Below are 57671 nucleotides of genomic sequence, written 5' to 3'. Positions count from 1 at the left end.
GTTATATAAAGGCCTGTTCTATGGGCATCACTTTTAACCCCGATGACCTTAAGTATGTGGGAGGTCAGCTCATACTTGAAAAATGTGAGCTGTATGAAGTTTCCATAGTTGCAGTACCAAGTAATGCAAATTCAATTCGCTTGTATTCTGCTGAAACTGGTGAGCTTATTCAGGAAGAAGAAGTTCAAAAATTATGCTTAGCAGCAATCACCGGTACCGAAGAGGTTCCGCCAATTCCAAAAACTCAAAAATCAGATATGAAAGTTACGTTAACCTCTGCCGCCGCCCTTGCTTTGGGGTTATCGGCAACCCAAACAGAAATAGAGTCTGAGGAACTCAGCGCAAAGATCACTAAGCTGGAAGCTGACAAGAAAGCTGCAGAGCTTCAATTGTCTGCTAAGCTTCAGGCCGAGGAAACCCAAAAATTGACCGGTATTACCGAAAAGGTAAAGCTTGCAATCAAAAGCGGTCTTTTTACAGCCGATAAAGAGCAGGACTTGATCAATCTAGGTATTGCTAATGAATCTCTTCTTGATTCTACCATTGCGGCGGTACCTGCTAAAGCAAGCCTATCTACTCAGGTAAAGAATACGGTTCCTGATGAAGTCAAAACTGTGGAAGACTTCCAAAAATTAGACCTCAATGCACAGCTTGCATTTAAAGCGGCTAAGCCTGAGGAGTATCACAAATTATTCACTCAAAACTAAGATAAAATGCCAGCAAATTTCCCAGAAGTATGGTTGAGCCGGGTTATTAGAAACCTTACAAATGCTAATGTAGCCCCTTGGCTTGATGGCATTCCTGAACTTGATGTAGACATTATGGAACTCGGTGCCGGATCGGCTTCAGAAAAGAACATAATTCACATTCCGCGTTCTATGTTCAAGCCTGAGGTTTTGATCAATAACACAACTTATCCTATTGCGCTTCAAGCTTACACGGATGACGATGTTACTGTGGCTCTTGACAAGTATCAAACGAAAGTAACTACGCTTTCAGATGATCAAATCGTAGGAGCTTCTTATGATAAGATCGACGTGGTTACAAAAGGTCATACCGAGCAAATGACCGCTTCAAAATTCAAGAAGGCAATTCACGCGATTGCTCCGGCAGGTGACAGTGCTACTACTCCTGTAATTGTAGCTACCGGTGAACCTTTAACCGAGGGTGGACGTCCAACGCTTTTATATGATGATTTAGTTACAGCTAAAGCTAAATGGGAAGCATCTGTAGGCGAAACACCTATTACAGACTTGCGTCTTGTGCTTTGCAACGATCACTGGAATGATCTTTTAAGAGATCGTAAAAACTTTGGTGATCAACTGGTAAACTATAAGACAGGTGAAGTTGCTCCACAAATTGCAGGTTTCAGAATATTCCAGTATGTAGCAAACCCACTGTATACAGCTGCGGGTGCTAAGCGTCCTTTTGGTTCTATTGCAGACCCAACTGATGTTAGAGCCTCTGTGTTCTTTGATGCCGGGAATATTGCAAAGAAGACCGGTTTAACAAAACAGTACTTTGCTAAGGCTGCTGATGATCCAGAAAATCAAACAAACAAGTTGAACTACCGTCATTACTTTATCGCGGTTCCCGCCGAGGCTAAGTATATCGGAGCTATCCTATAACCCTTTCCAAAGATGCCTAAAGCCCCGAAAGGGGCTGTGGCTTTATGCTTATGATACTAATCGCACTACAGTTAGAAAATGCCAGTACCCGTCTTATGGATTATGGGATCATAGGTATTGCGCTAGTGGGAATTACATACGCTTTTTGGTACCTGTTCAAAAAACAGGAGAAATATAGCGATGGTTGGAAGGAACAAAGCGAAAAGATGAGTACAAATTTCATCACGCTTGTTACTGAACAAAATAAAACGAATCAAAGGCTGATAGACATTCGGGAAAAGGATGTACAGCAACATAAGGAGTTTTACGAGTCGATTAAAAAGGACATTCAGGAGATACCTTCAAAAACAGTGAAGGAGATTAATTACAACAGCTTACAAAACCTAAAGCATAATACCCCAGCCGGATGATAGGTACAACAGATTGTATACACAAGTATGGCGAGCCAACACCGGCGATGGAGCGAAAGTTCTTAACCCTTTGGGATGTGCCAGACTGGATCAATAGAGAAATACCGGTGATTCCGAATAAAATCTATTGTAATAAGGATTTGATAGAGCCTTTGCAAAAGGCATTTGAAAACATCATTGAGCGCTGTCTTCAGGATGAAGTAAAGACTTGGGATGGTTGCTTCAATATACGCCTTATACGAGGTGGTAAAACGTGGTCTTTACACTCTTGGGCTGTAGCAATTGATATTAACGCGGCTTGGAACCAGTTAGGCAAAGAACCACAAATGAGTAAAGAACTGGTGAAATGTTTCACCGATGCCGGTTTCACTTGGGGTGGAACTTGGAGCCGCAAGGATGGCATGCACTTTCAACTAGCAAAAATTTAGATATGCGATTTATAACCTTATTACTGGTTTTGTTTCTTATAGGCTGCAAGTCTCAGAAACCCTTTACTCAAACTACCGAAATTGTAGATAGTACAACTACGGTGACAACCATAACACCTCGGGACACACTTATTAAAGTTGCAGGTGATCAAGTGAGCATAAATGTAAGTCTTGCTGAATTACTTCTGTCTCCAGTTAGTAAGAAGTCTAAATCGGGTCGCAGTGAGGCAAATGTAGCCTTGGAGAACGATACTATTTATGTGGATTGCCAAATTGAAGAACTCGAGATGACCATAGCCCTTCAGGAAAAGACCATCAATACTTTAAAGAAGCAGCTTGAAAAATCATCAAAAGAAATACCGGTGCCCTTCGTACCGCTCTTAACTAAAATATTCGCTTGGATAGGCAAACTTGTTGTTCTGGCAGTTGTGGTTCTACTGGGCATTAAATTATTAAAACCAAAACTATTATGAATAATACATTCAAAAGACACCCACAGTTAAAGGAATATTTTGAAACCACTGATGGTTCAAAGTTTTTCATTGAATCTGACGCTAAGAACCACGGTAAAACCTTGAAGGATTCAGCGGTAAAAACCGTAAAGCGAGTTGATGAGATCATTAAAGCAGTAAAGGAGAAAGCTGAGGCAAATAAAGCTACAGCGGACTCAAGTAATAAAGAATCAGATCCTAAAATTACGCCAATGCAGGCCGCTAAGAATAGAGCTGAAGAGATCACCAAGCTCGAGACTGTTGAGGCGGTTAAAGAAGCTTTGAAGGATGAAACTGCAAAGTCAGTAATCAAAGCTGGAGAGGAGCGAATTGCAGAACTCGAAGCTGATAAAAAAGACGATAACCAAGAAAAACAATAAGGTATGTTACCGGGATTAAGTATAAAATTTGACAATGGCAATATAGGTACCACGGTATCTACTGCCGACGGTGTTTTTGGTTTGTTGGCCTCGGCAGTTGCTGTTGTTGATAAATTTGAACTTAACAAACCATACACAGTTAAAGGGATGGCTGATGTAGCCGCCTTGGGTATTTTACCAGATTTAAACAATTACGCGCTTCACAAATGGTTGAGTGAGTTTTATGCTGAAGCTGGTGAAGGTGCAGAACTTTGGTTAATGGGCTTTGCTCAAGACACTAAAGTTAGTGATTGGTTTACGCCAGATGCTCAAACAGGCAAAGCTCCTGTACAGGATTTGATGGATGCTTCTAATGGGCGTATTAGCGCATTGTTCACTTGCTTTTCACCTGATGGTGATTACGTAGTTGTTGACAATGATGGCTTAGATGCTGATGTTGCAGCTTCAATTATCAAGGCTCAGACCTTTGCTGAAAGCTACACGGCTAATCGTTTTACACCCATATTTGTGATCTTAGAAGGTTATGCCTTTAGTGGTTCTGCAATTGATTTGCCAGATTTAACTGAGGACAATAAGAACCGGGTTGGTGTGCTTATAGGAAATACAAAAGAGGGTTCTGAGTTACCGGCTACATTAGGAGCTGCAAGTGCTTGTCTTGCGGGCAGACTTGCTGTTATAGCTGTACAGGAAAACCCAGGTATGGTTAAACGTGGTGCTTTAGCTGCTGAAAAGCTATTTATCAATGACGTTCCGGTTGAACTTTTTGATGTTGCTGCTTTACACGATAAAGGTTACATCACTTTTAGAACCCACGAGCGCAAAGCAGGTTATTACTTAACCGATGATCCATTAGCGACCGGTGCCGACGATGACTATCGTAGAATTAACCGCCGTCGTGTGATTGATAAAGCGTATCGTATTGCTCACAGTATTGCGAGCGATGAGATACTTGCAGATTTTGACCTTACCAATGAAGGGAAGATCTCGCCTATTTACGCCAAGGATATTGAAGGCAAAATTGAGAATGCGATTTTCAATCAGATGACCGCCAACGGTGAACTTTCCCGTGATCAATCAAATCCTGATGATCTAGGAGTTGAGGCCGTTTTCAATACTGATCTTAACGTAGCACAAACAAACCGAATTGAGTTAAGCCTTAAAGTACGCCCACGCGGAAGCGCAGACTTCTTTGTGATCAACTTAGGTTATGACGTTTCACTTAACACTAATTAATAATGGCATTTGACAGTAGAGAATATGAGTGGGGAGATTTAACCCTGATATTAGGTGGTATTGATATTACTGAGATACGCGCTGTAAAATACACTGAAAAGGCAGAACGTGAAGCCTTGTACGCTAAAGGACGTTATCCTCATAGTATTCAAACCGGAAACCACATGTATGAAGGTGAAATCACCCTTTTACGCTCTGGATATGATAAACTCGTGAAAGCCGGTAAAGGTTCTATTCTGAACTTGGCCATCGACGGTTTATTTGCTTATGGCAACCCGCTTGATGGTGATGCTATCACAACCGATCGCGCTTCTGGTATTCGTTTTACCGAAGCAGCAAAAGAGTTGAAGCAGGGAGATAAGTTTCAGGAAATCACGCTCCCTTTTATTTGTCTAAGAATTAAAAACCAAGCCTAATGTATAAAGCAACGGACGAGCAAATAAAAGCGTGGAAAGAACAATACGGTACTGTTTTCTATATCACTGCACCCAACGCCAATAAAGCGGCATACCTAAGAAGCCCAAGTAGAAAGACCATGAGTTTTGTAGGTCAGATTAAAGACCCTATGAAATTCAATGAAGCACTACTTAAAAATTGCTGGATTGAAGGCGATCAGGAAATGCAAACCAATGATAGCATTTTTATGGGCTTGAGCGATAAGCTGGCAATGGTTCTAGACTTTGAAGAGACCAAGCTGGAAAAGCTTTAGAGGCTGCTGTAGTTGACCCGCAAGACTGGATACGTGTAACCAATGCCCAACTCACGTATTATATGGGCGTGAATGACCCAGACAGCCTCTCTGATGAAGATTGGGCGCGTAAGGTTAAAGAACTGGAATACATAAGAAAACTGGAAAATCAAACCTAAGGTGGCTTAACAAACCCTACTGATGGATAAAACACTTAACTACATACTTAAATTTCAATCAAACGCCGACAAAGTCTCGGCGTCGGTTGATCGTATAAATAGCAGTGTTGACAAAGTAGGAAATGGCGTAAACAGCCTACGTAATAAGTTCAGTGCAGCAATGGACTCCATAAACAAAAAGCTCAATACCATTCGTATTGATTCAATTGTTAATAATATCAGTCATGTTGCTGATGGTCTTGATGCAATGAATGAACCCGGGCTTAAGTTGGGTAGTTCACTTTCTGATCTTTCTGCAATCACAGATGTTGCCGGTTCCAAGCTTAAAGAGATTGAAGGTTATGCAAGGCAATCAGCAAAAACTTTTGGCGGTAGTGCCGCATCCGGTGTTGAAGCCTATAAGCTTATACTTTCCCAATTAACTCCAGAGATTGCTAAAGCTCCAAAAGCTTTGCAGGCTATGGGTAAAAACGTGTCCATACTTTCTAAAACAATGGGCGGCGATACCACAGCAGCTACAGAGGTTCTTACAACCGCAATGAACCAGTATCAAGTTTCTACTAAAGACCCTTTAAAAGCATCTGAAGAGATGGCTGACATGATGAATATCATGGCGGCAGCTGCTAAAGAAGGTTCCGCGGAATTGCCTGAGCAAAAATCGGCACTTGAGCAAAGTGGTATGGCGGCAAAAGCTGCCAATGTAGCTTTTGCAGAACACGCAGCTGCTATTCAGGTTTTAGATAAGGCCGGTAAAAAAGGTTCTGAAGGTGGTGTAGCATTAAGAAACACTTTGGCCACATTGTCTCAAGGCCGCTTTTTACCTAAAGACGTTCAAAAGGAGCTTCAGGATGCCGGTGTAAATATTGCCGACCTGACTGATAAAAACAAAACCCTTGCAGACCGCTTAAAGCCGTTAAGGAATATTATGAACGATAGCGCGCTGATCACCAAATTATTTGGTAAAGAAAACAGCAACGCTGCTATTGCGCTTATAAGTGGTATTGAAGAACAGGAACGCTTAACTGAGGCTGTACAGGGTACCAATACCGCAATGGAACAGGCTGAGATTGTCATGGAGTCTCAGGCAGAAAAAAACGCCAGACTTAAAGCTCGTGTAGTTGATTTTAAAATTTCACTATTTAACGCGACTGGAGGGCTAATGGGCTATGCTTCTGTTTTGGGTAATGTTTCCCGGGATGTAGGTAATCTTATTCCCTTGTTTTCAGGATTTGGTAAGATGCTATCCTTTGTAACCAATGCAACAAAAATGCAAGCGCTTTGGACTTCAATTGTAAGTGGTGCTACAAAGGTATGGACAGCTGCACAATGGTTATTGAATGCAGCGATGACCGCTAACCCAATAGGAATAGTAATAGCTGCGGTTGCCGCCTTAACTGCCGGTATTGTCTGGTTAGTTTCAAAAACAGAAGGATGGGGTGAAGCGTGGAAACATACAGTGAACGGAGCTAAGCTTCTTTTTACCGCTTATGTCTCTAGCGTGCGTTTTCAGTTCTTAACGGTTGTCAATGGGATAATGATCGGTATCAATAAGATCAAAAAGGGTTGGTATGAATTTAAAACTGCTGTTGGTATTGGTGACGCTTCAGAAAATCAAAAGATGATCAATCAGATCAATGAGAATACTGAAGCTCGCAAGAAGGCTATTCTTGATGCCGGAAAGGAAGTTGCTAAAAATGCACTTGCTGCAAAGGATGAGTTTGGTAAGGCAATAGGCTCAATCAAATGGAAAGTTGATAAAGAAGGTGAAGCTCAAGAAACTAATTCGGGTATAGTTGCTCCAGAAATACCGGGAGTAACCCAAAACGGTGATGCAAACAGTTCCGGTTCTGGTGGAGGCAAAACCAATAAATCAGAAACGAATAGCTCCATCGCTACTGGTGGAACAAAACACAATTACATCACCATCAATCTTAACGACTTGATAGGTGTGCTGAATATAGAAGGTAAGAATTTTAGAGACAGTGCTAAGCAAATGCAAGATCAAACTGCAGATGCATTATTACGCACTTTAGCTCTAGCGACAACGGCAGGTAACTAATGAAATTTAGCAATACAGACATATTATTTGCATCGCTTGTAGGTTCAAAAGTTGCCGAAAGTATTCCGCGATTTGAAGCTGTACAAAATGAATTGATGAAGCACGTGTTGCCTCCTATCAATTTCTTGCCGCTTAATAATAATCGTATCAATGTGCCTGAAGTTCAAAACCCGGGCGAATATGATGTTTTAAAAGCGGATGCCCCAGTTGCAGAAAGTGATCAGTTTTTCCCATTGAGTTTTACAGTTGATGAAGGTAAAACATGGTATTTATTGCCTTATGAACCTATGTTGAATATCAACGGTAAGAATGAAATCATAAGGAGAAATGTAGCAAAGTCAGTTGCTCCAAATGGAGCTACTATTCCTGGGCGAATTAAAGAGCGGTGGAACCGCGATGACTATGAAATAACGATCACCGGGGTTCTTATTGGTTCCTTAATGACTGGAGACGTTAGTGATTGTTACCCAATTGATGACTTTTTGAAGCTTAAGGAGGTGGTCACAGCTCCTAAGAGCTTGAGAGTAAAATGTGCTTTGTTTGAGTTGTTAGGAATCAATCAGATCGTAATTGAGGAGTTCAATTTCCCTTTTACCAAAGGAGAGAATGTACAGGCTTATGAGATCAAAGCATACAGTGATTACGATTATAAACTTTTGCTAGACATAAACGATTAGGATGCTCTTAGACATCGACTGGAATATTGAATTTAATACAAATGGGAAGCGGTACCGCTTAGCCATTTTAGACAGTTGTGAGGTATTCTCTTCAGTTGACAATCTTGCAGACACGGCAACCATTGTGCTGCCTGAGGCAATAATGAATGAGGTGCTCAATTTTGAAAACAAGATAGCTCGAGGTACTTCGGTACTCATCCAGTTTGGGTACAATCAGGAATTGCAAACCGAGTTTACCGGTTTCATTAGAGACATTACGGTAAACGATAGTTCATTGAAAATACTTTGTGAAGACAGCTTGTTTTTGTTCCGTAAATCGGTGCCTAATGCAGAACTAAAGCCGACAACACTAAAATCGATCGCGCAATATATCATTGACAATGTTGACCCAAGTTTTAAACTGGATTGCACGTATGATATCAGTTATGAAAAGTTCACAATCAATCAAGCAAACGGCTACGACGTTCTTAGAAAGTTACAGGAAGAAACAAAGGCGAACATCTACTTTGACAATGAAGCGAAAGTTTTAAACATACATCCACCCTACATAGAAAAGGGAGGTACGGTGTTTTATTCAATGCAAAAGAATATTGAGAATTCAAGCTTAGAATTTAAGAACCGCCTAGATACTAAAGTTGAAATCACTGTTGAAAGTACTGATGTTAAAGGCAACGTAAAGAAAACAACTTCCGGAACAACTGGAGGTGAGCAAATCACTTTAAAAGTGGGTAGCGTCGATGATAAGAGTTTACAGGCAATCGCTGATGCAGAATTATTAAAAAGAAGCGCGCCACGCTATGAAGGCACTTTTGATACGTGGTTGGTGCCTATGGTTAAGCCTACCTATTCAGCACGAATAAAGGATGAAGACTACCCCGATAAGACCGCTTACTACTATGTAGAAACGGTAGTGACCAGCATAAGTTCAACAGGAGGAGTAAGAACCATTACTCCGGGAATAAAACTCAGCTGATGGACTATAAAGAATTGAAGCGCTTAATGCGTGAAGTGGTAGGAGCTGTTACCAATTTACCTATTACCGGTAAGGTAATTAGTATTGAAGGTGATACTTGCACTGTTGAAATATTGAGCGGCTTGCGCCTTAGCGATGTTAAACTGCAAGCTACAAGTAATGGAGCTGCAAACCATACCACCTTAATTCCGATTGTAGGTAGTACGGTTCTGATGCTCTCATTAAGTGGAGATGTGGATAACCTAACGGTTATTAAAGTTGATGAAGTAGAGCAAATGAAATATAGTCAGCAAGGCTTAGAAGTGCTGATTGATAGCAAAGATAAAAAGGTTTCCATCCGTAACGAGGAGGTTTCTTTAGTTGAAATATTAGGAGACCTAAGTGATTTATTAAAAGAATTTAAGGTGTATACACCGGTCGGCCCTTCGGGGGTTCCTCTGCCGGATGTGATTACCAAAATAGAAGGATTTGAAACCAAGTTTAAAACACTTTTAAAATAGGATTAAATGGCATTGCAAACAGCGGCATTAAAGCAAAATATTATCGAGTTACTTGAAGAAATGAGTACACGCGATGAAAACTCTATCGAGGATTTTGCCGAGGCGCTTAGCGGCCATATTGAAGCTTATGTAAAAAGTGCAACGGTTGTATATACAAGTGGCTTAACTGCTCCTAACGGTGCAGTTACCGGAACATTTAATGGAGAATTGAAATAGTGGGAAAAGGTACCGGCATATTGTTAAATGATACGAATGATCAAGGCGAGATCCTTGATCTGAAGATTGAACCTGTTCGTAATGCTTCAGGTAAGATTATTAGTGGTTTAGTAGTAGGTAATTCTTTGGAACAAAACAAAGCACTCTTATTGATTACTCAGCCGGGAGAATTCAAGTTTAGACCTGATTTAGGTGTAGGTATTGAAGACCTTCTACTCAGTAATGATTTTTTAGAGTATCGCCATAAGATTAGACAGGAATTTGAAAAGGATGGTTTGTACGTTAAACGTGTAGACCTCTTTGAAAACAAACCAGTCAAAATTGAAGCTGATTATGAAAGTTAGACAAGGACAAAGCTTTTTAGACTTAGTAGTTCAAGAAACCGGTAGCATCGAGAATGCTTTTGAGATGAGCCTTTTAAATGAGCAAAGTATAACCGATGACTTGACTATTGGGGATGAAATAAAAGTTTCAAAGGTTACCAATAGATTAACAGTTAACCTCTTTGGAGGAAATCATAAACCAGCAACTGGTATTAACAATGAAGAGCTTGAAGAAATAACCCCGTTTGATCCGGGAATAGGCGAAATGATAATTGGGAAAACATTTATAGTACGATAATGGCTAGATCGAAAACCGAAATAAAAGCAGAAATGACAGCCGTGTTTATGGCTAATGAGACCTTGGCAACTTCGTATGGTTTTTCAATAGGTGCCTCGTTTGAAAGCGAATTCTCACTGTTGAGTATTGAAAATATTCTTTTTGAGATCGTTGCTTTTGTTTTTTTCCTACACGAATTGATTTTTGATCAGCATTCTGCTGAAGTTGATCAAAAGTTGTTGAATCAAAAGTCTGGTCGAGCTACTTGGTACCGAACAATGGCTTTGAGGTTTCAATATGGATTTGATCTATTGCCAGACTCTGATCTTTTTGACAATAGTAATGCCACTGATGATCAAGTTGAAGCTTCAAAAATCATAAAATATTCTGCAGTTGAGGAAAGCGATAGCGAAAGCCGCCTTATCCTAAAAATTGCCGGGGAAACAAATAATGAGTTGGCGCCAATTCAGGCTCAACAGCGTGAAGCTTTTGATGCCTACCTAAATGAAATACGATTTGCGGGTGTCAAGATAACTGTGATTAATTATGAGCCTGATCGCTTGTATCTAAGTCTTAGAATATATCGAGATCCTCTAGTACTTGATGATAATGGTCAAAGTATTTTAACTGGTGAGAAACCTGTTGAGATTGCGATAAATGAATTTATGAAAGAACTCCCATTTAATGGAGAATTGATTATTCAAAGCTTAGTAGATAAGCTGCAGCAAGTTCCGGGAGTACGTATTGCGCACGTTTTAAATGTTGAAACCTCTTGGATTGATCCTGCAATAGATGATTATGGTGCGCCAGAACAAGTAGATGTTAAGCGCATAGCTGTTTCAGGGTATTATAAGGTAGTAAACTTTGACAATATTGAATATGTGGCATAGTGTCGATTTTAGAAAACTGGTTATTGAGCTATCGTTGGTTGGGCTGCGTAAATATGGCTTTGTTAGTCTTCTAAATGCCTTGATCACGCCATTAGACAATTTACATTATAAGTGGAAAACGTATCGCTCAGACAACCTCTATAAGCTTGAACACACTGGGCAGGTATGCTATCTAAGAGGCGCGCTGAATGATCGATTTGACCCAAGCGAGCGGAGAATTACAATAGACGGTACTGGTGGCAATAGTGAACCGACGTACATCTATACACCGGGTGAAAATCAAACCAAGTACCTGGGCAAATTGTTTCTCAGAAACTCTTTGGAGTTTGCAGATACAGGAGCGGACTTTACCGTGCGCGTGCCGCGGGAGATTATGAACCAAAGCAGCTATGAGGTGCGCGCCTTAATAGATTTTTACCGCCTTGGCGGAATGCGATATTTAATTATAGAGATATGAACAACATCAATTTTGAGCAGACTGGAGGCTTTCCTTTAGAGACCGACTCGCTGAGCTTCTTACAAGCCACTTTTGGCATTTTTAATGCTTTGGGAGCAATTGCCGGTGACGCGGTTATTGTTTCCGGTTGTGTGGAGAATGGCAGCAATGTGGGCAATGGTACCGTGTACCTCAATGGGGAGCTGTTGGAGTTCCGGGGCGGTTCTAAGACCGCAACCGTGAAGGTTTTTGAAAATATAGAATCTAAGGAATTTGAAAACGGGGAAACTAAGCCGGTATTTACAACCCGCTGGGTGGGCTTTGGTTCCGGTGCCGGTTCTGTTAGCTGGTCAAACTTTACGCGCTTAAATCCGCTTAAGGAAATGCAAAAGGCGTTAGTGCCTGTTGATACGATTGTGATGTATGGCGGGGCCCTTAATGCTATTCCGGCAGGATGGCACTTGTGTAACGGTTCTAACGGCACAAAAGACCTACGAGCCAAATTCGTTGTGGGCTATGATCCTGCAAACGCGGACTATAATGCTGAAGGAAAAACAGGCGGACAAAAGGAGGTCACACTTACCGAAGCTCAAATGCCTTCACACAACCACGACGGCAGCGCTTACATCCCTCCGCACACGCACAGCTTACAAGGTAAAACGGCTATTACTCACGACGGCGAAGGAGGTGACGGAAATAGGCTTAGTACGAAAGACAACATTGGTAACGGTACCGTAACACAAACCAGCTCTGGTGGAGGCGGTAATGTGAATATTTCAACCGCCAATAAAGGTAGTGGACAGGCACACGAGAACCGCCCGCCTTATTATACCGCCGTATTTATTCAGTATAAAGGAAATTAACGATGGCAAAAACAAGTTTAGCAAATATTAAAAACTGGTTTCTCACTGGTCTTAAGCCCACACAAACTCAGTTCTGGAGCGTGTTTGATTCCTTTAGACATAAGGATGAAAAGATTCCGCAAGGCGATGTTGATCAACTTGCCGAAACTTTAGACGCTAAAGCTGAAAAACAAGCCTTTGAAACGCATCTGAACGATGCGCAAGCACACAATAGCCTTTTTAATGCAAAGGTCGATAAGATCGCGGGAAAAGGGCTTAGCACCGAAGACCTGACAAGCGAATTATTAGCGCTTATTCAAAGTGCGCTGCAGCGCGTCGACGTTCAGGATTTGCCCGATTCGCCCGAAACCGAGTTGCCCGCATCTGCTAACCAAGTGCGCCTGCTAAATGTGGCAGTTACCAATATTCTAAACCTATTAAATAGCGACGATGTAACGCTTGACGAATTGCAGGAAGTGGTTGACTTCATTAAGGCGAACCGCGAAGACCTTCAAAACCTCGCCATTCCAAACATTGCTGGGTTGGTAGATGCCTTGGCGGCAAAGGTCGATGTAGTTGCCGGAAAAGCTCTGAGTACAAACGATTTTACAGACGCTTACAAGGCACAGCTAGATAACCCACCGGTGACTTATGAGCGAGTGCAGGATTTTTCAAGTAATGCGACCATCGTGGGGGCTATAGACGGTGTAAATACCATCTATGACAGCTCACAGAATTTTGAGCCGGGTACGATGGAAATTATGCTTAACGGTGTTGACCTGAGCATTGACGATGACTATACCGAAACGGGGCCAAATGAGGTCACATTTGTGGAAGCTCCAGAGACAGGTGACAAAATCATTTTTAGATATCAAAAACTCATTGCATAATGGCAACGACAAAAGTAAGAGCATCACAATTAAGAGGCTTAGCTAGACAGCAAGCGCCAATTTTAAACAACCTTATCCCCGACAGTAATTTACCGGGTACTACTGGCAATTATAGGCTAGTTGGCGAATTCTTTGTTCCTGATATGGATATCGAATTTGATGGAAATCATACAATCAATTATATCACTTTCATTGATAGTAAGAATGTTGATGTGAATATGACCTTAGGCAATGATGAGGGCACTTTTGGTGTGACTCTTAACAATGGTATTGAGGCTTACTTTTCATCTGCCTTACTTGTTGTTTTAGGAAACGTATACTCCCCTGTTATATCGGATTGGTCACAACAAACAGGTCTTATTGATAATAAAGGCGATGAACTAAAGGTGGTTTCCTATGATACATCAGGAAGCTTAAGAGGCTTGGTTATACCGGATAATATAGATTTTAGATTCAGTTTTAGGTATAAAATTTCATCCTTAGCTACAGATGGAAGTAATCCATATCTCACAACTGGAACAGATAAAGTTCACCTATATCGTTTATCCGATGGAGTTAGTAAATATAAATTTCGAATAGGTTATAATCCTGTGGGGGCTATACTAGAAAATGAAGATAACTCGCGACCTGGTTCTAACGTAGCCTTTACGGAAAAATTTCCTAATGAAAATGACAATTTTCCATCAAAGAGCATTGTTTTTGAAAGGTTAAGCGGTAACATCTCGGTCTATTTTCTGTTAGACCCAGAAGCAAAGTATTTCTATTCTAATTTATCGGCGTCTGGAGACATGGGAGTCTATGTAGAGGTGGATCGTTTAGACATTTTTGACATTAAATACATCGAATTAGCAACATAGAACTATGAAACTAACAGCAAAAGGCGGCACGTACGTAAGTCCGCAAATCAATCAGGGCAGCTTTGCAGGTGCCTTTGTAGAAGATATAGCAATCAATCACAGACGGCGTGATCATTATTTAAGCGTAACCTTTGGCTTATGCTATGAGCAGGAAGGCAAAGTACACACGTTGGCAAAGTCTAACCTCATTTTTAAAGGTCTGGAGAATGAAATCGGTATACCCGGTCGCACTTCAAATCAGGCCAGTTGGGTAGATGTTCCAAACCCGGACTACGACCCAAACTTTGTGGGTGATGAAAACACCACACCGGAGGAGTATGAGCAAAAGACGCTAGCGTATTTCCGCAAGAACCTCATTGATTACCTAGCAGCCAATAATGGCCAGCTTGGCCCCAATGATGTGATTGTAGATTATGGCTATCCAACCTATGAGCGCGTGATGGACTTCTTTCAGGGCGGTAACATCGATAACCCGGAGCTAATCGTTAGCAATCCTATTGCTATCGGGTTTCTACTTTCAAAGTTGATCATTAACAGCGAGCCGGTAGGCCAACAATTTCAGCTTGTCGTATGAAAGAAGCACTAGGGCATATTTTGAAGCTTGTAAGTAGCCTTTTACTTATTCTTTTGGCTTTGCTGGGTTTTGCCATCATCACGCTCCCGGCACTCGCTTGGAAGGTGTATGCGGTAGCTACCAATGAGCGGCGCAAAGCCCGCGAAATATTAAGCGGTGCCAAGGTCTATTTTACCGCGATTGCAGCCTCATTTGATCAACTGGGTAACGCAGCCTTTGGCGGATTCTTCAATTGGCTAATGATCGATGCAAGCTTTTACGGGTACCGCTTTGGAGATCAAGACGAGACCGTCTCTGAGGTATTAGGTTGGAATGAGCATCTCAACACATTAAGCGCACACGGGCGGTTTTGGGTTCGCTTACTTGATAAGCTTGAAAAGGATCATTGTAAAATAGCTTTTAACTCGGGCATATTGAAGGCGCGTCAAAAGACTAGGATTTATGAGGAGAGTATATTAACTAACTAATAACAGGGCTATAAAAGCCCTCAACCTTGCAGCCGTATGTTTCTCAGGCAAAACGGCAAACAATTAAGGTGCATACACACCAAGAAGAGGGCAGTATTGCTCTTTCCTGTACGGTGTGTATGCACCTTTTTTAATTTGCCTGAGAGGCACAAAAATAAACATTCATCAATCAATTTACGGCAGTTATGCAAAAATCATTTAAAGCGGCGCCCTTGCCGTTTCAAGGGCAAAAAAGAAACTTTGTTAATGAGTTCAGTAAGGCTCTAGAGCAATTCCCTAAAGATGCCATCTATGTGGATTTATTTGGAGGCTCAGGACTTCTAAGTCGAGTAACTAAAGATGTTCATCCTGAAGCTCGTGTAATCTTTAACGATTATGATAATTTCAGTCAACGGCTTAATTCAATTCCTGAAACCAACCGGTTATTAGCTGAATTACGCAAAATAACAACCGGTGTTAAGCGTCAAAGTAAAATACCTAATGACATAAGGGATATAGTTCTAGACGCTGTAAAAGCCCACGAGAATGAGTTTGGGTACTTGGATTATATTACGCTTTCTTCTTCTTTGTTGTTTTCAGGAAAGTATGCAAAGGATTTTAAAGACTTTAGCAAGCATACGATGTATAATACAGTGAGGAAATCAGCGATCTCGTCGGCTGAAGGTTATTTGACCGGTCTTGAGATTATCAGAAAGGACTACAAGGAGGTTTACGCTGAATTTAAAGGCCAAGAGGTTATTTACTTACTTGATCCGCCCTATCTGAGTACTGACACAGCTTCATACAATAGCGACAAGTACTGGAAGCTTAGAGACTATCTTGATGTATTAGAACTGCTTGAAGGTTCTAAATATTTCTATTTTACGAGCAACAAGTCAAGTATTGTTGAGTTGATGGAGTGGTTTGAAACCACCACCCTTGTAGAGAATCCATTCAAGTGGTCAACCACTACAACGCGCGAGAACTCTGTGAACTATCAACACAAGTATGACGATATAATGATCTACAAAGGAGTTTAAATCCAATTTAAAAGCCCTTTAAATAAACTTTAAAGGGCTTTGTTTTTTAATGAATCAGTGGGCATTTCGTTTGAAATTTGTGTACATTTCGATTTTGCGATTATACATAGTAAGAAGTATCTATTGGGAAAAAAGGTTTTTTAGAATAATACAGTGTTCCAACGCTGCCTTTTCTTCCTATTATAATTCCCTCTTCATCAACCAGAGATTTGCTATGATAGTCAATCAAGCCCGCCGAGCTATATACGGGGTATTCACCAAACTGTCTTTTAGTCTTTGGTAAATTTTTACCATAATTTAAAATACAAACTTCACCAATTCTTTTTTCCTCCCAACTCATATCCCTAATTCAGTAAGATCTGTTTGTATTGTTTCAGCCAGTACAATAGCCTCTTCATTCAAAAGCTTAAGTTCCTGTTTGATCTCTGCCATCCGCTCCTCAAAATCAAAGCCCTCATCTTCTTCAACTGTTGCGACACCTACATAGCGTCCTGCAGTAAGGCTGTAATCGTTAGCTTTAATTTCCTTTCGATTAACCACTTTACATAAGCCTGCTACATCAGCATAATTACCATCTGGAAAACGGCTCTTTAACCATTCGATTTCTTTGTCAAAATATAAATGACGTTCTACCGCTTTCGTAAAAGTAGCCAGCACCTTTTCTAAAAGACCGGTTTTACGTTTCAGTTCACCGCGTTTACTTGGATCTGCTTTGGCTTCGTTTTTATTTGAGTCAACCTGCTTTTTGACCGCCTTGGTGTATTTAACTTTCCATTCTTTAACTGTTGAAGACCTTTTAGAATTTTGATAGTTACTTTCAGGCTCTGCAGCAAGATTCAATACTTCCGGAGAAGTGTTCCCAAGAAGATTGTTTAAATGTTCAACTCCCTCCTGAGCCTTTTTAAAAGCCGTAGCTGACTTTTCTCTATACAAATCAAGGGTTTTATTAAACGTACCTCTATCGCCTCGGTAAAGTCTTACTAAAGCCTGAATGTTTTGAAGCTGTTCATCAGTAAAGTCGTGCAGGTTAGAAGAAACTTTTCGAAAGACATCTCTCAGATCAAGCATTAAGATCTTATCTGCACGCTCAGCATCCTGTTCCTTAGAACGGTCAAAAAACCATAAGGAACAGGGTAATGAACGCGTATAAAAAAACTTCGTACCAATAGACACCATAACATCTACAGCTCCTGTTTCTACAAGCTGTTGACGTATTTTCTTTTCCGAATGCCCCGCATCACTGGCAGAACTCGCCATTACAAAGCCGGCACGCCCGGTCTCATTTAAGTAGCTGTAGAAATACTGGATCCACAGGTAGTTGGCATTATCATTTTTAGGTAAACCCAGGGGAAGCCTGGGGTCGTTCTTAACTGATTCCTTTTTCTTGTCAACGCCGTCCACATTAAATGGTGGATTAGCCATAACGAAATCACATTTACCAACCAGATCGTGATGATCGTCGTAGAAGGTATTCCCCTGCATAATCTTGGCGTCAAGACCGTGAACCGCCATATTCATCTTGGCGAGTTTGGTGTTGGTGTCTGCTTTCTCCTGACCGTAAAAAGTTACTTTTTGAGAAGCTTCTGTATGCAGGTTTTCTTCAATAAAGTGTGCGGTCTGTACAAACATACCAGCACTACCACAAGCCGGATCGAATACGGTGCCGTGGTTTGGCTCAATGATGTTTACGATAGCATTTACAAGGCTAGGAGGCGTAAAGAACTCACCGCCTTCCTGTGCACCGCTCATCGCGAATTTGTTCAGGAAGTATTCATAGATACGCCCAAAAACATCACCTGTCACATTATCCAGTAAAGGATCATTGAAAATACGTATCAATCTGAAAAGCAAGTCGCTTTCAAAAAGCACGTAATCCTTGGGCAGCACATCTTGAAGCACCTCATACTCTGCCTCAATGCTTTTCATGGCTTCATTAAGGTATTCTCCTACGTCAGCACTCTCAGGAAGCTCATTTATGGTTTTCCATTGCGCATTTTCGGGTAGGAAAATCGCATTGGCAGAAAGAAAGTCGGTCTTATTTACAGGACGCTTCCCGCGCTGTGGGTGTGAAGGTAGCGACTCTTCAATTTGTGCTTTAGCAGTAATAAATCTGTTGTAGGCGTGTCGTAAAAATATAAGCCCCAGTACCGGGAAGCTGTATTCAGTAGCAGTAAGTTTGCTGTTTGCTCGCAGGTCGTCTGCAGCTTTCCACAGTCTATCTTCTAACTGCTTGAGTTGTTCTCTATTCATAAGGTGGTTAATGGATATTCTTGTAGGGAGACTACAAGTATAGTAAATATCCTTTAAAGAGGGTCCTAACCTAGGATAGGAGCTCTGATTTTTATCTGGATTCCTCCAGTTTCTTATGTAGCCTGTCTATAGTAAGCTGAATCGAATTTGTGGTTCGCTGCGTCAGCTCTGCTACTTTACTGGTACTACGCGTTAAGCTATAAGCCTGAAGAACAATTTCCTTTTCCCGATCAGCCCACTTTTCATAAGCCCTGGGATATTTCCGTCGTATCGCCAGTACATTTTCAGAAAGGGCATCAAGATCTAAGGTGGTTTCCCAAGCATTTACCTCTTCCCTCCAGCCTTTAAGTAGTTCTTCTGCGGGGATGGACTGATCGTAGCTTATTTCCAAACCCTTGCATTCCGAATCCTGCTCTTTTTTGGACTTAGGTGACTCACAGTAACCTTCAGGATCACTTTGAAGATCATCTTTTTGGGCAGGATCATCTTCGCTCAAAGAAGAAATCAAGAGTTGCAGCGCCTCCCTCACCGTAGGATGCATAGATGCCTCTGACTCCGGAAGGTTCTTGTAAGTTAAAGGATGAATCCCATCAACCAGTGACTGCATTAGCTTTTTGGCTGCTGGAAGAGTCATTGGTGCTGGTTTCTCCTGAGCAGCGTTCATTTTTACTGAGATAACCTTGGGCATTTTGTCTTTGGCATCATTAAAATACCACTCCCCCATTACCTGATCACCCACACCTCTAAGGTACCTACATTGTGGCACTAGATTTTCAAGCATATTCGCATTGTAAAGCCTCTTGAGGAACTTTCTAAAGTGTTTGCCATTGTGCCTCGTGTCCCTTTCAAAAAGCCCCTTACGAGACAGGTATGGGAATACATCGGTTGACCTAAGATCTCTACTACCGGTAAGTTCAATGTAGTTTTGAATAGCTCTGCTAATTCGTAGTGCCTGCTGAATTTCTTCTTTAGTAATATCCATTGTTAGATTTGGGTGCCACAAATTAACCAGAGCGATCAAAATTTGCAAGTCGGGTCCCTAGTCATCGAATGCCATAGTTAAACTGGATCAAGTAAAGGTTAATAAACTACCAGAGGAACGAGCTTACGGCAATAATACTACCCTAGCTGAAAACGCTGTCTCCCCAGTACCGAGTAAGGGTGATTTTCAAAATCTGTACGCCTGTTCTTAGCCCTCTTCGGTAGAGGGGAACTGTCACGTGAGAAAATAGGTAATGCACAAAAAAGTGGGCTTTATAAACTTGTTCAGGTTAGTTACTTTCTGTAAGATTGCAGCCTCAATATTTCTTTTGAGGTCTTGGTTGTTTGAATACTTTTACGAAAGATCAACTATATATTATATCAGTAATAATATAATGAAACTTTTAACTCAAGACACTCATTACCAGGATGTAAATAACCCTTGATTTGGAAAAAAATACAAAGAAAAGCACTTCAAGACCAAAAAATTCCAAAAATGAAAAAAATCCCTTCTTAAATAAACCCCTTGAATTTATCGAAATTCAGAGAGAAACTTTAAATAATGTACCCACTTCGAACGGATTTCAATCGAGAAGGGAGACCAACATTTCATTGTTTGATTCTGATACAGGTGCAAAACTATATAAAACCCAATCTTTTGAAAAAGTGGTTTACAACTTAGATGAGAAAGCGCTAAAGCTCCTAATGTATATCTGTTTGCACTTGGGTAAGGATAAAGAAAAAATTCATTTAACTAGAAAAAAAATATTACCACTGATTGGAATGGGAGAATCATCCTACTATGCTGCACTCAAAAGCCTAGTCCAAATTGGGATTGTAGCAAATGCTAAAGGCAGAGCGAATATGTATTGGGTAAATCCACATTACATTTTCAATGGAAGTCGGTATAGTACTTTTAGAAGCTCCTCAACTAGCGCGAAAGATGATGTAAATATAAAGATTGTTGCCACAAAGCACATTACCCCAAATAGTAAAAATGATGATCAGCCGCCCATATTAGAAAATTCAAGTGACACTCCATCTTATGGATTTGAAGCAGATGATTAGCGGGGTATTGTTTTTCAATGTCGGAGCGGGGGAGTCTTTAGTGGGCAGGTTAAAGAGCACAGAATTGGAAACAAAAATTTTTTTATTATAAAAATTTTTTAAGCTCCGCTTCTAAGGTCTCTAGCTGTTCATAATCATCACGCTCTACCGCTTCCTCGCCGTCCAGAATGTTTTTCCTTCCTTGCACCGCTCTGGATACGGGATAGGTAGTAAGCTTCTTTTCGTCATAATAATCCCCGAAAAATGCTTTGATGTCCGCTTCTTTTAAATTTGGATCAAGCCAATCTTTTTCTGTCTCTTCGTTTAGGAGTACTATTTGTCTTTTGTCTCCTGTCTTGTTATGGACTTTCGCAAAAAGTGGTGAAGCTTCTTTTGTCAATAAGGTAAATGTTACATAGCCTGTCTCTGTTACTGAGTAGAGTCCAGCTACACTTAAATGCTCCCTACTCTTCTTTTCGAAGTAGAATGGATAGCTAACACCTTTATGCTTGTGAGGCTCAAAGAAACCCGTGACGGGAACAATACAGCGCTTCTCCATAATGGATGCCTTATACAGCCAGTAATCAAATGCTTTCTCCGACCTCGCATTTAATTCAGAGCCATGATATTTAATTCCTCTGTAATAATCATTTATACTTCCCTTGGTATTGGAAGGGGCGATACCCCACAGAGCCGGATGTAAAACTTCTGGACGCGGTCCAATGTCAAGACCGGCATCCATACCAATAATCAACATGGGAGGATGACTAAATCCATTGATATTATAGTCTACAAAATCAGTATCTTCTATATCCAATTCTGGATCCCGTTCAATACCATACCTTTTTTCCATATCTGGAACTGGTAATCTATTCGAAGTTCTATAGCACATAAGAGTATGTTTTGAATAAAATTATACTAAATATTAGTATTAAAGAATTTGGAATTATTCCATTTAATCGGATTTTTACCAAATGTATCAAATTATCTTCAGAAACTATAATACCCCTGAAATCGAAACGCTATTGATGGAGATTGGTCCTTATAGGTTCACAAATGCACTTAAAAACAGCCAGCTTCCCAAGCCAAAACAGATGAAAAACTTTTTTCTGGAATGTAATGTGGACTGCACTTTCCTAGTTTATAAATATCCGGAAGGCATTCGAAAAATCATGAAAATAGACGATTACAAGCTTCCTGAGCATGGCTGGAGATTACTGAAAGTAAATCGTTAGAGATGGTAAATGAGCCCTTCTAGAAGGCGCATTTTAGCAGATACCGACTAAAACAAATTTAATTCTGAATTAGTATTAATTACATACTGAATTGGTTTCCAAACAGAATTTTGTTCCATTGTCAAATCTAGGCAAAGCCCTATCTTAAATGAAAACAATAATTAATGAATGAACTATTAGAGCCCATAGCCTGCTGCCTTGCAACACACACAATCAATTATCTGGAACCTGTTTTAGAAAAATATAAGAAGCTTTCTAATTTAACTGGAGCATCATTAAGAGATACGCTCTCAAAGGGTAAGGCTGCGATTTTGAGGAATCGAAGCTTCCATTTCAATCAAACTTTGACTCAAGTAGAATTCGACGAGGCATTAACCATCTATGACATAAAAGATCAACTCTTAAAGATTGCTGAAATAAAGCTTGAAGGAGAAACGATCACCTACACTTGGGAGCACATTATAGTAAATGACAACAAGTATTGCCACAACCGATACAGCCAATTCTTCGAAGACCAGGATTTCTATATTGAATACATCTGCATCACGATTTTGAGCAATCAATTAGACTGTGAGAAACATATTAGCCGGGTTGATAGTGGAAAGGTCTATATAAGTTTGCAAAATGCCTGTGCCGCAAATGAATTTACATCAAGACAAATTAGGGATTACGCGAAAAGCTTCGGTATAGAAATATTTAATAATACATCCACTGGCAAAGGTCTTATTGAAGTAAATGATTACGAAACTCTACTTCTACAAGCAAAAGCCTGCGGATTAGAATATTTACTTTAAGTCATCTCAACATGTGTGAAATTTTAGACAACATTTCATCAGAACTAGACGATTTCTGGATAAGCATCAGTTACGATTACAGGACTATAGAAGACCAGGGCTTTCCTGAAAACTTTTTTACAGCCATTTTTGCCACTATTGAATTTCATACTATGGATGATGAATCTGAAGATATAGGACATTTTCATTTGACAAGGTTTAGGGTAGAAGATGCAATACTACAGGGCTATTGTATAGGTGACATGCAATTTCACGAAAAAATAGAGCACCTGCCTTTAGATAGAATGTTTGACATGGAATCTTTTGAGTTCACAGATGAATTTATCGCGCTTGCAAGCGTGAACAAAGCAGGTTTCGATATACTTTTACTAGAGTTTATCTTCATCAAGCGCAAATACCGCGGATACAAACTTTTAGACTTAGTAATGAAAGAAATCTGGCTAGAATTCAGACGTTCGTCCAAAATTTTGATAACCCAGATATATCCCCCTCAGTTTGGCTACGATGGACCATCTCCCACCAGTAAAGAATACCAGAAGTTTAGCAAAAAACTAAAAACTGCGAAGAAAAAACTCACCAATCATTTCTATGATTGTGGTTTTTTCTATGCGCCAGAAATTCCAGATATTCTTTTATATGACGGGTTCGATATATTTGCAGATTGAAACCAATCAGCACATTTCATCCATGCTTTTTAGCTAATTTTTCCGAAAGATTATTCATTGTGATGCTCAAGGTTTTATTCACAATCTTACCGTAATAATCCTGGGTAATCTTTATACTGGAGTGCCCCAAAAGCTCGCTAACAATCTCGATAGGAACCTCATTGTAAAGTAGCACGGTAGAAGCAAATGTTTTACGTGCGGTATGATGGGTCATTCTTTTCTTGATTTCAAGCTTTTCCGCAATCTCCTTTAAGTAGGAGTTGAATTTTTGATTGCTTAATGGAGTAAAGATAGTTTCGCACTGACCGCTATATTTATCAACTATGTCCTTTGCCTGTGGAAGTAGAGGGACCGCTATATCTTTTCCTGTTTTTTCTCTTTTCATTTTAATCCATTGTCCGCCATCAAAGCCATTAACGATATGCTCCGGTTTCAAACTTGCCATCTCTCGGTAAGCCAGACCGGTGTAACAACAAAATATAAACAGGTTCTTAACTCGTTCAAGGCGTCTTGAAAGAAAGGTATGATTCTCCAGTCTCCTCAACTCATCTTCACTAAGAAAAACAACCTCCTTAAACACCTTGCCTGGTTTATGTCGACCGAAAGGATCTGAAGTAATTAAACCTTCTCCCAGAGCTACCTGTATGGGCTTTCTAAGCCTTTGTATAGCTTTGTTTACGGTAACTTGTTTTTGATTCTTATCCGTCTTTAAATAGTATTGAAATTGGTTCAGGAAGCTTTGGTTTAATTCTTTTAGAGGAACATCCTTCTTAGCTAATACTACTTTAACAAAGTGCTTTAGATCATTTAATACGTAATTGAATTTTTTCCAGGTGACCTCTTTTATGTCCTTACCTATAAGACGCTCTTGGTTCTTCAAAAAAATATCGAAGTTTTCAATTATACCCGTATTTTCAGTCCTCTTGATGGGCTTATCTTGATACAAAGCTAGAATCTCATCAACACTAAATTTCTGATCCTGAATCTTGAGTGCCAGATAGAGATTTTGGATTTTGTGCTTTATTAAAATTAGATCATTGTTGAACGCCTGCCCTTCAACTGATTGATCTTCTAAGCGCTGGTTAGTGGCATTCCAAAGACTTTTATCCACCGTCAATCCGGATGAGAATTGCCGCCTTTCCTTCTTGTAAGTGATTCGGATGTTAAGTGGACACTTGTTTTCTTTGTTAGTTCGATTCGCTCGAATAACAAAAAGGATCTTTAACTTGTTACTATTCATTACCAATTATTTATGTGAAACAATTGGTGCACTTTATACGGTACCCAGTAACATTTTATATGGTACCCAGAATGGTACCCTTTTTTGATAGATTTTGACTGATCGCCCCCTTTCGGTAAGGGGAAGCAAAACATCCCTACAATGCTCTAAACCCGCGTCAATACTTGGATTACTAAAAACAAAAAAAGTCTCAAATACAAGTAGTTAAGGCTTAATTTTGCTCCCCCTTACTTCGACTTCGCTCAGCACAGGCTTGGGCTTCCCTCGACTTAGCTCGGGATAAACTTCTCGCACAGTAGAATTCTAGTAAAAACAAAAAACCCAACCTAAATGAATAAGTTGGGTTTTAATGCTCCCCCTCTTGGGCTCGAACCAAGGACCCTTTGATTAACAGTCAAATGCTCTAACCAACTGAGCTAAGGAGGAATTTAAATTTTCTATGTTTAAAACTTTGGGCGTATCGCAATACTGCCGTTTGTAAAGTTTTAAAGAACGTACCGCTTATTTGCTGAAAGCGGATGCAAATATACACAACTATTCAAACCTGCAAAACATATTTTAAAAAATATTTAGCCGATTTTTAGTTGCTGTATTTTTCAGGCCTAGTCACCCGTTATTGCACGGTAAATGTCGTTTCCGTTTGCATATAAAACCAGAGCGATGAGCAGGAAGAAGCCTATCATCTGCGCGTACTCTAAAAACTTATCGCTGGGCTTTCTGCCGGTGATCATTTCATACAACAGGAACATCACGTGACCACCATCAAGCGCCGGTATGGGCAGTATGTTCATAAAAGCCAAAATAATCGATATAAAGGCCGTTGTTTGCCAAAACGACAACCAGTCCCACTGATCAGGAAACAGACCGGCAATCGCGCCAAAACCACCTACCTGAGAAGCGCCCTTAGAGGTAAACACGTATTTAAACTGCACCGCATAATCTACCAGCTGATCTACACCGTAGTTGATGCCGCGGCCTATACTTTCGGCAATACCATATTCCCGCTTATTGCGTTTAGGCATCACATAATCTTTATCTTCAAAATCAAAACCTACTCCTACCATCTTATCATCACCTATGGGCACCTCAAATTGACGCGCCACGCCGTCACGCATCACGGTCACCGTCGCGATGCTGTCCCGGTTTTTCTGCAGGGCATAAGTAGCATCGGTTTTAAATTCAATCGGCACATCGTTGATGCTGATTAATTCATCAGTTCCCAGAATTCCCACTTTTTCAGCACCGCTAAATACCGAATCAAGCTTTACCGGCGTACGCGGAGCATTTACGCCCGGCATTTCACCCGATTTAAAGAGTTTCATCCCAATATCTTCGGGAAGCGTCAGCTCTTCGGTACTGCCATCGGCGTGCTCTACCTTTACCTGAGACACATCGCGCATCATCACCATATGTGGAAAATCCATCTGGTCTAAAAGTGCTTCTCCATTTACTTCGAGAATTTTATCGCCCTGCTCAAAACCGTAGGTTTCCATTATAGGCGAAAAACCAAAACCGTACTTCAGATCGTCTGCCGTGGTGTATTCTTCCCCATAATTGGCAATAATCATGATGTAGATAAAAAAGCCCAAAATAATATTGACCGTCACCCCGCCAATCATCACGATAAGACGCTGCCAGGCCGGCTTGGAACGAAATTCCCAGGGCTTGGGCTCCTGCGCCATCGCTTCCTTGTCCATACTTTCGTCAATCATTCCGGAAATCTTAACGTAACCTCCCAGCGGAAGCCAGCCAATACCGTAAACGGTCTCGCCTATCTTTTTCTTAAACAGGGCAAATTTGACATCAAAAAAGAGGAAGAATTTCTCAACTCGTATTTTAAACAACCGGGCCGGAATAAAATGCCCAAACTCGTGAAGTACAATTAGTATTGAAAGGCTCAAGAACAGCTGAGCACCTTTTACAAAAAATGGATCCATAAATATTTTCTAAAAAGCGACATCACCTGCCGCCGGTATCTATCTTAAATCTGATAAGGCAATCGCCCCGCGATCGCGATTAAAAAGTGCACAAAAGTAACCTTTTAGTCGCGTAATCAAAACTTTGAAACAGGCCCGTTTTCGCAAATACCCATAATAAGCGCTTTCCGGCTTTGGCGGGAGCTTGCTGCATCGTAATTTTGCACAAAAATTGCCCGCTATGCTTCAGTTTTTTGCTAAATACAAAAAGTTTGCCATCGTGATGGTCATTCTTTCCGCAGGGATCCTGTATACTTTCTACACCCTGATGAAGCCTGCACCCAGTCTGCCCATCTATCAACCTGATATGGTAGACCGTTCTTTGGTAGACAGCACGGTGCAATTCGTCAAAAAATACCACAAGATTGCAAACTTTAAACTGGTAAACCAAAACGGCGACACCATTACACAAGCCGATTACCCCGGGATTTATGTAGCCGATTTTTTCTTTACCACCTGCCAGACCATTTGCCCCAAAATGACCGATCATATGCTGCACATTCAGGAAAAACTGAAAGACGATCCTTCGGTCAAATTGTTGTCGCACACCGTAATTCCGGCCACAGACACGGTTGCCCAGCTCAAACGCTATGCGGTTGAAAAAGGCGTTGATGACAGCAAGTGGAATCTGGTCACCGGACCCAAAAAGCAGATTTATGAGCTGGCGCGAAAAAGCTATCTGGCGGTAAAAACTCAGGGTAACGGCGATAAGTACGACATGATTCATACCGAAAACTTTATGCTTATCGATTCTAAAAAACGCATCCGCGGGTTCTACGACGGTACAGATCCCGAAGCCATCGAGCAGCTGCTTGAAGACATCGCGATTTTAAAGGAGATTGAAGGACGCAGGGATGAGTGAAGAGTGATGAGTGCTGAGTTCAGGTTATTTGAAATTGTCCTGAAAATCCACTACATCCATCCCCGACCCTTCCTTCAAAGGAAGGGAGAAAACCTCCCGGCTACGAAAAGCAAAAGTCTCCCTTTGAAGGGAGATTTAGAGGGATGTTTCTCAAGCTATCTTTTAAAACCTCCATATTCAACTCCTCACTCTGCACTCTGAATTCTACATTCCAATTTCGTATTTCTAATTTTCAACTTTCTGCTCTGCCTTCGATACAAATTTTGCGCACAACTACGCAAAATTCACTCAGTCATCGCCGCTGCCATTGAATGCGTTCGCAAGAACTCAAAACTCTGCACTCTGAATTCTACATTCCTATTTCCGATTTCATATTTCTAATTTTCAACTTTCCAACTCCTCCTCGCGACTGAAGTCCCAATTCCTGACTAAAATCTTTTCTTATGAAGTGTATTTCCGTTACTTTTGCCTTGTTTAAATTCAATCTAAATAAATCTTGATCACTTCATTAGACACCCTAAAACGCGGTCAAAAGGCCATCATCTTAGAATTTACGCTTGATCAGGTACCGCTTAAGCTTTTGGAAATGGGCTGTTTGCCCGGTAATGAAGTAGAGCTGGTACAGATCGCTCCTTTTAAAGATCCTATGTACCTCAATATAAACGGCAGTCACCTGGCCATACGCAGAGAAACGGCCTGCCACATCACCGTAGAAACGCTTTCTGATGAGTAAACAGCTTAATGTAGCACTTATAGGAAACCCGAACACCGGGAAGACCTCGGTCTTTAATCAGCTTACCGGTTTAAAACAGCAGGTAGGTAATTATCCGGGAATCACGGTTGAGAAAAAAGAAGGCGTTTGCAAACTGCCCCGTGGCGTTAAAGCGCATATTCTGGATCTTCCGGGAACCTACAGCCTCAATGCGAGTTCGCTTGACGAAAACGTGGTGATCGAGTTGCTCCTCAATAAAAACGACAAGGATTATCCCGATGTGGCGGTGGTGATTTCAGACGTCGAAAACCTGAAGCGCAATCTGCTATTGTTTACCCAGATTAAAGATTTAAAAATCCCGACGATTCTGGTCATCAATATGGCCGACCGTATGGAGCGCAAAGCCATCACGCTTGACGTCGAAAAGCTGGAAGAGCGGCTGGAGACCAAAATCGCTCTGGTAAGCTCCCGCAAAAACACGGGTTTTGAGCACCTTAAAGAACTTATTGCCAATTATAAAAGTCTGTCTGTTGAACCTTGCGTCAATGCTTCGGTAATTGCACCCGAGTATTTTGACCGCCTGCGTAAAGCTTTCCCCAAACAGGATTTATACAAACTCTGGCTGGTTATCACTCAGGATGTAAACTTTGGTAAGCTGGACCGTAACGAGATGCAGGGCATTTCGAGCTTTAAGACCGAAAGTAAGTCGAATTTAAAGCGGCTGCAGCAAAAAGAAACTATTGTACGCTATCAGTTTATCAATGGCGTGCTGAAAGAAACCCTGAGTATAGACCATCTGGCAGCAAAAGATTTACGCAGCCGTCTTGACCGGGTACTTACGCATAAAGTCTGGGGTTATGTGATTTTCCTGGCGATATTGCTGCTTATTTTTCAGGCGATTTACGACTGGTCATCCTACCCGATGGATCTTATAGACGAGGCCTTTGCGGCCGCCGGTGAGTGGGTGCGCAACACCATGCCGCCGGGAGCCTTTACCAGTCTTATTGCCGAAGGTATACTTCCCGGTCTGGGCGGAATCGTCATTTTTATCCCGCAGATCGCGTTTTTGTTTCTCTTTATCTCCATTCTCGAAGAAAGCGGCTATATGAGTCGGGTGGTATTCCTGATGGATCGCATTATGAGACGCTTCGGTTTAAGCGGAAAAAGCGTGGTGCCACTGGTTTCGGGTACAGCCTGCGCCATCCCGGCGATTATGGCTACGCGAAATATCGAAAGCTGGAAAGAGCGCCTCATCACCATTCTGGTCACTCCGTTTACAACCTGTAGCGCCAGGCTTCCGGTGTATCTCATCATCATTTCGCTGGTGATTCCAGATCAGAAGGTGCTTTATATTTTTAGCCTGCAAAGTCTGGTGCTGATGCTGTTGTACCTCATCGGTTTTGGTACTGCGATTCTTTCGGCCTGGGTGCTCGACCGTATTTTAAAAATTAAAAAACGCACCTTTTTTGTTATCGAAATGCCCAATTACAAACTGCCACTCTTTAAAAATGTGGCCTATAATGTGATTGAAAAAACCAAATCCTTTGTTTTTGGAGCCGGAAAAATCATTTTGGCGATTTCGATTGTACTTTGGGTACTGGCGTCAAATGGTCCGGGCGAAAACTTTACGAATGCCGAAGCTAACGTGACAGCCCGAATGGAAGCGGGTGCATTTCCGCAGGATGAACTAGACAAACATATCTCAGCTGAAAAACTGGAATACAGCTATATTGGTTATATGGGTAAAGCCATTGAGCCGGTGGTGCGACCTTTGGGTTACGACTGGAAAATAGGTATTGCTATTGTAAGTTCATTTGCTGCCCGCGAGGTATTTGTAGGTACGCTGGCCACCATTTACAGTGTGGGAAGCGACGAGGAGGAAACCATAAAAAACCGAATGGCAGGTGAGGTAAATCCTATTTTGGGCGGACCTTTATTTAACCTCGCCAGCGGAATTTCGCTATTGCTGTTTTACGCTTTTGCGATGCAGTGTATGAGTACCCTGGCGATTGTAAAACGCGAGACCAATACCTGGAAATGGCCGGTGCTTCAGCTTGTGATTATGAGTGGTTTTGCTTATGTTGTGGCTTTAGTGGCATACCAATTGTTGATTTAGGTTTAGTATTTCGCGTTCGCGAAAACCGTAAGCCTTAAAAAAGAAATTTTATGATACAGAATGTTTTAGTACTCCTGATTTTTATACTCGCAGTGGGCTATCTGGTTACCAAATACGTCTGGAAACCTGCCTTTTTAAGCGGAAAGTCTAACGATAAATCCTGCGGCAGCGACAACTGCGGCTGTCATTAATCTTCTTCGGCAAGCTGTTGCCATACCAAATTGATCACATAATCTTCCTGTGGAATCTTCCCGAGTGCAGTTTTAGGATAGGGTAACACAGAATAGGCTTTTAGCCGTTGCGCAGCCGAGTCAAATAACATACGATCATTTTGATCACTGCCAATAGTTATTCTGCGGGTGTCCACATATTTTCCATCTTCATACATCTCGAAGTCTAAAATCACATTACCTGCCCAGATGCAGTTCACATTACTTGGGCATCTGGAATCGGTCACCTTTATGATCTTAATGCTCTTGTCGCCAAAGCTTGTTAGTTTTCCGAAAGGCACTTTTACGACGATTTGTGGTACCTGCACAGGCTGATTTACCTCAACACTATCTGAAACTTTCAATTCCTGAGCATAACCCAGACCCGAAACCAGTAATCCTAAAACAAAAAGTACCTTTTTCATAATGTTAGTTTTCTAAACGCCCTGGTGTCACCTCGAGGGTGGTTGCTGAGTCTCATCGAAGCACAGTCGAGAGGCCATTTAATCTAATGCCCTAAATCGGGGATCGACTGCGCTCGACCTGACATTCCAATTAGCGGGCCGGGATTTCTTTAAAGACATAGCAAAAGTCCTAAAGTTGCAGGCTAACCTAACCCTACGTCCAGCGTCATCATCAGGATAAAACCGCCGATGAATCCCATCGTGGCAATATCGGTATGGTTACCCTGTTGCGACTCGGGCACCACCTCCTCTACCACTACAAATATCATAGCTCCCGCAGCAAAAGCCAGTGCATAGGGCAAAATAGGTTGAAAAGTCATCACTGCATAAGCGCCCAGAACAGCTGCCAGAGGTTCTACAATTGCCGAAAGCTGCCCGTAATTAAAGCTCTTCCATCGGCTAAATCCCTGCCTGCGCAAGGGCATCGCCACCGCAAAACCTTCGGGAAAATTCTGAAGCCCAATCCCGATCGCGAGTGCCACGGCACCCCCAATAGTCGCCCCGTCAAACCCTGCTGCCACACCTCCAAACAAAACCCCTACCGCAAGACCTTCGGGGATGTTGTGAAGCGTAATCGCCAGCGTCAACAAAACCGATTTATGCCAGGGACTGCGCACACCTTCTTTGTCTTCCTCCTTAAAGTTGACGTGTAAATGCGGCAAAACTTTATCAAGCCCAAATAAAAAGCCGGCCCCCAGAGCAAAACCTATCGCGGCAGGAATCACTTTTACAAAACCTTCTCCCGGGCTCATCTCAATCCCGGGTGCAAGCAAACTCCAAAAACTGGCTGCAACCATCACGCCACCGGCAAAACCCAGCATCGCGTCAAAAACCTTTCGGTTCATCGCCTTGAAAAAAAACACCAATGAGGCTCCCAGGGCGGTCACGCCCCATGTAAACAGCGTGGCCAGAAAAGCGCCCTTAACAGCACTTAAACTTTCAAAATAGTCAATAATCTCGTTCATCATAATCTATAGGGTTTCAGCTGAATTTTCAGACTAAAATTTTACGTAAATATTTTCGGTAGCTATTTGCGAAAGCAGGAGTTCACGCCCATCAATACGCACCGTCATACTTTTGTCAAAGTCCTGCAAATGCATAATTTCGATCACAGTGCCCAGCTTGATCTGCTGCTGGTCTAAAAACTGAAGAAACGAAGACGAGGTATCGTTAACGCCCACACAGGTTCCGGTATCACCGGGTACCAATTGGGAAACCTGCTTTTTTTCGACCTTGATCACATTACCCTGCTCATCGGGAATGGGATCCCCGTGCGGATCGTGGGTAGGAAAGCCCAGAAACCGATCCAGCTCTTTGATGAGCTTGTCTGATTTAATATGCTCCAATTGCTCGGCCACATCGTGTATCTCATCCCAGCTGAAATCGAGCTTTTTAGCCAAAAAAGTTTCCCAAAGCCGGTGCTTGCGTATCACTTTAAGCGCGACCAGTTCGCCATTTTTATTCAACAAAACACCCTGATAGGGTTGGTAAAGCACCAGACCTTTTTCGTCCAGCTTTTTAATCATTTCGGTAACCGAAGCCGGCTTAGACTCCAGATACTGAGCCAGAATGGTGGTACTTACGCCCTTAGGACTGTCTTTTTGAAGCGAATAGATCGATTTGAGATAGTTTTCTTCAGAAAAAGTCATAATCATTTTTAATATTACCACAATAATACGCCAAATTATTTAAATATATTTTTTAGGTTTGCCTAAACTTATTTTTAAATACATCCACTTCTATGCGTATTTCGCTGATCCTATTCTTTTTACTCAACCTGTTTAGCGGGTGGGCGCAGCAAAATCGAAGCCTTTCCGGCATCATTTACGCCGATGGTGAGCCCCTACCCTTTGCCAATGTGTATGTAACCGACAGCAATACCGGCACCTCGGCAGATGCAAACGGATTCTACAAACTCGAAGTTCCCGACAACGCATCCCGCCTGAGCGTAAGCGCTGTGGGTTTTAAAACGCATTATTACAACCTAAGTCCTGCAGACTTCGAAAAGGAACACCTGAATTTTACACTCATACCCGATTTACTCGGTCTTGAAGAAGTCGTCGTAAGCGCTACCCGCAACCGACTTTCAAAAAAAGAGGCTCCCGTAATCGTGCAGGTGATGAGTCCGAAATTATTCAGGGCGACCCAATCGCTCTCACTGGCAGACGGTCTCAATTACCAGCCCGGGCTAAGGGTGGAAACCAATTGCCAAAACTGCGGATTTACTCAGGTAAGACTCAACGGCCTGGACGGGCAATACACCCAGGTTTTGCTGAACAGCCGGCCGGTATTCAGCGCTTTAAACGGAGTCTACGGGCTGGAGCAGATTCCGGTAAGTATAATAGATCGCGTTGAAGTCGTACGCAGCGGCGGTTCTGCCCTCTACGGCTCGAGCGCCATTGCCGGAACCGTTAACATCATCACCAAAGATCCCGTAAACAACAGCTGGGAAGTGAGCTCCAATCTGGGTTTGATCGACGGCACTGCCATAGATCGTAACCTCAATCTGAATACCTCGCTGGTAAGCGAAGACCTCAGCAACGGAATCACCCTTTACGGTATGTATCGCAACCGCGATGCTTATGACGCCAATGGCGATGGTTTTAGCGAAATCACCGAACTCACCAATCATTCGGTGGGTGCCAAGGCCTTTTACCGGCCTAACGACAACAGCAAAATTAGCCTGGATCTTACCGCTATTCGCGAATACCGCCGCGGTGGCGACCGGCTTGATCTGGCTCCGCAGTTTACAGACATTACCGAAGAATTAGATCACAACACCTTTTTTGGCGGCAGCGATTACGAGTGGTATAACAACGACCGCAGTACCGTGTTTGAAGGCTATGTTTCCGTGCAGCATACCAATCGGGAAAGTTACTACGGTGGTCTGGGCGGTGGGCGCACTGCGGCAGATTCTACCCTGGCAAGTAATGCTTTTGGGTCTACTCAGGATCTGGCACTGGTTACCGGCACCCAACTTACCCGAAAATTCACTAATAAATCTACCCTGACCAGCGGTCTGGAATACCGGCTTAACGATACCGAAGATGCGATTCCCGGCTATCAGCGACTGGTCGATCAGCGTGTGCACAATCTGGGCGCATACGCCCAATGGGAATACAAGGCATTCGAAGATTTTACCGCCCTTCTGGGAGCCCGCCTCGACCACGTGAACGTAAAAGGTCGTTACGCCATCGCACAGATTTCCCGAAATGCCGATGTTTCCCAAACCGTGCTCAGTCCGCGATTGACCCTTCTGTATAACATCAGTGAATCGCTGCAGTTTCGTGGAGGATACGCCCGTGGCTTTAGAGCCCCGCAGGCTTTTAATGAAGACCTGCACATCAGCTCGGTGGGTGGGGAACAGCGTTTTGCCATACTTTCAGACGATCTGGAAAACGAATTCTCGAATGCCTATACGGCTTCTTTCAATTTTGACCGAAGTTTCAACAAGCTACAAACCAGCCTGCTGATTGAAGGCTTTTACACAACGCTGGAGAATCCGTTTACGCTGGTTAGCACCGGCGCCACTTTGCCTAACGGTTCTATTTTGGAAGAATCCCGAAACGGTAGCGGCGCAAGCGTTGCCGGTACCAATGTTGAATTTAATCTCTCCCCGGGTGAAGAATTTCTGTTTCAGGCGGGGATTACCTGGCAACGCTCGGTTTACGACCGGCCACAGGTGCTTTTTGAGTCTGATGACAATTCGCTAAATGAACCCGACGTGGTCATTCACGACTTTATGCGTTCGCCCATTCTGTACGGTTTTTTCAATGCCAACTGGAGAACAAATGAGGCTTTTAAAATCGATCTTTCCGGAAGTTTTACCGGCCCTATGCTGGCTCCGCATGTGATCAGCAGCAGTGGTTTTATAAAAATCGAAAAGACTCCGGCATTCCTGGACCTGACACCCAAACTCACCTGGCATTTCGACCTGCAAAAATACCTGCATCTTGAACTGAGCGGCGGCGTACAAAACCTGTTAAACAGCTATCAAACCGACTTTGACCGCGGCCCCCTGCGCGACTCGAATTATATTTACGGGCCCAACCGCCCCCGAACCTTTTTCATCGGTCTCCGCTTCGGTGACTTCTAGTGTGAGCCGCACAGGCAAAAAGTGCGGACAGCACAGGCAAAAAGTGCGGGCCGCACGGGCAAAATGGATTATTATGAAAACATGTATCCTTCTTCTTGTTTTATGCTGCGGAAACCTTGCAGCTCAGGACCGGGCGCAGATCAACTGGCTAAGCTGGCAAGAACTCGACAGCGCTTTGGTCACTAAACCCAAAAAGACGCTGGTGTTTTTTCACGCCGACTGGTGTGCCTACTGCAAAAAAATTGACCGGGTGGTGTTTACCAAACCTGAAGTCATTCAGAAATTAAACACAGACTATTATGCAGTGCGAATGGATGTGGAAACAACAGACAGTATCCATTTTGACGGCAAAACTTTTACCAATACGCAGGCGCTTACCCGGCGCAACGGAGTTCACGATCTGGCCCTACTCTTAGGTACGCGTCCAAAAAAATCCTTTTCCCTGCCGGTGACGTTAATACTCAATGAAGACTTCACAATTGAAAAGCGCATTTTTAATTATTATACCTCTGCCCTGTTGCTGGGTTTTTTAGAGTACTAGACTTAAAAAATCCTTTTACGATCGCTTTATTAGTTCTAGCTTTAGACCGCTATGCAAAACACTTCGCTACACTACGATTACCTCATTTTGGGTGCCGGCCTTTCGGGTTTGATGCTGGCTCAGGCATTAGTTAGTGATCCGTACTTTAAGGATAAGCGTATTTTGCTGCTTGATAAGAGCGAAAAAAACACCAATGATCGTACCTGGTGTTTCTGGAGCGAAAATACCCGGGATTGGGATGCGGTCATTTCTAAAAAATGGGAGCGTATCGCTTTTAAGGGCGAAAACTTTTCGGCGGAAATCCCCTTAGATTCGTATAGCTACAACAAAATAGAAGGCATTGATTTTTATGAGTCGGTTTTCAGAAAGCTTCGGGCTTCTAAACAGCTTACTTTTAAAACCGAAGCCTTCCAGAGCCTAACCGAAACATCTGAATATGTTGAAGTCACCACTTCATCAGCTACCTATACCGCAGGCAAAGTATTCAGCAGTATCCTTTCGCCGGAACGGCTAAAAAATCAAACGAAGTATCCGGTTTTACAGCAGCATTTCATCGGTTGGGAAGTGCGTACTCAGGAACCTGTTTTTGATCCGGAGGTCGCGACATTTATGGATTTCACCATCCCGCAACGCGGAAACACCCGCTTTATGTACCTGCTGCCCACAGCGCCCAATAAGGCTTTGGTTGAATACACCCTGTTCTCCGAACACTTGCTGCCCGATGAAGAATACGAAGCTGCAATTGAAGATTATATGGAAGCCTTGGGAGCCTCGCAATACGAACTAGTCTCAACCGAAAAAGGCAGCATCCCGATGACAGCTTATCCTTTTGAGAAACACAACACCCGGCGGGTTCTTCACGTAGGCACGGCCGGCGGCTGGACGCGCGGGAGCACCGGCTACACCTTTACCTATACGCTTAAACGCACCTCAGAACTGGTGGCTTTTTTAAAGAAGGAAACCAACCTCAACACTTTTAAAATCGCCGACCGCTATCGCTGGTACGACAAGCTTCTGCTCGATGTTTTGTACCGCAAAAACGAACTGGGCGCTTCACTTTTTACCCAAATGTTTCAGAAAAATGAAATCGCCAAAATCTTTCGGTTTCTGGATGGAACCAGCAGCCTCAAAGACGATCTGCAAATCATCTGGAGCCTTCCCAAAAAAGAGTTTATCAGGTCGTTTTTTGGGTTAAACTAAAAAACCTCACAGGTTTTGGAAACCTGTGAGGTTTGAAGTTTTTCAGGAACCAACTCGAAAGCCCCTTTGCAGGAATACGAATTTGAATAGCTCATTACCAGAAATGTAACAGTATCAAAGATTTCCCGTTATATACATAGTAATTCTAAAAATAGAAATATGTATAAAAAATTAATTAGCGACTTAAAGGGCGAAAAATATCCAACTTTTCAAACAACATTAAAATGGGCAATTGAAGATCAGTTTGTAAAATCACTTATTCAAGCGAAAAATGACTTGGATGATTTAAGAAAAGAATTCGACATAAACCCTGGATCTATTCAACTTGATTTTTTAAATAGACAGGTATTATGTAAAGTTGAGTTTATTGGGACCGTTGGTTCTTATGGTTTAGAAACTAGATAGCAAAAACCTCACAGGTTTTGGAAACGGGTGAGGTTTAAGGTTAAAGCGTCTCAAAATTACTCCTGAATCAGTTCAAAAGCGCCTTTACTCAAGTATTGCGCATCTTTGGGCAGCTCTGCCGCATTCAAAATTTCAGTCATCCCGTTTTGCGTTTTTCCGGGTTTAATTTCAACCCGGTCAAACCGATAGCTTCCGTCTTTTTGCTCCTGGAGTTGCAAGGCATAATAGCTTTCGCCCAAATTCACCACCGCCGTTTCGGGCAGGGCCAAAGCTTCGGTTTCTCCCGTATTGATTCGGGCTTCGATAAACATACCCACGGCAAAATGCGGGGTGCCCCGCTCGTTATCAATATGCCCGTGAACGGTCACGGTTCGGCCTTCAATATCCAGCGAATTTCCTATAAGATGCACCGTACCGTCATAATAGTCGGGCGAAGATTCCGGGATTTTAAATGCAATCGCCTGATCTTTTTTCACCTTCAACATATCTTTTTCAAAAACCTTAAGCTCCAGATGAATGTGTTCAATATCTACAATTTCCATAAGCGGGTCTGCGGGCGACACATAGCTCCCCTTGCTCACAAACGTGCGCGCAATAGTGCCGTTTATAGGCGCATAAATACGGGCCAAACTACTGTAATTGCCCTGCATCGCCTGCGTTGTGCTGATGTTGAGCAACTGCAACTGCTTTTGGAGTCCGTTATAGGTGGCGAGGCTGCGTTTGTATTCGCTTTCCGCTTTAAGAAAATTCTTTTTAGACGTGATATTCTCGGCCGCCAGAGTCTGCTGACGCTCGTACTCAGACTTGAGGTATTCCAGTTGTTCGCCCAGCTCCTGAAACTGCTGCTGCAGGCTCACAAATTCAGGATTTTCAAGCGTGATCAGGGGTTGACCTTTTTTGACCGCATCGCCAATAAGCAAGGGATTGTCGCGTACATAGCCGCCCAAATACGGGGTGATCACTGCGCGGTTTTCCGGCGGAACGTCAATCATTCCGCTGGCTTCCACCCAATCCGGGAAAACAGCTTCGGTAAGGCCTGCAAGCTGCATCGAGGCATTTTTAAATTGGGCTTCGGTCACCTCCACATCAGCAACGGGAGCCGACTCCTGCGGGTTAGTTTCAGTTTTATTTCCGCAGGCCAGAAACAGGGTCAGGACCAGGAAGAATGGAAGTTTTATAAATAGATTTTTCATATTCTTATGTATAGATAGTGTGTTGCCTGAGTTTATAAAATCAAGTAGTTGAGTTTAATAACTGCCTGATTGTAGTTGTTGACGCTTTCGAGGTAACTGAGTTTGATCTCGTAAGCCTGCTGCAGAATCTGGATGTACTCAAAAAAGCTGACCTCCCCGTTTTTGTAGCTGGAAATCGCGGTTTTCTCGAGTTCGCCCGCAAGCCCAAGACCCTCGGTATCGTAATACACGAGACTTTCGGCGTATTTATTCAGCTCGCTGCGCAATTCGCTTTCCCGGCTTTGTAGACCTATTTTATAATTGAGTGCTTCCTGCTCTGCCGCCTCCGCCGCAATCCTGGCCGTTTTAATCTGGCTAGTGTTGCCGCTAAAAAACAGCGGAATTTTCACCCCAAACTGATAGCCAATCAGGTTTTTGTTGAGTCCGTCGTTGGAGCCCTGAAAATAATTAAGCGTAAGATCGGGGAGCAATTGCTGACTGCTGAATTTACGCTGGGCTTCGGCCAGTTTTACACGCGAATCGTAGAAGGCATTGGCGGTGAGCGCTACGTTTTGATTGCCGTCAGGAATCAGGCGCTCCAAAGGCTGTATGGCTACTACAAGCGTATCGGTCTGCACGAGCCTGCTTAATTGCAGGTTTGCCGCTTTGAGGTCTTCCTGCATTTGCTTCAGGCGGGTTTCAATCTCTTTTTGTTTGGCCTGCGCCGAAATTTTCTCGAGGTAGTTGCTTTCGCCCAACTCAAAACGGCGTTTGGCGGCGTAGGCGAAATTTTGATAAATACTGTCCAGGTTTTGGTACAACCGAAGCTTTTCAGACACAAACTGAAGCCGGTAATAGGCTTCCGCAAGGTTTTGTTCGAGCTCAATTTTTGTGAGTTCGGCACGGGTGGCAACCAGATTATAATTGGCGCGGTTTACTTTGGCCTGCGCAAAATACACCGTAGGAAACGCAAAGGTCTGACTCACGCCAAATACCTCAATAGGCCTGTTGTTTTGGGCCAAATTGTTTTCGTCAAAATGATAATAAATTTCAGTCTTGTCAAAGCTGAAAGCGCTACCAATCGCTGCATTAGCCTCGTCACTGCGCAGGTCTGCCGCTTTTAAACCCGCATTGCTTTTGTAAGCGAGTTCGCGCACCTCCTCAAAGCTGGAAACTTCCTGAGCCTGCACAAGACCGCCCATCAATATAAAAATGAGCAGCAGCCCGGCGCTTTTAGATTTCACATTCATGGCACTCTTATTTTTCAATTCCTTATCAAACCAGGAAACCAAAACCGGCAAAACCACCAGCGTAAGTAGGGTTGCTGAGATGAGACCGCCAATAACCACCGTAGCCAGTGGTCGTTGCACTTCGGCACCGGCATTGGTAGAAACCGCCATAGGCAAAAAGCCCAATGCCGCAGCCGTTGCGGTAAGCAAGACGGCCCGAAGCCGGTCTGAAGCGCCCTGTGTGATAAGCTTACGCATATCGGTAATCCCTTTGGTCTTTAATTCTTTAAAATGCTCCAGCATCACGATGCCGTTGAGCACAGCGATCCCAAACAAAGCGATAAAGCCCACTCCCGCCGAAATGCTAAAGGGCATCCCGCGCAGCCAGAGTAAAAAGATCCCACCCACCGCTGACAGCGGGATCGCGCTAAAAATAAGCAGGGCTTCCTTAACCGATTTAAACGCGAAATACAGCATAATAAAAATGAGCAGAAGCGCGACGGGGACGGCAATCTGTAAGCGGGAAGTCGCACTTTGCAGATTTTCAAACTGGCCGCCGTAGGTAATGCTGTAGCCCGCGGGTAATTTGACGTTTGAGGATACAATTTGCTGAATCTCCTCAACTACCGACTCGAGATCGCGGTTGCGCACGTTGACGCCTACCACAATGCGGCGCCGGGTTTCGTCCCGGGAAATTTTGGCCGCGCCTTTGGTATAGCTGATATCAGCGAGTTCGCTAAGGCGCACCTTGTCGCCCAGAGGCGTGTCTACATAAAGATTCCTAAGATTATCGATGTCCTGCCGCTGGTTTTGCTCGAGTCTCACGACCAGGTCAAAGCGCTTTTCACCTTCAAAAATGTTGCCTACAGCTTCCCCGGCAAAGCCCATTTTTACCAGATCATTTAAGTCTGAAATATTAAGGCCGTAGCGCGCGATTTTTGCCCGGTTGTACTTCACACTCATCTGCGGCAGACCGGTTACTTTTTCAACCGAAATATCTGCGGCTCCTTCCACATTCTCAATCAAATCCCGGATCTCATTGCCTTTTTTGTTGAGAATATCGAGGTCTTCCCCAAAGACTTTAATTGCGATATCGGCGCGAACGCCGGTGATGAGTTCGTTAAAACGCATCTCAATAGGCTGGGTAAATTCAATATCCATCCCGGGAATGATGCTCAGGGCTTCCTTAAAACGAGCGGCAAGCTCATCTTTAGAGTCTGCAGACACCCACTCACTCTTATCTTTGAGCGTAATGATCACATCGCTGTCTTCCATAGACATCGGGTCTGTGGGCACTTCTGCCGCGCCAATGCGGCTTACCACCTGTTTTACTTCCGGGAAACTGTCGAGCAGGATTTTTTCGATCTGTGTGGTACGGGCAATGGTTCCTTCAAGGGAAGTTCCGGTTTTAAGTATGGGCTGAATTACAAAATCGCCTTCATCAAGCTGGGGAACAAACTCGCCACCCATGGTCGTAAACAGATACACGGCCACAGCAAAAAGACCTACCGCCAGGCCGATCACCAGTCTTCGGGCGTTAAGCGCACGATCAAGCAAGCGTTCGTAGTGCCGTCTCAAAAAGCGCATCAGGCGTACCGAAATATTTTTGTCAGATGGCGCTTCGGCTTTTAAAAACAGGGAAGAAACCACCGGCACATAGGTAAAACAAAGCAGCATTGCGCCAATTACCGCAAAGCTGAAAACCAGCGCCATCGGGATAAACATTTTGCCTTCAACCCCGCTTAGCGACAGGATGGGAATAAAAACAATGAGAATGATGAGTTGGCCAAAAACCGCCGAGTTCATCATCGTTGAGGCTGCTTCTTCGGTTATCTGATCTTTAAGTTTACGGGTTTCTGAAGCATTCAGATTTTTTATGCTGTCCTGCTTTTGAGCCATTTTGTAGGCGACAAACTCCACTATAATTACCGCACCGTCGATGATGATTCCAAAATCTATGGCCCCGAGGCTGAGCAGGTTTGCATCCACATCAAAAATATGCATCAGCGAGATCGCAAAAAGCAGACATAGGGGAATAACCGATGCCACGACCAGCCCGCTGCGCCAGTTACCCAGCAGTAAAACCACCACAAAAATCACGATCAAAAATCCCAAAACCAGATTTTCGGTAATGGTGAAGGTGGTTTTTGCGATGAGTTCACTTCGGTCTAAAAAGGCATTAATGTAAACTCCTTCCGGCAGGGTTGAGCTTATTTCTTCGACCCGCTGTTTAACCGCATCTATCACCTGCTTGGAGTTGGCGTCTTTAAGCATCATCACCTGTCCCAGCACTTTTTCGCCCTCGCCGTTACCGGTAATGGCGCCAAAACGGGTCGCGTGACCAAAGCCCACGGTTGCCACATCCCTGATGTAAATGGGAATGCCGTTATCGTTTTTAACCACCATCTGCTCAATATCCTCAAGCGACGAGGCCAGACCTTCGCCGCGAATAAAATAGGCCTGATTTTCTTTCTCAATATAGCCTCCGCCCGCAATGCTGTTGTTGTTTTCAAGCGCTGCAAAAACTTCTGCGGCAGTGATGTTCATCGCGTGCAGTTTTTGAGTGTTGAGCGCGACCTCATACTGCTTGAGATAGCCGCCCCAGGTATTGATTTCTACCACTCCGGGAATGCCCGAAAGCTGGCGCTTTACAATCCAGTCCTGAATGCTGCGCAGATCGGTAGGCGAGTACTTGCCTTCATAACCCGGTTTGACATCGAGAATGTATTGGTAAATCTCCCCCAGACCGGTGGTGATGGGACCCATTTGCGGAGTTCCAAAACTGGCGGGAATTTGCTCAGAGGCCGATTTGATTTTTTCGGCCAAAAGCTGACGCGGTAAATACGTGCCCATATCATCTTCAAAAACCACGGTAACTACCGAAAGTCCGAATTTTGACACCGACCGAATCTCTTTGACACCGGGCAGATTGGCCATTTCAAGCTCAACCGGATAGGTTATGAACTGTTCCATATCTACGGTCGACAGGTTTTGCGAAGTCGTAATGACCTGCACCTGATTGTTTGTGACATCAGGCACAGCGCCTACCGATATTTGGGTAAGTGAATACAGGCCGTAAGCGATTAAGCCAAAAGTAAACAGCAGAACAATTAGTTTATTCCTGATGCTGAAATGAATGATTGCAGAAAGCATAGTTGAATTGTAAAACGTGAAAAACACAGGTTCTAAAACCCTGTTTAGAAGGTTTCAATACCTGAATCGAAAAAATAACGCCAGGGTGTTACACGTTTTTGGGAGGCTGAAAGATGCCTGAAACTGCTGCGAAGTGGTAATTATCCCGGTAAAAGTAATTAGCCGAGGTCTGATCTGCCGGAATGCTTTTATGCTCTGGTGTAAGTTGTGTGGTACTCAAAAAAACCACTGCGGTGTGGGCGCAGGAATGCTGATGCCCCGAAGGAAGCTTATCGTGCCCCTCGTGTTCCTGCCGGTGTTCTTCTTTGAGTTCACCATAATGCTTCTCAATAAAACTAAGCAGGTCATCGCCAAAATTTTCCTGATGGTACTCGTAATGCGTCACCAGATCGGGGATATGCAAAAAGTCGGCAAGGCTCACGCTAAAGCTCTGAGCCAAAACAAGCATAGAAAGAATTGCCGAAATTAAATTTTGCATACTTCAAAGTTAGTCAAGATTGCGGTATATGCTTTGGGTTTCGGGTATTTTAGAATTGAACTAAATAGCATCCTTCTGCCTACCGCTTCAATGTAAAATGGGATTTGAAAACAACAGGGCGTTCTTCATAAATAAATTCCACATAAAACCAGTAGTCATCTGAGGGCAGGTTGCGCCCGTTGTAGGTACCGTCCCAGCCCGGGGCGTTGGGTTGTAAGCTCTTGATGAGTTTTCCAAAACGGTTGAAGATAAAAATTTGTGTTTCGGGATAATCCTGCAGGGAGCTGATGTTCCAGGTATCGTTAAAACCGTCATTATTCGGCGTAAAATACTTTGGAAAATCAATCACAACCACCTCGATGACCGCCGCGCCGCAGGTTCCGTTTACACCACGAACGGTCACCGTATGCACGCCGGGTTGCACGTTTTCAAAACGCGGGTTTTCCTGGAAAAATCCGTCATCCAGCTGATATTCATAAGTCCCGTAACCCTGTGTTACGCTTACCTCAATGACCGAAGTTTCTGCAAAAGGCTGACTCACTTCGGCATCCAGAACCGGTACTGCTGACTCAAAGACCTCAACTGTTGTGGGGTTGTAGTTACAATTGGCTCCAACTTCAGGATTTAATTTTTCGGTAGAAACGGTATAAACACCGGCCTCAGAAGCTACAAAATCCGGTCCCTGCCCCACGACCGTACCGTTTAAAGACCAACTCACTAAAAATTCCGCAGGACTCAAGCCTGATTCCAGCAGCGTGGTACTGATCACATCTCCGGTAACGGCATCGCGGCAAACAGTACCACCTTCCACCGTAAAATCAAGCAAAGGATAAACTGTTACCTCAAATACATCCTCGTCAAAACAATTGGGGTTATCTGCTGCTTCGGCATATTTGTAAATCGTATAACTGCCCGGAGCCAATGTATTATCTGCCGGATTAATAGGGTTTTGTTTATTTGGCCCCAAATAATACGCCTGTACAAACTGATCCTGAGGTAAATCGGGCAAGATATAACTGCCACACTGCTCCACATCAGGTTCGGGAGTCAATACCGGAGTTGAGGATACGGTGATGGTAAAGCTGCTTTCGTCTTCACAAAAGAAGCGCGTACCATTACGGGCATAAATAAAAAGTTCCTGCGTTTGGGTAATTACATCGCCCGGTGCAAGCTGAGTCCCCTGGCCTCCAGTTTCGGTAAAATAACCGCCTTCATCAAGAGGCGGAAGCGTATAACTGTCACAAGCAGCAACATCTTCAAAAACCGGTACGGTAACTGAAAGAATATTAATTTCAAAAGCATTTTCCGAATAACATTCGGGGAAATCATCGTAACCGTTGTAAATGTAAATCGTGGTCGTCGCATCTATGACGGTGCCGGGCTCAATGCGCGTGCCCTGTCCCTGCGACTCGGTAAAATAGCTTCCGTCAATTAAATCGGGAAGCACATAAGGCTCGCACGAATACACAAAAGTAAGGTTGTCAATAGGTAAAGCGGGGCGTACTTCAATCTCAAAACTCGTTTCGTCTGAACAACCGTTTACTTCATTGTTGATGTACAAAATGATGCTTTCACTGATTTCGGTACCCGGGGCGTATTGGTTTCCCTGCCTGTTGGGCTGATCAAAATAATCCCCGTTGGCAAGTACGGGCAGTTCATATACATCGCCTTCACACAGCAACTGGTCATCTAAGGAATCTACCGGAGGTATCGCAATCACAGTAACTTCAAACGAGCTATCGGAAGTACAATTGGTGCCTGAATTGGTTTCTACGAAATAGTAAACCTCTTGTGAGGTCGTGATGTCACTGCCCGGACTTAGGACTGTACCTCCACCATTGGGTTGCGTATAAAAACTACCCTGTTCTACATTGGGAAGCGTATAGGAACCACAGCGGGTAACATCGGTAAACTGTGGTACAATAAAGATGCGCCAGGCATATTCATTAGTACAGCGATTGTCGTCATTAAAAATATAGACGGTTTGGGTATTGCTTATAACCTGGCCTGCATTGAGCTGAGTACCTCCACCATCGGGCTGGGTATAATAGTTTCCGTTTGTAAGCGATGGCAAGGTATAACTGGTGCAGGCAATGATGCCTTCGGGCTGATCTACCGGAGGTAACGGAAAAACCGTGATCGCAAAAGCATCATCACGACATACAGTACCGTTTTCTTCAAAGTAAAAATAAATAGTTTGCGAAGAGGTGAGCTCTGTACCGGGCGCAAGGCGGTTTCCGGATCCATTAGGGCCACCCGGTTGGGTGTAGAAATCACCGGCCAGCGTACTCGGAATTTCAAATACCCCACAGGCCTCCCGCTCTGCCAGGTCGTAATCAGAAACGATGTTTACGCTAAAAACAGACTGACTGCTGCAACCATTAGCATCAGGACCGTTATAAATAAAAATCTCGGTGTCTTCGGTGATGATTTCACCGGCATTTAAACGCTGCCCGGTGCCGTTTGCCCCCAGAAAATACGATCCATTGGTAAGCGTTGGCAGTTCGTACGAAGTACAGGTAAACACATCCGAAAGACTGTCTACCGGCGGCGGATTGTTGATCAGGATTTCGAAAGATACAACCTCAAAACAACCTGCTTCGGTAGCATAAGCCACTCGAGCCCAAAGTGTACGGCTACTTGTACCTGAAGGTAGGATGTAAGGCGATGCAACCTCGGCAGTAGCATTTTGGGCATCAGCCTCAGACTCGTAATAGGTTATATTGAAATTTGCCGGGTTTTGTCCGTTTAAAATGCGGTTGTTGATTTGGGTAAGGTTAAAAGAAGTGTCTGTAGTCCCGGAAGCACAGCGCTCTAATGGCTGGGGCTGACTGATCTGAATTTCCGGCAAAACGCTAAGCCTGAAATCATAAACCGCATCACAAAAATTCCCGGTATTGCCATTACGCAGTCTAATGAAGATGGTTTGATTACCGGAGCTCTGGTAATTGGTGATTTCGCTTTGCGGAATAGCCTGCCCGGCATTCAGATTTGCCTGAGAAGCATAGTACACCACTTCAAATTGGTTGTTTTGCAGACCCAGTGTCGAAGCATTATTTAGGGTAAGGTCAAATGACGCCGGTTGGCCACCGTTGAAGCAGGCCTGTAAATCTTCGGGTTCCCGTACCGAAAGTTCGTTAACTACCACCTCATCGGTTATTAGGCATCCGTTGTTCGTAACCCTAACGGTATAGGTGCCGCTTTGGTTTATGTTGATGCTGTTGCCCGTCTGACCCGTAATTACCGTACCATTATAGAGCCAGCGATGTTGATAAACCGAAGCATCAAGATCTGTTGTGAGTGTGGCACTATCCCCGCTGCACAGGGTAAAATCGGGCCCCAGGTTTACGCTGGTATTGAAACTACCTCCCTGCAGAAATATGGCTGAGTCAAAATCGGCATCATTGGCATCTGCGATTGCGATGCGTATGCGATAGGTATTACCCGGAGTGAGGCTTGAAGAGGCATTAAGCATCTGGGTATAGCCTCTCATATTGATGGTTGACTGTGGATTGTTTACTTCGTATGAGTTGAACAAATTTGAATTGATCCCATTACACGCAGGATTATTGCGCTGATCCCTGATGTTACGCACAGCAACCGGCTCCCCTGCAGGAGTAACAGCCAGGTTTTGAGACTGCCCGCTTCCCAGATCGGTAAGCACGATGGCCATAATATCCTGAGAAGAACATTGCCATTCACCGTATTCGTTAGAAGCGAAAATAAAATTGAAACTAAAATTACTGGCGAGGGGTACGAAGTCAAACTCCAGGAAACTGGTTTCTGAAATGGCTCCGGTGTTTCCGGATGTTGCGTTTAAATCCTGTAAATACGGGTCACCGTTTGAATTGAGTCTGCTGCTGAGATCGGCATCATTACCTGTGTATGAACCGGCACTCAGACTGGCGACACCGGTACGTAAAATCACGCCGTTAGCTAGTGGAAATGCACCACCGTTATTATTGAAATAACCCGCTGCCTGTGTTGAAGAGATCGAAACATTAGAAATCTCGGCGCAGGAGTCATCAAAAAGGATGTTGACTAAATCTTCGGCAGGTCTGGGACTATCAACCGTAACGGTTTGGGCTTTGGTAAAAAAGCAAATGAAAAGAAAAGCGCTACAAAGTAAAATTCTTTGAGACATAACAGAAAGGGGGCTCTGGTTAGGGTTAAATTTAGGGTACTAACGCATTGGCAGCTGTATTTAGTGCCTGAATGGACTTTGGCATCCTAAATTTCCCTGATTTAAAAATAACCTAAAAGCCCTGAAGTAAGAACTTAGCTATCAGGTATTTTCAAATAATTTTGCGCAAACGATTGATCAATACGCCTTATAAACCAAACCGAAAACCCGAAATAGCAATTCTGCGGCTCTCAGGTTTTACATCCCCCGCTCTTTCTGAATGGTTTCATAGGCGTTTTGCACATTGCGGAATTTCTCTTCGGCACCGGCGCGGTAGGCTTCATCCATATGTTGTAATTTATCAGGATGGTATTTTTTGGCCATCTCGCGGTAGGCCTTTTTAACTTCGGCGTCTGTGGCCGACTTGTCTATCTCCAAAATTTTGTACGCGCTGTCTGCGTTTTTAAAGAACATGGCTTTTAAGCCCTCAAACTCATTACGGCTGAGGCCCAAATAGCCTGCAATTTCAGAGATTTTATTAACCTCTGAAGCCGAAACAGTGCCGTCTGCCTGAGCGATCCCAAATAAAAAATGCACGATTTGCAGTCGTACTTCCCGCCGGGTGCGCTGAGAGAGGTAAGCGCAAATACGCTGGGCATTGATTTCGCGCTTTTTAACCACCTCGTTAAAGGTTCTAAAGGTCGCGTTAGCACGCTCTTTCCCGTAAGCCTGTACAAAATACTGCTGCACATAATCCATCTCCCGCTGACTCACCTGCCCGTCTGCCTTGATTACCAGAGAGCAAAGCGAAAGCAAGTTGAGTTCAAAATCGCCGGGAGTAACCGTTGTTTGTTGCCCTCCAAACGGACTGCGCCCTGAGGCCGGACCTGTTTTTTGTTTGCTGAAAAATAAATTATCTATAAGCATGCCTATTACGTAGCCTGCCACCGCGCCTAGAAATCCGCGGTAGGCAAAACCAATAATGGCTCCTATCCATCGTATCATGTATTTGTTTTTATCGTATTTGCCGCCTTAGCCGCAATCTGTATTCTTTAATGCGCTGCAAAAATAAAGCCTTTAGCAGATACGAGTCTGTAAATGACAAAGAATGTTACTGTTTTACGCTTTGCGCAAAGGACTGAGGCCCTGTGAAGCTCCATTTACCCGAGCGGGACCTCGATTCAATTTTCTTCTAAGTACAATCACTCGGTAACCGCAGGGGTAAAAAAGCGACGACCAAAAGCCTACCTATCGGTAAAAGCAGGCCTGCCTTTACCGATAGGTAGGCCTGACTTTGCCCCTTTGGCAAAGATGCGCTCAAATAAAAATCCCATTCCTTACGTAGGGTTTGACTCCACTGCCCGACTATTATTTTATATCTTTGTAACCAAAATAAAAAACAGAACTTATGTATCCAGCAGAATTAGTAAAACCTATGCGTGAAGATCTTACTTCAGTAGGTTTCACAGAATTACATACTACAGAAGATGTGCAGGCAGCTATGAAAAAAGAAGGTACTACACTGGTTGTGGTCAATTCGGTTTGTGGTTGTGCTGCTGCAAATGCCAGACCCGGTGCGCGTATGGCTTTACAAAATGCCAAAACTCCTGATAACTTATTTACCGTTTTTGCCGGTGTAGACCGTGAGGCTACCGAACTGGCGCGTAATTTTATGGTGCCTTTTCCTCCTTCTTCGCCTTCAATGGCCTTATTTAAAGATGGTGAACTGGTACACATGCTTGAGCGTCATCATATAGAAGGCCGTCCTGCAGAGCTTATCGCAGACAATCTTATTGATGCCTTCAACGAATATTGCTAGGTTTATAATCTAGATTTCATCAAATCCCCGGTTTAAAAAACCCGGGGATTTTTTTTGAAAATAAGTATCTAAAGTTACCTTGCGTATCGAGTTGAGCCGTTACTTTTGAAGCTTTAAAAAGAACCACCATGCCCGGTAAAAAACCGCTTCTTCACCGCTTTCACGCCTGGCGTTATAAGCATATTTCAAAGACTACCTTTGTCTATCTTTTAAGTGCAATGACGGGGCTGCTCTCCGGTCTGGGCGCTGTGCTGATCAAAAATATCACGCACGTCATTCAAAACCTGCTCGAAGGAGGCCTGGTCGAAAATTACCGTTACGGTTTTTATTTTCTGTTTCCTATTATTGGTCTGGCCATAACGGTACTCATTGTAAAATTTGTGATACGCAACCCTATGAGCCATGGGGTGCCCGCAACCTTACGCGCAATTTCTAAACGCAAGGGACTGTTGCGCAATTACCAGGCTTACGCCTCGCTCATAACCGCACCTATAACCGTAGGTTTTGGAGGTTCGGTAGGTTTGGAGAGTCCCACAGTGGTTACCGGTGCCGGGATGAGTTCATACCTCTCCCGTATTTTTCATATGGACCAGGCGCATCGTACCCTTCTTTTAGGTTGTGCCGCTGCCGGGGCGATGTCCTGCATCTTTAAAGCTCCCATCGCCGCCATTATTTTTGCTGTGGAAGTTTTTAGCCTTGACCTGACCTTATTATCACTGATGCCGCTTTTGCTGGCTTCACTTTCGGCGATTCTTACTTCGTATTTCTTTTTTGGTTCTGACACGATTTTGCCTTTTACACTAAAAGATGCTTTCAGTATTGAAGATTTCCCGTATTATATCATTCTGGGCATTGTTGCCGGTTTGGTTTCAGTGTATTTCAGCAAGGCGTATTTTCAAACTCAAAAATTTTACACCAGGTGGAAATCGGCCACCGTCAGACTCCTTATAGCCGGGGGAAGCCTGGGGGTTTTACTGTTTTTCATTCCACCGCTGTACGGGGAAGGTTTTGATATGATTAACCAGTTGCTTGAAGGCAAAGCCGTGCCGGCACTGGGATCTACTTTTTTCAATGATTATCTCGACAACATCTGGGTAGTGATTGGTTTGCTCGCGGGTCTGGTCTTTTTTAAAGTGATTGCCGCAGCCATTACTTTTGCCGGTGGCGGGATAGGCGGAATTTTCGCTCCGGTGCTTTTTATGGGCAGTGTGATGGGTAATTGCCTGGCCAAAGTCGTCAACAATCTGGGCATACAGGGCATTCACGTCTCTGAAAGTAATTTTACTCTGGTAGGAATGACCGGCTTGCTGGCCGGGGTGCTTCACGCCCCGCTTACGGCGATCTTCCTCATTGCCGAAATTACCGGTGGTTATGGTCTTTTTATCCCCCTTATGACCACCGCTGCCCTTGCTTATGGTATAAACCGGTATTTTCTGCCGCATTCGGTTTATGGGATGGAGCTGGGTCTTAAAGGCGAACTCATCACCCACGATAAAGATCAGGCGGTGCTTACCCTGCTTAATGTGGAAAGCGTGATCGAATCGAATTTTATTCGCGTACGCCCCGATATGACTTTGGGCGAAATGGTCACAAATGCCGTGGCCAAATCTGCCCGTAACCTGTTTCCAGTGGTTAATGAAGAGGACGAACTCGTAGGCGTCATTACGCTTGACGACATACGCGAAATTATGTTTGACAGCAGCTTATACGAAACAACTGAAGTACGCAGCCTGATGCACGCCGCACCCGAATATATTTATCTGGAATCTGATTCGGCCAAAGCTGTGATGCGTAAATTTCAGGAAAGCGGGGCATGGAATTTACCCGTAATTAAAAACGGAAAGTACCATGGCTTTATCTCAAAATCTAAATTGTTGACCGCTTACCGTCGTATGCTGGTGAGTTTTTCTAGGAAATAGTTTTTCAATTCAGAAGGAGGAATGCTGAATGCAGAATGATTTATTTGAAAGGAATTGATTGTTGAGTTAGTCAAAATGTTAATGATTATTATCGACAACCAACCTTTAACCCAAATTGGAAAGAATTAAACTTAAATTTTAAGCCTTAAATCTGAAACCGAAACAAGTTATCGGTTATTGAATTCGTTGAACTATCAAAAAACGCTGAACTTTGCACTTTGAATTTCAGACTTTAAACCTTGAATTAAAAAATGCGCAATCTCATCATCATCCTTTTTTGCATACTCTGTCTCACGCTGGGCTACGGCTTTTACCTGCGGTATTTTACCGCAGACACCCTTACCGGTGACCGCTTTTTAGGCCTTACGATTCTGGCAGTCGCTTTTATCCTGATGCCCATGTTTTTGTACCACCGCTGGAAAGACCGTAAAGTCAAGGATTACATGCTTGATAAGGATAACATTATGAAAATGAAAGAATATCAGCAACAGCAGGAACGCCGCAAACGGGCAAAACCAAAATCAGAGAAGCGCGCAGAATAATAATTGCCTGACAATGAGGTTAAATTTCAATTTGCAGGTATCCGCGCTCCAAAAAATCTGACAATCAGCAACTTTTAAAAATAAATTTACATTTATCTAACGCTCGTGCCGATTAAACACGTAGCTTTGTGGCAATATTAATTTTTACAATTTTATAATGAAAGGTACAGTTAAATTTTTCAATGAATCAAAAGGTTACGGATTCATTACTAACGATGACACAGGCAAAGACATCTTTGTACACGCCACCGGACTTAACGGTGAAGTATTAGAAGAAGGTGATCAGGTTGAGTACATCGAAGAAGAAGGAAGAAAAGGTATGGTAGCTGCGCAGGTTCGCGTTCTACACGACTAAGATATATAATAGTATATTTAAGATTCCAACCCTGCTTAGTTTAAGCGGGGTTTTTTGTTGCTTTTATTTTTTGATAATGATCAAGTTGCAAAACAAGGTACAGCCACACAAAAGGAGTGAATATATTAAAGTAAGTGAGGTCAAATATTGACTCGCCAATTGTTTGTTTAAATCCAAATTGGATTAAGTAGCCCAGTAAAGAAAGGGTTACGGAAAGTGCGCACAGTACGGCAGAAGCCAGTACAAACTGCTCAAAACGCTCTATTCTCAAAGCCACCGGAAAGGCTATAAGCAATAGCAATACACTTAAAACAAGGGGTAATTGTTTGTTTTGTAAAGCGAACGGATTGTATTCCAAAAACACTTCCCAGGAAGGTGTATGAGTAAAAGCTAAAATTCCTAAAAGGATCAAACCGACCCCAACACCAAAGCAAAAACGTAATTTTTCATTTATACCCTGTGCTAAAAACGGTTTAAGAGCATATAAAATCAGTGGGATTGCATAAACCAGACGTGTTGAAAGCACCAGTGCAATCAGCAAACCAGTCACAAAACCCATTTCCCTAAATCGGGATTGGAATTGCCAACTGCTCAACAAAATGAGCAGCAGCGTATTGCTTATCAAATCGCTTTTTACAACCACTTCATAGACGTACCAAAACGAACTGATGAAGAGCAGCAGCGCGATAAGACGTACTTCAGCCGATGCTATTTTTTTAAAAATCAATATCAGGGTAAGAATAAGAGTGAAGCTTTGTAAATAGCCTACATCACCTAAGAAGTAAAAAGGCATCCCCACTATAAAAAGACCAGGTAAATTTGAGGTGTATCCACCAAGATGATCAACAGCGCTGTACGGGTAGCTACCCTCTAGAATTGCTTTGATTCCAGCCTCGAGCGCAGACCAGCGATCGATATTTAGATTTTGCCCGTCAATATTTAGATTTATAATAAGGCTAATACCAAAAAATCCCAGCCCAAGAATCCAGAAAGAGGTCTTGGTAAGGGAAGAATATTTTTTTAAATAATTTCCTACCTTAAAAACAAGAATCAGTACTAAAAGAATATAAACCAGTGCAACTAAAAAACTCTGCCAATCGTTTAAATATCTCGGCAGATACTTATACATAAAACAAGCATTGATCAACAGCAGGATACCGCTAGAGTAGATAAGTTTAGACCGTTTGCTTGACTGGATCAATTTGTGTTTGATTATATTTTCTCGTAATCAAATTAAGTCAATATAATCTGATCCTCTAGAACATAACTTGCAAAAAATTATCTTTACGCTATGAGCAACACCCTTCACATCGCCGCCATACAAGCCCATCTGGCCTGGGAAAATCCCGCCGAAAACCGCAACTATTTTGACCGGAAAATCAGCGAACTCGATCATAAGGTAGACCTCATCGTCCTGCCCGAAATGTTTGCAACAGGCTTCAGTATGAGTCCGCAGGGTCGTGCTGATAAAGGGGAAATGCTCGGCTGGATGAAAACCAAAGCTTTAGAAACCGGAGCTGCCCTTGCGGGTAGTCTGATGATTGAAGAGGATGGCAACTATTATAACCGGTTTTACTTCGTCACCCCTGAGGGCAACGTAACCTCCTATGACAAGCGCCATACCTTTACTTTGGCCGGGGAAGATAAAGTTTATAACCGGGGCAAGGAGAAAGTCATCGTCAACTACAAAGGCTGGAAGTTGCTCTTACAAATATGCTACGACCTGCGCTTTCCGGCCTTTGCGCGCAATCTGGAAGATTACGACGCGCTTATTTATGTAGCCAACTGGCCCAAAAAACGCATTTTTGCATGGGACACGCTGCTCAAGGCCCGCGCTATAGAAAATATGAGCTATTGCATTGGCGTAAATCGTGTGGGACTAGACGGCAACGGCTACGAGTATAATGGCTACAGCGGCGTTTACGACAGTCTCGGGGCCACTTTAGCTTTCGCGGAAGCTAAAGAGCAAACCATCTACGCCACATTATCTAAAGACCACCTGGAAGAAACCCGTAACCAACTCAATTTTCTGGCAGACCGGGATCATTTCAGTATTGATCTTTAAATTATTGCGGGGTCAGGATAAAGGTTTCGTTCTGGGAAAAGTTAGACCGGATATCCAGCACATCGGGATAGTAAATCACCTCTTCGGGCTGTTTTTGTTCTAAATAATTTCCGGTATCGAAGCGCCCGTTTGCATTGAGATCTACAATAATACGGGCGTAATATTTACCGGGCTCAATGCGGTCAAACTCAAACACCGTGACCCCCACTTTGCCTATACGTTCGCGCTTTACCTCACCTTTTTCGGTCACGAGCTGAACAATGTGCTGCACCGGTGCCGCATTTTGCAGGGTGAGACTAAAATCGCCGTAATCTGCATATTCTTTGGTACTAATCCTAAATTGCAGCGTGTCTGTTTTTGTTCCGTAGAAATCAGTAAGCGCTTCAGGCAACATCATGATTTCATAATTCTCCAGCTCAGCCGTTTTAAAATCCATACGCATTTGAAGCTTTTCGGGTAGCAGCCTGATTTTAAAATTTTCTACAAAGGTCGAATCCTTTTTACGTATGCTTATTTTAGAAGTGTCTACTGCAACCAGAGGTACGGTAGAATTGAAAAAAAGCGGCTCTTCAAGAATGAGTGTACTCGTGGCCTGCTGTACCTGCAGGGAATCTATCTTCAGACCGCGGCGCAGGCGCACATAGCCTGTGTCTATCTCCTTTGATTTAAATTGAAAGATCAGCGAATCGGTCTCTACCTGCGGTTTATACCAGTACTGCAGGGAATCTTGCGTGGTCACATTGCTGATAAAGCGCTCAAAACCTTCCGGCTTTTGACTGATTAGGTTCACACTAATGCTATCGGGATTGCCAATATACGGGATTGCCACCCGCTGGGCAGCAGCCTGTTTGGGCCGGCCTGCTTCAGCCGGTAATTCTTCATTAAACAGACGCAATACATAAACCGAATCTGTAGGCACATCTATAAAACCGTCGTAAAAAGCTACCTTATCCTTATCGGGCTGAAAGGTATAATTGCTGGATTCATCTTTTAAAGCTGCCAGTTTATAGCGACCGGCCTTGACGTTGGTCAATTCAAAGACCACACTACTGTCAAGCGTATTGGTCACATAACGCGGCACCTCTTTGTAAATCAAAGAATCAGTATAGGTAGAATCTGCTTCGTACAGCATCACCGTTACGTAATTATCGGGCTTGCTGAGCAGGGCATCGCGTATCACTCCGGTAACGGTTAACGAATCCATATAATCACCCGTTGAAAACACGTATTTAAAAAATGAAAACTGATTCCCTTCATTGTTATCGACCACACTTTCGCCAAAATTGAACACATAGGTTGTATTGGGCAACAGGGTATCCATAATCTCAATGTCTATGTATTTTGAAGCCCCACCCATCGGAGTGATAGTTGCCGGGGTTTTCATAGGTGGCGAGACGATGAGGTTTTTATTCAGGTCTTTGAGTTTGATGTACTCGTCAAAGTAGATACGTATTTCCTTACTGTTGAAGTTGGTGGTATAGTTAGGCGGTTCTGCACGCACAAGAACCGGAGGGGTTTCATCTTTGGGTCCACCGGTAGGTGTTCCCTTTTTTGCGCATTGCACAACAAGCAGCAGCAAAGCCAATGCGATAAATACCTGTAAGCCTTTTCTAAACATAGCGGCAAAAATAACAATTAATTTAATGGGAATGCCCCTGCTAAAACGCCTTAATCAGTTGGCTATTGCCATTACCGCTACACTGATTTTGATTCCTTCAATGCCGTTAAGCGCCAGGGCACAGCCTTCGAGCGTACCTCCGGTGGTAATGAGATCATCTACCAAAAGGATGTGTTTGTTTTTAAGGCTTTGATCTTCGGTTATGCCAAAGGAGTCGATTACCTCGGTACTTCTTCCCCCGCGGTTTGTAAACACCTGGGTCTTGGTTGCCTTTTTTCGATACAAAACCCGGTCGTTATAGTCAATCTGTAAAGCTTTCGCGATGCGCTCACCAAAACCTGCAACCTGATTGTACCCGCGCTCCTTTAACCGGCTGGCGTGCAGGGGCACCGGCACTACAACATCCAGAGCTTGATAAGCTTCCGCCTGCGCCAATTCGGCACCCAGCCAATCTCCTAAAAATACACTGATCTGTTCCTGATTGCGGTATTTGAGGTTGTGTATAAGCTGCTGTACGCCGCTTTTCTTATCAAAATAAAACAAACTGGTTGCCAGTTCTAAACTTACCCGGCCGTACAATACTTTTTTGATGGGGTTGTACGTTGTATGGTGCAAATGATTTACAGGCAGGTTGTGTCTGCAGGCGGTGCAAAGCAGGGTTTCACCACGGCTCAAAAGCGCGTCACAGGCCTGGCACTGGTCCGGAAAAAAGAGTTTAAGCAAAGACCGCACTGCGCTTTTGATTAAAAATTATAACTTTCGCACTAAGATATCAAAATAGGCTTAATGAGTACCACTCGCAATAACAACGCTTTAAAGATTCTTATCGGCATTCTCTTTTTGCTGCTTCTGGGTTTAGGAGCCTATACTTATAAATTTTATAACGAACTCACCGCAAACAAAACAGCGCTTTCCGAAGAAAAAGCGATTCTGCGCGACGAACTCAATGATCTGCTCGTAAACTATAACGCCGAACTACAAACCAATAAGGTACTTACGTCTGAGCTACGCGAAGCGCGCAACCGCATTCAAAATCTGCTCCTGCGCCTGGAAACCGCCGAAAATTCTCAGGCTACGCTACAGACCTACCGTCGCGAACTCAGTCTTCTAAGGCAGCAACGCGATGCCTTACGCAAAAAAACAGACAGCCTGATGCTCGAAAATGCATTGCTGGTCTCTCAAAAATCGGATGTGGAAGCTGCGTTTGATCAAACCGTGGTGCAGCGCGACTCACTCGAACAACAAAACAAAGCCCTGCAGGATGATTTAGCCAAAGGCTCCCAACTCACCGTTAGCAAGTTTAAAGCTGAAGGTGTGATTATGCGTCGTAGTGGTAAAACCGTGCCCAATGACCGGGTGTCTCGTATCGATAAACTGGAAATTTGCTATACGGTAAATGCCAATGCGCTGGGTAAACCGGGCAATCATGACTTTTACATTCAGGTGATTGACCCGCGCAACAACGTTATTGGCGAGCATGTTTCGCTCGAATTTGGTGAAAACATTCTCATTTACAGTGCCTATCAGGAGATTAACTACCGCAATGAAGAGATCAACTCGTGTGTTTACATCAACCCGGCGCGTGAAGAATTCTTACCGGGAATCTACCGGGTAAACCTGTTTGAAAACGACCGCCTATTAAGTAACAGCGTTCTGGAACTGGAGTAGTTCTCTGTTCTCTGTTCTCTGTTTTCTGTTTGCTGTTTGCTGTTTTCTGTTTTCTGTTTTCTGTTTTCTTAACCTATAAAAAAGTGGAATTGTAAAATTGCTTTCTCCTCCTTTTCACCTTTTACCACTCACCTCTTACTTCTCACCCTCTGGTTCTCTGTTCTTAAATAAAGTGTACTTCCCTAAATAGCGTTGACCGTTTTTAGGTTATTATTTCATTGTTAAAAATAGTCATTATTGTTCTTTGTGGGATAGCCAACAAAGAACACTGTTTTTCAAAGGCTACTGGGGTCATTTTCT

General features: G+C 43.3%; 58 protein-coding genes and 1 tRNA gene (1 of these 59 running past the window's edge). 41 read left to right on the top strand and 18 right to left on the bottom strand.

The window, feature by feature from the left end; all coding sequences use genetic code 11:
• The 24 genes from LLW17_RS01395 to LLW17_RS01280 all read left to right on the top strand — a co-directional run.
• On the top strand, positions 1-707 hold the 3' portion of the coding sequence (locus LLW17_RS01395) for an HK97 family phage prohead protease (protein WP_228228480.1). Its footprint begins 250 nt before the window's first position; only the last 707 of its 957 coding nucleotides appear in the window; the start codon falls outside the window, past its left edge; its stop codon occupies positions 705-707.
• A gap of 33 nt (positions 708-740) precedes the next feature.
• Positions 741-1628 (top strand): phage major capsid protein, encoded by an 888-nt coding sequence (locus tag LLW17_RS01390; protein ID WP_228228479.1) that lies wholly within the window; start codon positions 741-743, stop codon positions 1626-1628.
• 44 nt (positions 1629-1672) lie between these two features.
• Positions 1673-2038 carry a hypothetical protein gene (locus tag LLW17_RS01385; RefSeq protein WP_228228478.1) on the top strand — a complete coding sequence of 122 codons (366 nt, stop codon included), beginning with the start codon at positions 1673-1675 and terminating at the stop codon, positions 2036-2038.
• A complete protein-coding gene (locus LLW17_RS01380) occupies positions 2035-2466 on the top strand; it encodes a M15 family metallopeptidase (protein ID WP_228228477.1) in 432 nt (143 codons plus the stop codon). The genes LLW17_RS01385 and LLW17_RS01380 overlap by 4 nt, the downstream gene beginning before the upstream one ends.
• A 2-nt stretch (positions 2467-2468) precedes the next feature.
• The gene (locus LLW17_RS01375) at positions 2469-2939 is read left to right on the top strand and encodes a hypothetical protein (RefSeq protein WP_228228476.1); all 471 of its coding nucleotides are present in this window, start codon (positions 2469-2471) and stop codon (positions 2937-2939) included.
• On the top strand, positions 2936-3337 hold the full coding sequence (locus tag LLW17_RS01370; protein ID WP_228228475.1) for a hypothetical protein: 402 nt from the start codon (positions 2936-2938) through the stop codon (positions 3335-3337). The genes LLW17_RS01375 and LLW17_RS01370 overlap by 4 nt, the downstream gene beginning before the upstream one ends.
• Before the next feature lie 3 nt (positions 3338-3340).
• On the top strand, positions 3341-4570 hold the full coding sequence (locus LLW17_RS01365) for a DUF2586 family protein (protein ID WP_228228474.1): 1230 nt from the start codon (positions 3341-3343) through the stop codon (positions 4568-4570).
• A 2-nt stretch (positions 4571-4572) separates the two neighbouring features.
• Complete coding sequence (locus LLW17_RS01360) at positions 4573-4986, top strand: hypothetical protein (RefSeq protein ID WP_228228473.1); 414 nt, start codon at positions 4573-4575, stop codon at positions 4984-4986.
• Complete coding sequence (locus LLW17_RS01355) at positions 4986-5279, top strand: hypothetical protein (protein ID WP_228228472.1); 294 nt, start codon at positions 4986-4988, stop codon at positions 5277-5279. The genes LLW17_RS01360 and LLW17_RS01355 overlap by 1 nt, the downstream gene beginning before the upstream one ends.
• Positions 5280-5459: 180 nt before the next feature.
• On the top strand, positions 5460-7496 hold the full coding sequence (locus LLW17_RS01350) for a phage tail tape measure protein (RefSeq protein WP_228228471.1): 2037 nt from the start codon (positions 5460-5462) through the stop codon (positions 7494-7496).
• Complete coding sequence (locus LLW17_RS01345; RefSeq protein ID WP_228228470.1) at positions 7496-8173, top strand: DUF6046 domain-containing protein; 678 nt, start codon at positions 7496-7498, stop codon at positions 8171-8173. The genes LLW17_RS01350 and LLW17_RS01345 overlap by 1 nt, the downstream gene beginning before the upstream one ends.
• 1 nt (position 8174) lies before the next feature.
• A complete protein-coding gene (locus LLW17_RS01340) occupies positions 8175-9146 on the top strand; it encodes a hypothetical protein (protein WP_228228469.1) in 972 nt (323 codons plus the stop codon).
• Positions 9146-9646, top strand: coding sequence for a hypothetical protein (locus LLW17_RS01335; protein ID WP_228228468.1), 501 nt, complete (start codon positions 9146-9148; stop codon positions 9644-9646). The genes LLW17_RS01340 and LLW17_RS01335 overlap by 1 nt, the downstream gene beginning before the upstream one ends.
• A gap of 6 nt (positions 9647-9652) precedes the next feature.
• On the top strand, positions 9653-9862 hold the full coding sequence (locus LLW17_RS01330; protein ID WP_228228467.1) for a hypothetical protein: 210 nt from the start codon (positions 9653-9655) through the stop codon (positions 9860-9862).
• Positions 9862-10206 carry a hypothetical protein gene (locus tag LLW17_RS01325; protein ID WP_228228466.1) on the top strand — a complete coding sequence of 115 codons (345 nt, stop codon included), beginning with the start codon at positions 9862-9864 and terminating at the stop codon, positions 10204-10206. The genes LLW17_RS01330 and LLW17_RS01325 overlap by 1 nt, the downstream gene beginning before the upstream one ends.
• The gene (locus tag LLW17_RS01320; RefSeq protein WP_228228465.1) at positions 10196-10483 is read left to right on the top strand and encodes a hypothetical protein; all 288 of its coding nucleotides are present in this window, start codon (positions 10196-10198) and stop codon (positions 10481-10483) included. Before LLW17_RS01325 ends, LLW17_RS01320 begins: the two co-directional genes overlap by 11 nt.
• The gene (locus LLW17_RS01315; protein WP_228228464.1) at positions 10483-11352 is read left to right on the top strand and encodes a nucleotidyltransferase; all 870 of its coding nucleotides are present in this window, start codon (positions 10483-10485) and stop codon (positions 11350-11352) included. Before LLW17_RS01320 ends, LLW17_RS01315 begins: the two co-directional genes overlap by 1 nt.
• Positions 11342-11809, top strand: a complete 468-nt coding sequence (locus LLW17_RS01310) for a hypothetical protein (protein ID WP_228228463.1) — start codon at positions 11342-11344, stop codon at positions 11807-11809. The genes LLW17_RS01315 and LLW17_RS01310 overlap by 11 nt, the downstream gene beginning before the upstream one ends.
• Positions 11806-12651 carry a phage baseplate protein gene (locus LLW17_RS01305; RefSeq protein ID WP_228228462.1) on the top strand — a complete coding sequence of 282 codons (846 nt, stop codon included), beginning with the start codon at positions 11806-11808 and terminating at the stop codon, positions 12649-12651. The genes LLW17_RS01310 and LLW17_RS01305 overlap by 4 nt, the downstream gene beginning before the upstream one ends.
• A gap of 2 nt (positions 12652-12653) precedes the next feature.
• Positions 12654-13520 carry a hypothetical protein gene (locus tag LLW17_RS01300; RefSeq protein WP_228228461.1) on the top strand — a complete coding sequence of 289 codons (867 nt, stop codon included), beginning with the start codon at positions 12654-12656 and terminating at the stop codon, positions 13518-13520.
• On the top strand, positions 13520-14377 hold the full coding sequence (locus LLW17_RS01295) for a hypothetical protein (protein ID WP_228228460.1): 858 nt from the start codon (positions 13520-13522) through the stop codon (positions 14375-14377). The genes LLW17_RS01300 and LLW17_RS01295 overlap by 1 nt, the downstream gene beginning before the upstream one ends.
• A gap of 4 nt (positions 14378-14381) precedes the next feature.
• Positions 14382-14951, top strand: coding sequence for a hypothetical protein (locus LLW17_RS01290; protein WP_228228459.1), 570 nt, complete (start codon positions 14382-14384; stop codon positions 14949-14951).
• Complete coding sequence (locus LLW17_RS01285; RefSeq protein WP_228228458.1) at positions 14948-15418, top strand: hypothetical protein; 471 nt, start codon at positions 14948-14950, stop codon at positions 15416-15418. Before LLW17_RS01290 ends, LLW17_RS01285 begins: the two co-directional genes overlap by 4 nt.
• Positions 15419-15603: 185 nt before the next feature.
• Positions 15604-16437, top strand: a complete 834-nt coding sequence (locus tag LLW17_RS01280) for a DNA adenine methylase (protein WP_228228457.1) — start codon at positions 15604-15606, stop codon at positions 16435-16437.
• A gap of 100 nt (positions 16438-16537) precedes the next feature.
• Here LLW17_RS01280 and LLW17_RS01275 read toward each other — a convergent pair whose 3' ends face one another.
• From LLW17_RS01275 to LLW17_RS01265, 3 genes are all read right to left on the bottom strand, one after another.
• Complete coding sequence (locus LLW17_RS01275) at positions 16538-16777, bottom strand: restriction endonuclease subunit S (RefSeq protein ID WP_228228456.1); 240 nt, start codon at positions 16775-16777, stop codon at positions 16538-16540.
• The gene (locus tag LLW17_RS01270) at positions 16774-18687 is read right to left on the bottom strand and encodes a type I restriction-modification system subunit M (protein ID WP_228228455.1); all 1914 of its coding nucleotides are present in this window, start codon (positions 18685-18687) and stop codon (positions 16774-16776) included. Before LLW17_RS01270 ends, LLW17_RS01275 begins: the two co-directional genes overlap by 4 nt.
• A gap of 91 nt (positions 18688-18778) precedes the next feature.
• Entirely contained in the window at positions 18779-19669 is an 891-nt protein-coding gene (locus tag LLW17_RS01265) for a hypothetical protein (RefSeq protein ID WP_228228454.1), read from the bottom strand.
• Between the two features lie 446 nt (positions 19670-20115).
• Here LLW17_RS01265 and LLW17_RS01260 point away from each other — a divergent pair, with 446 nt between their 5' ends.
• Entirely contained in the window at positions 20116-20736 is a 621-nt protein-coding gene (locus tag LLW17_RS01260) for a hypothetical protein (protein WP_228228453.1), read from the top strand.
• Between the two features lie 85 nt (positions 20737-20821).
• Here LLW17_RS01260 and LLW17_RS01255 read toward each other — a convergent pair whose 3' ends face one another.
• Positions 20822-21607, bottom strand: a complete 786-nt coding sequence (locus LLW17_RS01255; RefSeq protein WP_228228452.1) for an SOS response-associated peptidase — start codon at positions 21605-21607, stop codon at positions 20822-20824.
• Between the two features lie 507 nt (positions 21608-22114).
• On the opposite strand from LLW17_RS01255, the gene LLW17_RS01250 reads away from it, so the two are divergent.
• Together LLW17_RS01250 and LLW17_RS01245 are read left to right on the top strand one after the other, a co-directional pair.
• The gene (locus tag LLW17_RS01250) at positions 22115-22744 is read left to right on the top strand and encodes a hypothetical protein (RefSeq protein ID WP_228228451.1); all 630 of its coding nucleotides are present in this window, start codon (positions 22115-22117) and stop codon (positions 22742-22744) included.
• A gap of 11 nt (positions 22745-22755) precedes the next feature.
• The gene (locus LLW17_RS01245) at positions 22756-23409 is read left to right on the top strand and encodes a hypothetical protein (RefSeq protein ID WP_228228450.1); all 654 of its coding nucleotides are present in this window, start codon (positions 22756-22758) and stop codon (positions 23407-23409) included.
• A gap of 16 nt (positions 23410-23425) precedes the next feature.
• Here the strand turns inward: LLW17_RS01245 and LLW17_RS01240 are convergent, their stop codons facing one another.
• The 3 genes from LLW17_RS01240 to rseP all read right to left on the bottom strand — a co-directional run bounded on the left by LLW17_RS01240 (position 23426) and on the right by rseP (position 26586).
• Positions 23426-24649, bottom strand: a complete 1224-nt coding sequence (locus LLW17_RS01240; protein ID WP_228228449.1) for a site-specific integrase — start codon at positions 24647-24649, stop codon at positions 23426-23428.
• 352 nt (positions 24650-25001) lie between these two features.
• A tRNA-Asn gene (locus LLW17_RS01235) sits at positions 25002-25075 on the bottom strand.
• Between the two features lie 176 nt (positions 25076-25251).
• Complete coding sequence (rseP, locus tag LLW17_RS01230; protein WP_228228448.1) at positions 25252-26586, bottom strand: RIP metalloprotease RseP; 1335 nt, start codon at positions 26584-26586, stop codon at positions 25252-25254.
• 220 nt (positions 26587-26806) lie between these two features.
• Here rseP and LLW17_RS01225 point away from each other — a divergent pair, with 220 nt between their 5' ends.
• The 4 genes from LLW17_RS01225 to LLW17_RS01210 all read left to right on the top strand — a co-directional run bounded on the left by LLW17_RS01225 (position 26807) and on the right by LLW17_RS01210 (position 30506).
• On the top strand, positions 26807-27487 hold the full coding sequence (locus LLW17_RS01225) for an SCO family protein (protein ID WP_228228447.1): 681 nt from the start codon (positions 26807-26809) through the stop codon (positions 27485-27487).
• A 496-nt stretch (positions 27488-27983) separates the two neighbouring features.
• A complete protein-coding gene (locus LLW17_RS01220; protein ID WP_228228446.1) occupies positions 27984-28220 on the top strand; it encodes a FeoA family protein in 237 nt (78 codons plus the stop codon).
• Entirely contained in the window at positions 28213-30315 is a 2103-nt protein-coding gene (gene feoB, locus LLW17_RS01215) for a ferrous iron transport protein B (protein ID WP_228228445.1), read from the top strand. Before LLW17_RS01220 ends, feoB begins: the two co-directional genes overlap by 8 nt.
• 50 nt (positions 30316-30365) lie before the next feature.
• Positions 30366-30506, top strand: a complete 141-nt coding sequence (locus LLW17_RS01210; RefSeq protein ID WP_228228444.1) for a FeoB-associated Cys-rich membrane protein — start codon at positions 30366-30368, stop codon at positions 30504-30506.
• Here the strand turns inward: LLW17_RS01210 and LLW17_RS01205 are convergent.
• The 3 genes from LLW17_RS01205 to LLW17_RS01195 form a co-directional block, all read right to left on the bottom strand.
• The gene (locus LLW17_RS01205) at positions 30503-30949 is read right to left on the bottom strand and encodes a hypothetical protein (protein WP_228228443.1); all 447 of its coding nucleotides are present in this window, start codon (positions 30947-30949) and stop codon (positions 30503-30505) included. The two genes, LLW17_RS01210 and LLW17_RS01205, sit on opposite strands and share 4 nt — an antisense overlap.
• A 182-nt stretch (positions 30950-31131) precedes the next feature.
• Entirely contained in the window at positions 31132-31953 is an 822-nt protein-coding gene (locus LLW17_RS01200; RefSeq protein WP_228228720.1) for a ZIP family metal transporter, read from the bottom strand.
• Positions 31954-31986: 33 nt separating this feature from the next.
• The gene (locus LLW17_RS01195; RefSeq protein WP_228228719.1) at positions 31987-32637 is read right to left on the bottom strand and encodes a metal-dependent transcriptional regulator; all 651 of its coding nucleotides are present in this window, start codon (positions 32635-32637) and stop codon (positions 31987-31989) included.
• 92 nt (positions 32638-32729) lie between these two features.
• On the opposite strand from LLW17_RS01195, the gene LLW17_RS01190 reads away from it, so the two are divergent.
• The 4 genes from LLW17_RS01190 to LLW17_RS01175 all read left to right on the top strand — a co-directional run bounded on the left by LLW17_RS01190 (position 32730) and on the right by LLW17_RS01175 (position 37230).
• A complete protein-coding gene (locus tag LLW17_RS01190) occupies positions 32730-35084 on the top strand; it encodes a TonB-dependent receptor (protein WP_228228442.1) in 2355 nt (784 codons plus the stop codon).
• 73 nt (positions 35085-35157) lie between these two features.
• Complete coding sequence (locus LLW17_RS01185; RefSeq protein ID WP_228228441.1) at positions 35158-35625, top strand: thioredoxin family protein; 468 nt, start codon at positions 35158-35160, stop codon at positions 35623-35625.
• 51 nt (positions 35626-35676) lie between these two features.
• A complete protein-coding gene (locus tag LLW17_RS01180; RefSeq protein ID WP_228228440.1) occupies positions 35677-36825 on the top strand; it encodes a lycopene cyclase family protein in 1149 nt (382 codons plus the stop codon).
• 159 nt (positions 36826-36984) lie between these two features.
• Positions 36985-37230 carry a hypothetical protein gene (locus LLW17_RS01175; protein WP_228228439.1) on the top strand — a complete coding sequence of 82 codons (246 nt, stop codon included), beginning with the start codon at positions 36985-36987 and terminating at the stop codon, positions 37228-37230.
• A gap of 56 nt (positions 37231-37286) precedes the next feature.
• Here the strand turns inward: LLW17_RS01175 and LLW17_RS01170 are convergent, their stop codons facing one another.
• From LLW17_RS01170 to LLW17_RS01150, 5 genes are all read right to left on the bottom strand, one after another.
• Positions 37287-38423, bottom strand: a complete 1137-nt coding sequence (locus LLW17_RS01170) for an efflux RND transporter periplasmic adaptor subunit (RefSeq protein WP_228228438.1) — start codon at positions 38421-38423, stop codon at positions 37287-37289.
• A gap of 32 nt (positions 38424-38455) precedes the next feature.
• Entirely contained in the window at positions 38456-42784 is a 4329-nt protein-coding gene (locus LLW17_RS01165; protein ID WP_228228718.1) for a CusA/CzcA family heavy metal efflux RND transporter, read from the bottom strand.
• Positions 42785-42872: 88 nt separating this feature from the next.
• The gene (locus LLW17_RS01160; protein ID WP_228228437.1) at positions 42873-43262 is read right to left on the bottom strand and encodes a hypothetical protein; all 390 of its coding nucleotides are present in this window, start codon (positions 43260-43262) and stop codon (positions 42873-42875) included.
• A 79-nt stretch (positions 43263-43341) separates the two neighbouring features.
• Positions 43342-47406 carry a T9SS type B sorting domain-containing protein gene (locus tag LLW17_RS01155; protein WP_228228436.1) on the bottom strand — a complete coding sequence of 1355 codons (4065 nt, stop codon included), beginning with the start codon at positions 47404-47406 and terminating at the stop codon, positions 43342-43344.
• A gap of 237 nt (positions 47407-47643) precedes the next feature.
• On the bottom strand, positions 47644-48390 hold the full coding sequence (locus LLW17_RS01150; RefSeq protein WP_228228435.1) for a TerB family tellurite resistance protein: 747 nt from the start codon (positions 48388-48390) through the stop codon (positions 47644-47646).
• Positions 48391-48793: 403 nt separating this feature from the next.
• Between LLW17_RS01150 and LLW17_RS01145 the strand changes: the two genes are divergently transcribed.
• The 4 genes from LLW17_RS01145 (at position 48794) to LLW17_RS01130 (ending at position 52020) form a co-directional block, all read left to right on the top strand.
• A complete protein-coding gene (locus tag LLW17_RS01145) occupies positions 48794-49204 on the top strand; it encodes a BrxA/BrxB family bacilliredoxin (RefSeq protein ID WP_228228434.1) in 411 nt (136 codons plus the stop codon).
• 128 nt (positions 49205-49332) lie between these two features.
• Positions 49333-51123 carry a chloride channel protein gene (locus LLW17_RS01140; protein WP_228228433.1) on the top strand — a complete coding sequence of 597 codons (1791 nt, stop codon included), beginning with the start codon at positions 49333-49335 and terminating at the stop codon, positions 51121-51123.
• A gap of 251 nt (positions 51124-51374) precedes the next feature.
• Positions 51375-51665 carry a hypothetical protein gene (locus tag LLW17_RS01135; protein WP_228228432.1) on the top strand — a complete coding sequence of 97 codons (291 nt, stop codon included), beginning with the start codon at positions 51375-51377 and terminating at the stop codon, positions 51663-51665.
• A gap of 157 nt (positions 51666-51822) precedes the next feature.
• Positions 51823-52020: a cold-shock protein gene (locus LLW17_RS01130; RefSeq protein WP_099644402.1), complete on the top strand. Its 198-nt coding sequence runs from the start codon at positions 51823-51825 to the stop codon at positions 52018-52020.
• 40 nt (positions 52021-52060) lie between these two features.
• Here the strand turns inward: LLW17_RS01130 and LLW17_RS01125 are convergent, their stop codons facing one another.
• Positions 52061-53149 carry a hypothetical protein gene (locus tag LLW17_RS01125; RefSeq protein WP_228228431.1) on the bottom strand — a complete coding sequence of 363 codons (1089 nt, stop codon included), beginning with the start codon at positions 53147-53149 and terminating at the stop codon, positions 52061-52063.
• A gap of 162 nt (positions 53150-53311) precedes the next feature.
• Between LLW17_RS01125 and LLW17_RS01120 the strand changes: the two genes are divergently transcribed.
• Complete coding sequence (locus tag LLW17_RS01120) at positions 53312-54085, top strand: amidohydrolase (RefSeq protein ID WP_228228430.1); 774 nt, start codon at positions 53312-53314, stop codon at positions 54083-54085.
• A gap of 1 nt (position 54086) precedes the next feature.
• On the opposite strand, the gene LLW17_RS01115 is transcribed toward LLW17_RS01120, so the two are convergent.
• Positions 54087-55703 (bottom strand): Ig-like domain-containing domain, encoded by a 1617-nt coding sequence (locus LLW17_RS01115; RefSeq protein ID WP_228228429.1) that lies wholly within the window; start codon positions 55701-55703, stop codon positions 54087-54089.
• 54 nt (positions 55704-55757) lie between these two features.
• Positions 55758-56435, bottom strand: coding sequence for a ComF family protein (locus tag LLW17_RS01110; protein ID WP_228228428.1), 678 nt, complete (start codon positions 56433-56435; stop codon positions 55758-55760).
• A 54-nt stretch (positions 56436-56489) separates the two neighbouring features.
• Here LLW17_RS01110 and LLW17_RS01105 point away from each other — a divergent pair, with 54 nt between their 5' ends.
• Positions 56490-57371 (top strand): DUF8428 domain-containing protein, encoded by an 882-nt coding sequence (locus LLW17_RS01105; protein ID WP_228228427.1) that lies wholly within the window; start codon positions 56490-56492, stop codon positions 57369-57371.
• Positions 57372-57671 lie beyond the last annotated feature (300 nt).

It is taken from the genome of Leeuwenhoekiella parthenopeia (assembly GCF_020782115.1).
GTDB lineage: Bacteria > Bacteroidota > Bacteroidia > Flavobacteriales > Flavobacteriaceae > Leeuwenhoekiella > Leeuwenhoekiella parthenopeia.
This window is presented reverse-complemented; position numbering and strand designations above follow the sequence as displayed.

Bases quoted from the DNA above. Each gene is read 5' to 3' on its own strand.
- LLW17_RS01385 (WP_228228478.1), top strand. From the start codon at position 1,673: ATGCTTATGATACTAATCGCACTACAGTTAGAAAATGCCAGTACCCGT.
- LLW17_RS01380 (WP_228228477.1), top strand. From the start codon at position 2,035: ATGATAGGTACAACAGATTGTATACACAAGTATGGCGAGCCAACACCG.
- LLW17_RS01375 (WP_228228476.1), top strand. From the start codon at position 2,469: ATGCGATTTATAACCTTATTACTGGTTTTGTTTCTTATAGGCTGCAAG.
- LLW17_RS01370 (WP_228228475.1), top strand. From the start codon at position 2,936: ATGAATAATACATTCAAAAGACACCCACAGTTAAAGGAATATTTTGAA.
- LLW17_RS01365 (WP_228228474.1), top strand. From the start codon at position 3,341: ATGTTACCGGGATTAAGTATAAAATTTGACAATGGCAATATAGGTACC.
- LLW17_RS01360 (WP_228228473.1), top strand. From the start codon at position 4,573: ATGGCATTTGACAGTAGAGAATATGAGTGGGGAGATTTAACCCTGATA.
- LLW17_RS01355 (WP_228228472.1), top strand. From the start codon at position 4,986: ATGTATAAAGCAACGGACGAGCAAATAAAAGCGTGGAAAGAACAATAC.
- LLW17_RS01350 (WP_228228471.1), top strand. From the start codon at position 5,460: ATGGATAAAACACTTAACTACATACTTAAATTTCAATCAAACGCCGAC.
- LLW17_RS01345 (WP_228228470.1), top strand. From the start codon at position 7,496: ATGAAATTTAGCAATACAGACATATTATTTGCATCGCTTGTAGGTTCA.
- LLW17_RS01340 (WP_228228469.1), top strand. From the start codon at position 8,175: ATGCTCTTAGACATCGACTGGAATATTGAATTTAATACAAATGGGAAG.
- LLW17_RS01335 (WP_228228468.1), top strand. From the start codon at position 9,146: ATGGACTATAAAGAATTGAAGCGCTTAATGCGTGAAGTGGTAGGAGCT.
- LLW17_RS01330 (WP_228228467.1), top strand. From the start codon at position 9,653: ATGGCATTGCAAACAGCGGCATTAAAGCAAAATATTATCGAGTTACTT.
- LLW17_RS01320 (WP_228228465.1), top strand. From the start codon at position 10,196: ATGAAAGTTAGACAAGGACAAAGCTTTTTAGACTTAGTAGTTCAAGAA.
- LLW17_RS01315 (WP_228228464.1), top strand. From the start codon at position 10,483: ATGGCTAGATCGAAAACCGAAATAAAAGCAGAAATGACAGCCGTGTTT.
- LLW17_RS01310 (WP_228228463.1), top strand. From the start codon at position 11,342: ATGTGGCATAGTGTCGATTTTAGAAAACTGGTTATTGAGCTATCGTTG.
- LLW17_RS01305 (WP_228228462.1), top strand. From the start codon at position 11,806: ATGAACAACATCAATTTTGAGCAGACTGGAGGCTTTCCTTTAGAGACC.
- LLW17_RS01300 (WP_228228461.1), top strand. From the start codon at position 12,654: ATGGCAAAAACAAGTTTAGCAAATATTAAAAACTGGTTTCTCACTGGT.
- LLW17_RS01295 (WP_228228460.1), top strand. From the start codon at position 13,520: ATGGCAACGACAAAAGTAAGAGCATCACAATTAAGAGGCTTAGCTAGA.
- LLW17_RS01290 (WP_228228459.1), top strand. From the start codon at position 14,382: ATGAAACTAACAGCAAAAGGCGGCACGTACGTAAGTCCGCAAATCAAT.
- LLW17_RS01285 (WP_228228458.1), top strand. From the start codon at position 14,948: ATGAAAGAAGCACTAGGGCATATTTTGAAGCTTGTAAGTAGCCTTTTA.
- LLW17_RS01280 (WP_228228457.1), top strand. From the start codon at position 15,604: ATGCAAAAATCATTTAAAGCGGCGCCCTTGCCGTTTCAAGGGCAAAAA.
- LLW17_RS01275 (WP_228228456.1), bottom strand. From the start codon at position 16,777: ATGAGTTGGGAGGAAAAAAGAATTGGTGAAGTTTGTATTTTAAATTAT.
- LLW17_RS01270 (WP_228228455.1), bottom strand. From the start codon at position 18,687: ATGAATAGAGAACAACTCAAGCAGTTAGAAGATAGACTGTGGAAAGCT.
- LLW17_RS01265 (WP_228228454.1), bottom strand. From the start codon at position 19,669: ATGGATATTACTAAAGAAGAAATTCAGCAGGCACTACGAATTAGCAGA.
- LLW17_RS01255 (WP_228228452.1), bottom strand. From the start codon at position 21,607: ATGTGCTATAGAACTTCGAATAGATTACCAGTTCCAGATATGGAAAAA.
- LLW17_RS01250 (WP_228228451.1), top strand. From the start codon at position 22,115: ATGAATGAACTATTAGAGCCCATAGCCTGCTGCCTTGCAACACACACA.
- LLW17_RS01245 (WP_228228450.1), top strand. From the start codon at position 22,756: ATGTGTGAAATTTTAGACAACATTTCATCAGAACTAGACGATTTCTGG.
- LLW17_RS01240 (WP_228228449.1), bottom strand. From the start codon at position 24,649: ATGAATAGTAACAAGTTAAAGATCCTTTTTGTTATTCGAGCGAATCGA.
- rseP (WP_228228448.1), bottom strand. From the start codon at position 26,586: ATGGATCCATTTTTTGTAAAAGGTGCTCAGCTGTTCTTGAGCCTTTCA.
- LLW17_RS01225 (WP_228228447.1), top strand. From the start codon at position 26,807: ATGCTTCAGTTTTTTGCTAAATACAAAAAGTTTGCCATCGTGATGGTC.
- feoB (WP_228228445.1), top strand. From the start codon at position 28,213: ATGAGTAAACAGCTTAATGTAGCACTTATAGGAAACCCGAACACCGGG.
- LLW17_RS01210 (WP_228228444.1), top strand. From the start codon at position 30,366: ATGATACAGAATGTTTTAGTACTCCTGATTTTTATACTCGCAGTGGGC.
- LLW17_RS01205 (WP_228228443.1), bottom strand. From the start codon at position 30,949: ATGAAAAAGGTACTTTTTGTTTTAGGATTACTGGTTTCGGGTCTGGGT.
- LLW17_RS01200 (WP_228228720.1), bottom strand. From the start codon at position 31,953: ATGAACGAGATTATTGACTATTTTGAAAGTTTAAGTGCTGTTAAGGGC.
- LLW17_RS01195 (WP_228228719.1), bottom strand. From the start codon at position 32,637: ATGACTTTTTCTGAAGAAAACTATCTCAAATCGATCTATTCGCTTCAA.
- LLW17_RS01190 (WP_228228442.1), top strand. From the start codon at position 32,730: ATGCGTATTTCGCTGATCCTATTCTTTTTACTCAACCTGTTTAGCGGG.
- LLW17_RS01185 (WP_228228441.1), top strand. From the start codon at position 35,158: ATGAAAACATGTATCCTTCTTCTTGTTTTATGCTGCGGAAACCTTGCA.
- LLW17_RS01180 (WP_228228440.1), top strand. From the start codon at position 35,677: ATGCAAAACACTTCGCTACACTACGATTACCTCATTTTGGGTGCCGGC.
- LLW17_RS01175 (WP_228228439.1), top strand. From the start codon at position 36,985: ATGTATAAAAAATTAATTAGCGACTTAAAGGGCGAAAAATATCCAACT.
- LLW17_RS01170 (WP_228228438.1), bottom strand. From the start codon at position 38,423: ATGAAAAATCTATTTATAAAACTTCCATTCTTCCTGGTCCTGACCCTG.
- LLW17_RS01165 (WP_228228718.1), bottom strand. From the start codon at position 42,784: ATGCTTTCTGCAATCATTCATTTCAGCATCAGGAATAAACTAATTGTT.
- LLW17_RS01160 (WP_228228437.1), bottom strand. From the start codon at position 43,262: ATGCAAAATTTAATTTCGGCAATTCTTTCTATGCTTGTTTTGGCTCAG.
- LLW17_RS01155 (WP_228228436.1), bottom strand. From the start codon at position 47,406: ATGTCTCAAAGAATTTTACTTTGTAGCGCTTTTCTTTTCATTTGCTTT.
- LLW17_RS01150 (WP_228228435.1), bottom strand. From the start codon at position 48,390: ATGATACGATGGATAGGAGCCATTATTGGTTTTGCCTACCGCGGATTT.
- LLW17_RS01145 (WP_228228434.1), top strand. From the start codon at position 48,794: ATGTATCCAGCAGAATTAGTAAAACCTATGCGTGAAGATCTTACTTCA.
- LLW17_RS01140 (WP_228228433.1), top strand. From the start codon at position 49,333: ATGCCCGGTAAAAAACCGCTTCTTCACCGCTTTCACGCCTGGCGTTAT.
- LLW17_RS01135 (WP_228228432.1), top strand. From the start codon at position 51,375: ATGCGCAATCTCATCATCATCCTTTTTTGCATACTCTGTCTCACGCTG.
- LLW17_RS01130 (WP_099644402.1), top strand. From the start codon at position 51,823: ATGAAAGGTACAGTTAAATTTTTCAATGAATCAAAAGGTTACGGATTC.
- LLW17_RS01125 (WP_228228431.1), bottom strand. From the start codon at position 53,149: ATGTATAAGTATCTGCCGAGATATTTAAACGATTGGCAGAGTTTTTTA.
- LLW17_RS01120 (WP_228228430.1), top strand. From the start codon at position 53,312: ATGAGCAACACCCTTCACATCGCCGCCATACAAGCCCATCTGGCCTGG.
- LLW17_RS01115 (WP_228228429.1), bottom strand. From the start codon at position 55,703: ATGTTTAGAAAAGGCTTACAGGTATTTATCGCATTGGCTTTGCTGCTG.
- LLW17_RS01105 (WP_228228427.1), top strand. From the start codon at position 56,490: ATGAGTACCACTCGCAATAACAACGCTTTAAAGATTCTTATCGGCATT.